This window comes from Burkholderia sp. FW306-1C-G01B (genome assembly GCF_058781685.1).
In genome coordinates, this window is the sequence record NZ_JBYSWZ010000025.1 from 9,923 (window position 1) to 67,593 (window position 57,671).

41 protein-coding genes and 4 pseudogenes (1 of these 45 cut by a window edge) are annotated in these 57,671 nt (G+C 67.8%); 26 read left to right on the forward strand and 19 right to left on the reverse strand.

Going from position 1 to position 57,671, the window contains the following annotated elements; translation table 11 throughout:
• The 8 genes and pseudogenes from AC3WLY_RS33870 to AC3WLY_RS33905 all read right to left on the reverse strand — a co-directional run.
• Positions 1-600 (reverse strand): annotated as a pseudogene (locus AC3WLY_RS33870) (hypothetical protein); the annotation flags it as partial.
• Between the two features lie 25 nt (positions 601-625).
• Complete coding sequence (locus tag AC3WLY_RS33875) at positions 626-802, reverse strand: helix-turn-helix domain-containing protein (protein ID WP_243712198.1); 177 nt, start codon at positions 800-802, stop codon at positions 626-628.
• Positions 803-819: 17 nt separating this feature from the next.
• Entirely contained in the window at positions 820-1,074 is a 255-nt protein-coding gene (locus AC3WLY_RS33880; RefSeq protein WP_492310455.1) for a response regulator transcription factor, read from the reverse strand.
• A gap of 772 nt (positions 1,075-1,846) precedes the next feature.
• Positions 1,847-3,388 carry a UxaA family hydrolase gene (locus AC3WLY_RS33885; protein ID WP_492310456.1) on the reverse strand — a complete coding sequence of 514 codons (1,542 nt, stop codon included), beginning with the start codon at positions 3,386-3,388 and terminating at the stop codon, positions 1,847-1,849.
• 44 nt (positions 3,389-3,432) lie between these two features.
• Positions 3,433-4,770, reverse strand: a complete 1,338-nt coding sequence (locus AC3WLY_RS33890; protein WP_310137863.1) for an MFS transporter — start codon at positions 4,768-4,770, stop codon at positions 3,433-3,435.
• 93 nt (positions 4,771-4,863) lie between these two features.
• Positions 4,864-5,173, reverse strand: a pseudogene (locus tag AC3WLY_RS33895) (fuconate dehydratase); the annotation flags it as partial.
• Between the two features lie 88 nt (positions 5,174-5,261).
• Positions 5,262-6,374 carry a mannitol dehydrogenase family protein gene (locus AC3WLY_RS33900; RefSeq protein ID WP_310137858.1) on the reverse strand — a complete coding sequence of 371 codons (1,113 nt, stop codon included), beginning with the start codon at positions 6,372-6,374 and terminating at the stop codon, positions 5,262-5,264.
• 17 nt (positions 6,375-6,391) lie between these two features.
• A complete protein-coding gene (locus AC3WLY_RS33905; RefSeq protein ID WP_175963567.1) occupies positions 6,392-7,414 on the reverse strand; it encodes a zinc-binding alcohol dehydrogenase family protein in 1,023 nt (340 codons plus the stop codon).
• Positions 7,415-7,754: 340 nt separating this feature from the next.
• Here AC3WLY_RS33905 and AC3WLY_RS33910 point away from each other — a divergent pair, with 340 nt between their 5' ends.
• Entirely contained in the window at positions 7,755-8,483 is a 729-nt protein-coding gene (locus AC3WLY_RS33910; protein ID WP_492310457.1) for a FadR/GntR family transcriptional regulator, read from the forward strand.
• 7 nt (positions 8,484-8,490) lie between these two features.
• Positions 8,491-8,820, forward strand: coding sequence for a helix-turn-helix domain-containing protein (locus AC3WLY_RS33915; protein ID WP_492332751.1), 330 nt, complete (start codon positions 8,491-8,493; stop codon positions 8,818-8,820).
• Here AC3WLY_RS33915 and AC3WLY_RS33920 read toward each other — a convergent pair.
• Positions 8,718-21,071: an LWXIA domain-containing protein gene (locus AC3WLY_RS33920; protein ID WP_492310458.1), complete on the reverse strand. Its 12,354-nt coding sequence runs from the start codon at positions 21,069-21,071 to the stop codon at positions 8,718-8,720. The two genes, AC3WLY_RS33915 and AC3WLY_RS33920, sit on opposite strands and share 103 nt — an antisense overlap.
• Before the next feature lie 526 nt (positions 21,072-21,597).
• Here AC3WLY_RS33920 and AC3WLY_RS33925 point away from each other — a divergent pair.
• Both AC3WLY_RS33925 and pal read left to right on the forward strand, forming a co-directional pair.
• Positions 21,598-22,809 carry a porin gene (locus AC3WLY_RS33925; RefSeq protein WP_492310459.1) on the forward strand — a complete coding sequence of 404 codons (1,212 nt, stop codon included), beginning with the start codon at positions 21,598-21,600 and terminating at the stop codon, positions 22,807-22,809.
• A gap of 409 nt (positions 22,810-23,218) precedes the next feature.
• On the forward strand, positions 23,219-23,710 hold the full coding sequence (gene pal / locus AC3WLY_RS33930; RefSeq protein ID WP_175963564.1) for a peptidoglycan-associated lipoprotein Pal: 492 nt from the start codon (positions 23,219-23,221) through the stop codon (positions 23,708-23,710).
• 141 nt (positions 23,711-23,851) lie between these two features.
• On the opposite strand, the gene AC3WLY_RS33935 is transcribed toward pal, so the two are convergent.
• Positions 23,852-24,430: a hypothetical protein gene (locus AC3WLY_RS33935; protein WP_347880614.1), complete on the reverse strand. Its 579-nt coding sequence runs from the start codon at positions 24,428-24,430 to the stop codon at positions 23,852-23,854.
• Positions 24,431-24,535: 105 nt separating this feature from the next.
• On the opposite strand from AC3WLY_RS33935, the gene AC3WLY_RS33940 reads away from it, so the two are divergent.
• A complete protein-coding gene (locus AC3WLY_RS33940) occupies positions 24,536-24,706 on the forward strand; it encodes a hypothetical protein (protein ID WP_175963563.1) in 171 nt (56 codons plus the stop codon).
• 95 nt (positions 24,707-24,801) lie between these two features.
• Here the strand turns inward: AC3WLY_RS33940 and AC3WLY_RS33945 are convergent.
• Positions 24,802-25,137 (reverse strand): annotated as a pseudogene (locus AC3WLY_RS33945) (c-type cytochrome); the annotation flags it as partial.
• A gap of 348 nt (positions 25,138-25,485) precedes the next feature.
• On the opposite strand from AC3WLY_RS33945, the gene AC3WLY_RS33950 reads away from it, so the two are divergent.
• The 10 genes from AC3WLY_RS33950 to AC3WLY_RS33995 all read left to right on the forward strand — a co-directional run bounded on the left by AC3WLY_RS33950 (position 25,486) and on the right by AC3WLY_RS33995 (position 36,260).
• Positions 25,486-27,036: a diguanylate cyclase domain-containing protein gene (locus AC3WLY_RS33950; protein WP_492310460.1), complete on the forward strand. Its 1,551-nt coding sequence runs from the start codon at positions 25,486-25,488 to the stop codon at positions 27,034-27,036.
• A 245-nt stretch (positions 27,037-27,281) separates the two neighbouring features.
• Entirely contained in the window at positions 27,282-27,554 is a 273-nt protein-coding gene (locus AC3WLY_RS33955; protein ID WP_152859912.1) for a hypothetical protein, read from the forward strand.
• Positions 27,555-27,809: 255 nt separating this feature from the next.
• On the forward strand, positions 27,810-28,844 hold the full coding sequence (locus AC3WLY_RS33960) for a succinylglutamate desuccinylase/aspartoacylase family protein (RefSeq protein WP_310137837.1): 1,035 nt from the start codon (positions 27,810-27,812) through the stop codon (positions 28,842-28,844).
• A 31-nt stretch (positions 28,845-28,875) separates the two neighbouring features.
• The gene (locus tag AC3WLY_RS33965) at positions 28,876-29,085 is read left to right on the forward strand and encodes a type II toxin-antitoxin system MqsA family antitoxin (protein ID WP_175963560.1); all 210 of its coding nucleotides are present in this window, start codon (positions 28,876-28,878) and stop codon (positions 29,083-29,085) included.
• Between the two features lie 315 nt (positions 29,086-29,400).
• Positions 29,401-29,961 carry a GNAT family N-acetyltransferase gene (locus AC3WLY_RS33970; protein ID WP_425131288.1) on the forward strand — a complete coding sequence of 187 codons (561 nt, stop codon included), beginning with the start codon at positions 29,401-29,403 and terminating at the stop codon, positions 29,959-29,961.
• A 53-nt stretch (positions 29,962-30,014) separates the two neighbouring features.
• Positions 30,015-30,956: an ABC transporter substrate-binding protein gene (locus AC3WLY_RS33975; protein WP_175963558.1), complete on the forward strand. Its 942-nt coding sequence runs from the start codon at positions 30,015-30,017 to the stop codon at positions 30,954-30,956.
• A 52-nt stretch (positions 30,957-31,008) separates the two neighbouring features.
• On the forward strand, positions 31,009-32,058 hold the full coding sequence (locus AC3WLY_RS33980) for an LLM class flavin-dependent oxidoreductase (protein WP_492310461.1): 1,050 nt from the start codon (positions 31,009-31,011) through the stop codon (positions 32,056-32,058).
• A 7-nt stretch (positions 32,059-32,065) separates the two neighbouring features.
• Positions 32,066-33,418, forward strand: coding sequence for an LLM class flavin-dependent oxidoreductase (locus AC3WLY_RS33985; RefSeq protein ID WP_492310462.1), 1,353 nt, complete (start codon positions 32,066-32,068; stop codon positions 33,416-33,418).
• Positions 33,419-33,499: 81 nt separating this feature from the next.
• Complete coding sequence (locus tag AC3WLY_RS33990) at positions 33,500-35,290, forward strand: amino acid ABC transporter permease/ATP-binding protein (protein WP_492310478.1); 1,791 nt, start codon at positions 33,500-33,502, stop codon at positions 35,288-35,290.
• 34 nt (positions 35,291-35,324) lie between these two features.
• Positions 35,325-36,260: an ABC transporter substrate-binding protein gene (locus tag AC3WLY_RS33995; protein WP_425131290.1), complete on the forward strand. Its 936-nt coding sequence runs from the start codon at positions 35,325-35,327 to the stop codon at positions 36,258-36,260.
• Positions 36,261-36,359: 99 nt separating this feature from the next.
• Here AC3WLY_RS33995 and AC3WLY_RS34000 read toward each other — a convergent pair whose 3' ends face one another.
• Positions 36,360-37,454: an LLM class flavin-dependent oxidoreductase gene (locus tag AC3WLY_RS34000; protein ID WP_492310463.1), complete on the reverse strand. Its 1,095-nt coding sequence runs from the start codon at positions 37,452-37,454 to the stop codon at positions 36,360-36,362.
• A 52-nt stretch (positions 37,455-37,506) separates the two neighbouring features.
• Positions 37,507-38,472 (reverse strand): ABC transporter substrate-binding protein, encoded by a 966-nt coding sequence (locus AC3WLY_RS34005; RefSeq protein WP_175963552.1) that lies wholly within the window; start codon positions 38,470-38,472, stop codon positions 37,507-37,509.
• A 301-nt stretch (positions 38,473-38,773) separates the two neighbouring features.
• Here AC3WLY_RS34005 and AC3WLY_RS34010 point away from each other — a divergent pair, with 301 nt between their 5' ends.
• The 3 genes from AC3WLY_RS34010 to AC3WLY_RS34020 all read left to right on the forward strand — a co-directional run bounded on the left by AC3WLY_RS34010 (position 38,774) and on the right by AC3WLY_RS34020 (position 42,082).
• Complete coding sequence (locus AC3WLY_RS34010) at positions 38,774-39,691, forward strand: serine aminopeptidase domain-containing protein (protein ID WP_310137810.1); 918 nt, start codon at positions 38,774-38,776, stop codon at positions 39,689-39,691.
• Positions 39,688-40,119 (forward strand): MarR family winged helix-turn-helix transcriptional regulator, encoded by a 432-nt coding sequence (locus tag AC3WLY_RS34015; protein WP_310137807.1) that lies wholly within the window; start codon positions 39,688-39,690, stop codon positions 40,117-40,119. The genes AC3WLY_RS34010 and AC3WLY_RS34015 overlap by 4 nt, the downstream gene beginning before the upstream one ends.
• Positions 40,120-40,639: 520 nt before the next feature.
• Complete coding sequence (locus tag AC3WLY_RS34020; RefSeq protein ID WP_175963549.1) at positions 40,640-42,082, forward strand: sialidase family protein; 1,443 nt, start codon at positions 40,640-40,642, stop codon at positions 42,080-42,082.
• A gap of 60 nt (positions 42,083-42,142) precedes the next feature.
• Here the strand turns inward: AC3WLY_RS34020 and adhP are convergent, their stop codons facing one another.
• Complete coding sequence (gene adhP / locus AC3WLY_RS34025) at positions 42,143-43,171, reverse strand: alcohol dehydrogenase AdhP (RefSeq protein ID WP_492310464.1); 1,029 nt, start codon at positions 43,169-43,171, stop codon at positions 42,143-42,145.
• Positions 43,172-43,232: 61 nt separating this feature from the next.
• Between adhP and AC3WLY_RS34030 the strand changes: the two genes are divergently transcribed.
• The 3 genes from AC3WLY_RS34030 to otsA all read left to right on the forward strand — a co-directional run bounded on the left by AC3WLY_RS34030 (position 43,233) and on the right by otsA (position 47,420).
• On the forward strand, positions 43,233-43,445 hold the full coding sequence (locus AC3WLY_RS34030) for a hypothetical protein (RefSeq protein ID WP_492310465.1): 213 nt from the start codon (positions 43,233-43,235) through the stop codon (positions 43,443-43,445).
• 180 nt (positions 43,446-43,625) lie between these two features.
• Positions 43,626-45,704 (forward strand): TonB-dependent receptor, encoded by a 2,079-nt coding sequence (locus tag AC3WLY_RS34035; RefSeq protein WP_492310466.1) that lies wholly within the window; start codon positions 43,626-43,628, stop codon positions 45,702-45,704.
• A 309-nt stretch (positions 45,705-46,013) separates the two neighbouring features.
• Positions 46,014-47,420, forward strand: a complete 1,407-nt coding sequence (gene otsA / locus AC3WLY_RS34040) for an alpha,alpha-trehalose-phosphate synthase (UDP-forming) (protein WP_492310467.1) — start codon at positions 46,014-46,016, stop codon at positions 47,418-47,420.
• A 6-nt stretch (positions 47,421-47,426) separates the two neighbouring features.
• Here otsA and AC3WLY_RS34045 read toward each other — a convergent pair whose 3' ends face one another.
• Together AC3WLY_RS34045 and ftsH are read right to left on the reverse strand one after the other, a co-directional pair.
• Positions 47,427-47,894 carry an OsmC family protein gene (locus AC3WLY_RS34045; protein ID WP_072438613.1) on the reverse strand — a complete coding sequence of 156 codons (468 nt, stop codon included), beginning with the start codon at positions 47,892-47,894 and terminating at the stop codon, positions 47,427-47,429.
• 83 nt (positions 47,895-47,977) lie between these two features.
• Positions 47,978-49,951, reverse strand: a complete 1,974-nt coding sequence (gene ftsH / locus AC3WLY_RS34050) for an ATP-dependent zinc metalloprotease FtsH (protein WP_492310468.1) — start codon at positions 49,949-49,951, stop codon at positions 47,978-47,980.
• Between the two features lie 473 nt (positions 49,952-50,424).
• On the opposite strand from ftsH, the gene AC3WLY_RS34055 reads away from it, so the two are divergent.
• Positions 50,425-52,089, forward strand: coding sequence for an acid phosphatase (locus AC3WLY_RS34055; protein WP_492310469.1), 1,665 nt, complete (start codon positions 50,425-50,427; stop codon positions 52,087-52,089).
• 292 nt (positions 52,090-52,381) lie between these two features.
• On the opposite strand, the gene AC3WLY_RS34060 is transcribed toward AC3WLY_RS34055, so the two are convergent.
• Together AC3WLY_RS34060 and AC3WLY_RS34065 are read right to left on the reverse strand one after the other, a co-directional pair.
• Positions 52,382-54,247, reverse strand: a complete 1,866-nt coding sequence (locus AC3WLY_RS34060; RefSeq protein WP_492310471.1) for a phosphoenolpyruvate carboxykinase (GTP) — start codon at positions 54,245-54,247, stop codon at positions 52,382-52,384.
• A gap of 527 nt (positions 54,248-54,774) precedes the next feature.
• Positions 54,775-54,972 (reverse strand): annotated as a pseudogene (locus AC3WLY_RS34065) (SDR family oxidoreductase); the annotation flags it as partial.
• A 181-nt stretch (positions 54,973-55,153) separates the two neighbouring features.
• Between AC3WLY_RS34065 and AC3WLY_RS34070 the strand changes: the two are divergent.
• Positions 55,154-55,582, forward strand: coding sequence for a nuclear transport factor 2 family protein (locus AC3WLY_RS34070; protein ID WP_492310472.1), 429 nt, complete (start codon positions 55,154-55,156; stop codon positions 55,580-55,582).
• 240 nt (positions 55,583-55,822) lie between these two features.
• On the opposite strand, the gene AC3WLY_RS34075 is transcribed toward AC3WLY_RS34070, so the two are convergent.
• Positions 55,823-56,011: a hypothetical protein gene (locus AC3WLY_RS34075; protein WP_175963587.1), complete on the reverse strand. Its 189-nt coding sequence runs from the start codon at positions 56,009-56,011 to the stop codon at positions 55,823-55,825.
• A 246-nt stretch (positions 56,012-56,257) separates the two neighbouring features.
• On the opposite strand from AC3WLY_RS34075, the gene AC3WLY_RS34080 reads away from it, so the two are divergent.
• The 3 genes in view from AC3WLY_RS34080 to AC3WLY_RS34090 are tightly spaced (at most 51 nt apart) and all read left to right on the forward strand, a layout consistent with a single transcriptional unit that may run on beyond the window.
• On the forward strand, positions 56,258-56,773 hold the full coding sequence (locus AC3WLY_RS34080; RefSeq protein WP_175963586.1) for a YbaK/prolyl-tRNA synthetase associated domain-containing protein: 516 nt from the start codon (positions 56,258-56,260) through the stop codon (positions 56,771-56,773).
• A gap of 50 nt (positions 56,774-56,823) precedes the next feature.
• Entirely contained in the window at positions 56,824-57,462 is a 639-nt protein-coding gene (locus tag AC3WLY_RS34085; RefSeq protein WP_175963542.1) for a helix-turn-helix transcriptional regulator, read from the forward strand.
• Positions 57,463-57,513: 51 nt separating this feature from the next.
• On the forward strand, positions 57,514-57,671 hold the 5' portion of the coding sequence (locus tag AC3WLY_RS34090) for a threo-3-hydroxy-L-aspartate ammonia-lyase (protein WP_425131299.1). The gene runs 817 nt beyond the window's last position; the window shows 158 of its 975 coding nt (coding positions 1-158); its start codon is at positions 57,514-57,516; its stop codon lies off the right edge, out of view.

The window sequence follows — 57,671 nt, forward strand, 5'->3', positions numbered from 1 at the left end:
CTGCGGTTGAACGGCAAACGGCAGCAGGCCGCCGAGTCGGCCGAGCAGTTCGCCGATCATCGGCGCGGCGGTGCCGACAATGGCCCCGCCCACGCCCTGCGGCGCGAACGCTGCCTGCGGCTGCACCGAGAACGGCAGCAGACCGCCGAGCTGTCCGGCAACGGAGCCGACGGTGGGTGCGACCGACTTCAGGATGTCGCCGAACACGCCTTGCGGCGCGAACGCTGCTTGCGGTTGAACGGCAAACGGCAGCAGGCCGCCGAGTCGGCCGAGCAGCTCGCCGAGCACCGGCGCAGCGGTGCCGACGATGGCCCCGCCCACGCCCTGCGGCACGAACGCACCTTGCGCCACGGTCGACGCGTAAGCCGGAATGTGTCCCGTGACCGTGTGCGGTACCCCCGGCAATGCATGGTGTACATAAGTCATTTTCAAGTCCTTGATCGAGAGGAAAGAGACGGCGCACAAGCCGCAGGCGGTGCGTCGTGCGCGCCGTTCACATGCCGGCCGGCGATGCTTCCATCGACTCAGGACGCGTGCGTCGAAGCAAACATCGGAGGAATCGGCAGGTCGATTCTGCGAGTCGGGTCCTGCCGGTTCCATTCGGCAAATGCGGTATGCGTCGTTGTCATTGCGAGCCGGACGGCGGAACGGAAAATGGTTCGGTGAGCCAGCCGGAAAGCACGGCCGTATGGAGCAGCGCGCAGATATTGGTGGAGGCCGTCTTCCCGAGAAGATGCGAGCGATGCTTGCGGGCGGTCTGGTCACTGATGCCCAGTGCACGGGCAACCTGCTTGTCGCTCATGCCGGCCGCGAGCAGTTTCAGGATCTCGCGTTCGCGCGGCGAGAACGGGTCGGCACGACGCGGGGCGCCGTTTTTTTGAGCACGTCAGGAAAGAGAATGAAATAGCGAATGGTCAGCTGCGCGGATTTCCGGACGCCGAATTTGTCGAGCAGATTTTCACGATGCTTGCGCGCGGTTGATACGGAAAAGACCAGTTCGGCCGCGATTTCACGGTCGGTCAGGCCTTTCGCGACCAGGCCCAACACGACTGTCTCGCGTGTAGTGAGTTTCAAGATCGATTCCCCGTTGACCCTTGAAAGGGCATCCCCTTTTCGTCACGGGAGCGGTGATCTCCTTTGAATTTTCATGACAACCTCACCGGCGACCGGACTCCGCCCCTTACACACGCGACATGCAAAGGTGGATGCGCTCGAGACTGCAGTGATATTTCCGGCCAACCCTTTATGAAACGAATTTGCCGCGAGTATTCATGTCTGCTCGGCGGTCAAAGCAACACTGCTCGGATTATTTGAATTCGGGCGATCGGAACAATGCATCATACGCCCGCCATTCGGCTTTGCATGATGATTGATATTACCGATTGAATTGACTCAATCGACGTGCATTAAATTATGAATTTACAGGTGAATTTTTATTTTTGTTTATAATTGTCCGAATTCGACACAAACGAGAAATTCTCGATTATTTAATTACAAAACGAAGAAATCGAATTCGACGATTGAAAGCAACCTGGTCGAGGATTTGCGCTGGGCGTCTTCGTCCTTCCGAGCCGATCGTTTTTCGTTCGCAGGGCCCGCGCCCGCCAAAGGGGCGTCCGGACGGCCCTGTCGTGGCTTCGTCGAGTAACGCGGAGAGCGTGAGAATGTGAGTCGGTGTCTGCGAGCCACCCGGAAGCGGGCGCACCCACGATCAACTTCCCGGCAGAGGTGAAATCATGCGGGCGGCTCACCTGCACTACGCGTAGAAATATAAGAGAAACCCAGTTTTCTCTCGCGGATTTCCCGACAGAAATCCCGATCGCCACTGCCAACACGCAATTCCCGGCTACGTCACCACGCCGACCTGCCAGGGCACGAACTCGTTCTGCCCATAACCGTGCAACTCGCTTTTCGAATACGCGCCCGATGCGCAGTCGAGCATGCTCCTGAAAATGTCGTCGCCTAGCCGGGCGACCGTCGTCGTGCCGTCGATCACACCGCCGCAATTGATGTCGATGTCCTCTTCCTGACGCTCCCACAGCGCCGTGTTCGTCGCAAGCTTCAGCGACGGCGCCGGCGCGCAGCCGTATGCGGATCCGCGACCGGTCGTGAAGCAGATCAGGTTCGCGCCCGACGCAACCTGCCCCGTCGCGGACATCGGGTCGTAGCCCGGTGAATCCATGAAAACCAGGCCGCGCGCATCGATCCGCTGCGCGTACTCGAACACGTCGACGAGATTCGTGGTGCCCGCTTTCGCGATCGCGCCCAGCGATTTCTCGAGGATCGTCGTGAGTCCGCCCGCCTTGTTGCCGGCCGACGGATTATTGTCCAGCGCGGCGCCGTTGCGCGCGCAATAGCCTTCCCACCAGGCGATTCGCGCGAGCAGCTTCTCGCCGACCTCGCGGCTGACGGCGCGCCGGGTAAGCAGATGCTCGGCGCCGTAGACTTCCGGCGTCTCGGAGAGTATCGCGGTGCCGCCCTGGCGTACCAGGCGGTCGACCGCCGCACCCAGCGCGGGATTCGCGGAGATGCCCGAGTATCCGTCGGAGCCGCCGCACTGCAGCCCCACCACGAGATGCGATGCCGGCACCGCGACACGCGTCGTGCGGTTCGCTTCCGCGAGCATGTCCGTGACCATCGCGATGCCGCGCTCGATCGTCTTGCGCGTGCCGCCGCTTTCCTGAATCGTGAAATGCCGCAAGCGTGCGCGATCCGCGTGCCCGCCTTCGCGAAGCACATCGCCGATCTGATTGGTCTCGCACCCCAGGCCGATGAACAGCACCGAATGGAAGTTCGGATGCGCGGCGTAGCCGGCCAGCGTTCTGCGAAGAATCGCGATCCCGTCGCCGCGCGAGTCGATTCCGCAGCCGAGCCCGTGCGTGAGCGCGATCACCCCGTCGATGTTCGGATAACCGGCCAGTGCCTGCGGGCGCACATCGCGCCGGAAATGGTCGGCGATCGCGCGAGCCACCGTCGCGGAACAATTCACGCTCGTCAGTATGCCGATGTAATTGCGCGTCGCGATCCGTCCGTCAGCTCGGCGAATGCCCATGAAGGTCGCCGGTGTTTCGTCGAACAGCGTCGGACTCGCGGCCACGCCGAATTCATGCTCGCGCGCGAACTCGGCCATGCCGAGATTGTGCATGTGCACGTGCTGGCCGCGCGCGATCGCTTCGCGCGCGACGCCGATGATCTGGTTGTAGCGCCTGATCGGCTCGCCTTTCGCGATGTCGCGTGTCGCGATCTTGTGACCGGGCGGAATCAGGCCGGCGACGACGAGCGCCTCGGATGCGATCCGGGCGCCGGATACGAGCTGGCGCGTCGCGATCACGACATCGTCGTTCGGATGCAGTCGGATCGCGACCTGTTCGGTGGCGGAGGTAGTCATGATGATGATCCTGGATGGGTCGTGGGATGGCGCGCTGGCGAAGGTTATCGATGCGTGCCGACCTGCGCGCCGCCGTGCGTGCCTTCGGCCGCCGCGTGCCCCATGCCGCGCAGCGAACGCAGCAGCAGCACGCTGACGAAGCACAACGCGGCGACCACCACGAAGCCGGCGCGCGAATCGTGCGACGCCGCGTCCGCGAACGCCTTGATCTGAGGCGACACGAAGCCGCCGAGATTGCCGATCGACACGATGAACGCGATGCCGCTCGCCGCGCCCGTCCCGCCGAGATAGCGTGTCGGCAGGCACCAGAACACCGGCTGGCACGCGACCAGGCCGGGAATCGCGATGCAGAATGCGAGCAGGGTCGGCACCGGCGTATTGATCACGGACAGCGACGCGAACGCGAGGATCCCGACCGTCAGCATGCCGGCCGCGACCTGCAGATGATTGTCGCGACGATCCGCGAAGCGGGTCGCGACGATCATCGCGCCGATCGTGCACAACCAGGGAATCATCAGCAGCAGGCCGATTTTTCCATCGATCCGGGAGCCCATCGTCGCGGCGAATTTCGACGGCAGGTAGAACGCGAGCGGCGCATTGCCGATCTGGATGCAGAAGTACGCGGCAATGAACGTCAGCACGCGGCGGTCCTTCAGCACGCCGAACACGGCCGTCGACAGATGCCGGGGCTTCGCGCGCTCCTCGGCGCCGAGTGCGTGGCACAGCGCCCGCTTCTCGTCCTCGGTCAGCCAGCGCGCGTCTTTCGGCCGGCTCGTCAGGTAGAAGAACGCGATCACGCCGACCACGGTCGCCATCAGGCCCTCGACCAGGTACATCCATTGCCAGTTCCGCAAGCCGAACATGTCATGCATCTGCAACAGGAAGCCCGACAGCGGATTGCCGATCAGCATCGCGATCGGCACGCCGAAGTAGAAGAGCCCGAGCGCACGGGCGCGCCCCTTCGCCGGAAACCAGTAGGTCAGGTACAGGATGATCCCGGGAAAGAATCCGGCCTCCGCCGCACCGAGCAGGAAACGGATCCAGTAGAACTGCGTCGGCGTGTGGGCAAACATCATCGATGCCGACACGAAGCCCCACGTCACCATGATTCGGCTCATCCATACGCGGGCGCCGATGCGGTTCATGATGAGGTTGCTCGGCACCTCGAACAACGCGTAGCCGATGAAGAAGATACCGGCGCCGAATGCGAACGCCGCGTCGCTCAGGCCCGTATCGGCCTGATAGGCGATCTTTGCGAAACCGACGTTCGCGCGGTCGATAAACGCCAGCGCGTACATCAGCGTCAGGAACGGCAGGAGCCGGATCGCGGCCTTCCTGACCGCGCCGGCGAGGTGCTGCGATTGTCGAGGATCATGGTTCATCGTTGTCTCCGGGATTGTTCTCGTCGTGGGGCCGATCGCTCACGTCCGCCATTCGGGTCCGTTCGGGTAGGCAAATGCATCGAGCGACGCCTCCTTCAACTGGCAATCGCCTGCGACCATCTCATGCCAGTACGCGCCGAAGTCCGCCGTGATCTCCTCGAGCGAGCGCCCGATCACGAACAGCTTCGCGAGCGACTTCACCGCATCGACGCACAGTTCGTTGCCGCGGCCGATCGTGAAGGTCAGGCCGTGCCCGTCGATGCCGTTGCGCGCATCGGTAACGATGCGTCACATAGGTCGCCGAGTAGTCCGAATTACCGTTCATCGCGTCGGAGCCGTCCATGCTCTTCGACGTCGGGAAACGAATGTCACGTACCTGCACATCGATAATGCGTGTCGTCATCGCTGCATGTCTCGTTGTCGTTTCATCTCGTCTGATCTTGTCGCCGCGCACGGACGCCCCTGCAACGAGCCCATGCCGCTGCGGCCGTTCAGCCAAGCGCCGCAATCAGGCGCGGCTGCCCGATCGGCAACTTCAGCGCGCGCGCCATTTCGAGCACCGGGCGCAGGCGTCGCAGCTTCTTCATGTCGTGATTGCCGGCAATGTCGGCCAGCCGGTGCGCGAGGAATGGATTCGCGAACCTGTCGCGTACCTCGTCCAGATACGACAGCGCCGCGTTGCGCTCGCCGAGCGCAACGAACACCGGCATCACCTCGTCGTTCCACACCGCTTCGAGCGGTTCGCGATATGCGGGATCGTCCATCGCCGCACCGACCGTCATGTCCGCCGCACCGCCGAGCGCGAGCCATTGCTGCGCGAGCATCGTGTGTCCAAGATTGAGCAGCAGCAGTTTCAGGCGCTCGTAGCGCTCGAGATCGTCGGTCACGACGATGTCGGGGTGTTCGCACGGCAGCGTCATCCCGGCCGTGCGCCGAACCGCCCACAGCGCATACGGCTCGGCAATCGCGCCGACCGGATGGATCGGCTCCGACACGATGCGGTCGACGAGGGAATTGACCCACACGCAGCCGCCGATCAGGTAATCGACGAATGCCGCGTCCGCGCGCCAGCCCCGCGCGACGCCGACCACCAGGTCGCGCAGCGTGTCGCCGTTGCGCGCGACGAGTTCGCACGGCAGCAGCGTGACGGGCTCGCCGCCTGCCCGGAAACGCTCGTGCAGGAGCACCGCAAGCTTCGCCGCGAAGCCGCGCGGCGTGCGGCGCCCGTCGAGCAGGCCCGCGCCGTCGTCGTCGAACAGCGCATAACCGCTGTCGCCGGTGTTCGATACGATCACCCGGACGTCGTGCGCCACGCGCTCTCGCAACAGCGCCCAGTCCTCGCTCGCATGCAGCGCTTCCGTGATCGCCACGCAGTCGACCTGCCGGTCGATCGTCTCGCCATGCCGCCTGCCGCGGATTCTCACCGGATAGCGTCCGGCCGCGCGCAGCGCATCGATGCGCGCGCGACTCTCGGCGCTCGACGTCGTCTGCACGACCGTCACCGCACCGAGCGCGCGGCCGACCGCCAGCGCTTCGGACGTGAACAGGTCGACATGCGCCTGCAGGAAGCGGCTGGTACCGAATTGCAGGATCGGATTGGCCATCGGTTTGCCGTCCGCGCTCAGCATTCGACGAGCGCCTTGATCACGCCGGCGTCCGGTTCGAGCAGCTCCGCGAAGCGGTCGGGCAGATCGGCCAGGCTCAGCGCGTGCGTCTTCAGCGCATCGGTCGGAACCTGGCCGGCACGCATCGCGGCGAGCACCGTTTCGAAATCCACCGGCGTCGCGTTGCGGCTCGCGAGCAGCGTCGTTTCGCGTTTGTGGAATTCCGGGTCCGAGAACGAGATGCGCCCTTTTACGAGCGAGATCAGCACGTACTTGCCGCCGTGCGCGACGAAGTCGAGGCCGCGCTCCATCGCCGCGAGATTGCCGGTGGCATCGAACACGACGTCGAAAAACTCATCGTCGGTGAGCGCTGCGAGACGCCGCACGTCCGCGCCCTCCCCCGTCGTATCGAGCCGCACGGCGGCGTGCGCACCCAGCGCCGTCTCGCAAACCGCGAGCCGGTCTGCGCGAGCGTCGAGCACGCAAACCCGCGCGCCGCGCAGCGTCGCGAAAATCAGCGCAGCCATGCCGATCGGACCGGCGCCGACAACCAGCACGCGCTGCCCGGAGCGAACGTCGGCACGCGCCACGGCGTGTGCGCCGATCGCGAGGAATTCGATCATCGCGGCCTGATCGAGCGTGACGCCGTTCGCGTCGAACACGAATGCCTGCGGGACGGCGAGGTATTCGGCCATGCCGCCGTCCGCGTGCACGCCCAGCACCTGGATTCGCGTGCAGCAGTTCGTCTTGCCGGCCCGGCACGCGATACACGTGCCGCATGACAGGTACGGCATCACGTAGACCTGGTCGCCGGCCTTGACGCGCCCGCCCGCCGGGGCGCTCTCGACGATGCCGGCCAGTTCGTGCCCCATCACGCGCGGATAGGCAAGATACGGCTGGTTGCCGGTGAAAATGTGCATGTCGGTACCGCATACGCCGACCCGCTTCACGCGAATCAGCACATCGTCGGGCCCCGCGGCCGGCATCGGACGCTCGGCAACGACGAGGCGGCCGGGTTCTTCGCAAATGACTGTTCTCATCGGGATCTCGATAACGTATGAAAAGAGGACGGTGTTGATGCAAATTGGCCTGACCAGGCGAAGGCTATTGGCCTGACCATTTGTGGTCAAGCCAATTTCGTCAAATCCATGGAAAACACCTAGATCGCGACGCTGCCGAGAAAACCCATGACAGGCCTTGTTCGACCGTCCCATAAGGCGTTTACCGGCACACGCCAAGCAGCAGACGATGCCGTCTCGGGACACTCCGGTAAGGCCAATTCAAAGTCGAGTGCAAAGTACTCTGACGCTGGTCTCCAGAACGCCTGACAAATTGGTCAGGCCAACCAAAGTTCAGTAGACTCGTTGCTCCGGAACACACGTGCGCGATCCGCCGCGAGGGGGAGCATTGCCGGGCCCGTTCAATCAGGTGGATACCCGCCGTCTCTATCAGCGCATCGCCGACCAGATTCGCTCTCTGATCGAGGAGGGGCGCTTTGCCGACGGAGAACGCCTGCCGCCCGAGCGGGATCTCGCACAACAGCTTGGGGTTTCGCGGCCGTCCGTTCGGGAGGCGCTCATTGCCCTGGAGATCGAAGGCATCGTCGAGGTGCGGATGGGAGCCGGCGTGTTTGTGTGTGCCGTCGCGAAGGCCCCGGCCGCGCCGGCGGCATCGCTTGGCGAAAACCCGATCGAGCTGATGAATGCCCGTGCGGCGCTGGAAGGCAGCGTGATCGAGTTGGCCTGCGCCCGCGCGACGCCCGAACTGCTGGCACCTGTACGTCGCGCCGTGGAAGCGATGCGATCCGCGATTGCGGAAGGCCGCTCGCCGCTGCAGCACGATCGTGAACTTCACGTGGCAATTGCCGCGATGACGGGTAATTCCGTTCTGGTCCGACTGGTGGGCGAGCTCTTCGATGGGCGCCACAGTCCGATCTCGTCACGCGTCAGCGCACGGGCGGAGAGCAGGCAAACGTGGGCCAAAGCATTCGAGGAGCATGAATCGATCCTTCATGTGCTCGAGAATGGCGAAGTGCTGATGGCACAGGCAGCCATGCGGACACATCTTTACGCTTCGCAACGACGCTGGCTGGAGCAGGAGCGCAACTGAAGAGACTGTGCGGCGCGCCAACGGCAACCTGTCGTCAGCGGCGCGCACGCTCGGCATTACCCGCGCGCAACCGGCTTATCGTCTGCAGCGGCGGGCGGACGAGTCCACCAAGGTGACGTGCCGTCGGCGATCTGCCGGGCGATGCTCCGCCGCCATCAACCGAGCGCCACGGACTGATCCGGTGCTTGCCGCCGCCCTACGCCGGCAAACACCGCCCGAACCCGCCGCCCTCCATCACCCGACGATCACCTGCTGCCCGGGAGCGATCTCGCCCGGATTGCTCGCCAGATTCCGGTTGAGCTGCAGGATCTCGTTGAGCGCGACGTTGATCCGCTGACCGTCCGACATCCGCTGCTGTTGATCGGCCGGCACGTGGGCCGCGGCAAGCAGCGATCCTTCGTGACGTTCGGCAATCGTCCACAACGAATCGCCCGCGACCACGTTCACGGTCAGCGGCGTGGCACTTGGCGAACTCGACGGAGGCTGCGCCGGTTGCGACGGTGTCGCGGACGCGCTCGGTTGCGACGGCGTCGCTGACGCGTTCGGCTGAGCCGGCGCGGTCGTCGCGCCTGGCGACGGCGCCAGCGACGCGCCCGGCGTCGGCGTCCCGGCGTTCGAACCCGAATGATTCGTCGATGAACCGGGCGTCTTGTGCTTATCATCCGACGCCGTCGCCGAGGTAATCAGACTGATTCCCTGCATGACGCCGAAGATCGCCACCGGCGCCAGCGCGATGCCGGTCGGCAAGCGCTCCAGCCACGGCGTCGCATTCGGGAAATGCGAATGCAGGCGCCCGGCACCGAGCAGCACGCCGGACATCGTCGTCAGCGTGCCGGTATACGGATCGCCCGTCATCGCGGTATGGATGCCGCTTGCGATGCTCATCGCCGAGGTCAGGTAATCGCCGGTCGCGCTCACGGTACGCGCCAGCTGGCTGCGATTCTCGGCATTCACGCCGCGCAGGCTGCCCTTGTAAACGATGCCGGTATAGGCGGCGCTGAATAGCCCGCCCACGGCCTGCCCGCCGGCCACCAAGTCTCCCGTCGCGTACGCCCTGGCCACGTTCATCGTGATCGAGCCGGCGTAACCGCCCAGCGCAAGCACGCGGCCGATCCGGCCGATCGAGTGTCGCGGGCTGCCGTGATGCAGCAGCTTCAGCGACGTCCCGCCCACCACGCCCTGCATCTGCGCGAGCATGTCGGCGGCGATCGCCTTCGTATGCGTCACCGTATCGTCGAACGACAGTTGCCCGTCATCGTTGAGCGCGCGCAGCTGCGCAGCCTTTGCCTTGCCCTCGTACGCAATCTGCTCCAGCTGCGCGCCGCGCCCCGCCACGTCGAAACCGTTCGCCTTCAGTTGCGTCTGCAGCCCGCGCACGAGCCGGTCGACCACCCGGTCGAACACGCGCGGATCGCCGTTCTTCAGGCTGGCGACCGCGCCGTGATGCAGCGCCTGGAACACGCGACCGACCCGCAGCCCGGCATACAGCGAATTCGTCGCGGTGCGCACCGACTCCCGGCCCAGCCCGATGAGCAAGCCGGCCCCGGCGCCACCGGTCACGGCGGCCGCCGTGATGTCGCCGGCAATCCGCCGCGGCGACGGCGGCGGCCGGTTGTCGCCGATCGGCTCGTCGTGCACACGCAGCGCATGCAGTTCCGCCTGTGCGCGCTTCGCGTCGGGAATGGCGACCTGCGCGAGCTGGGCGGCCTCCCGGCGGCTCGCGCCGATCGGCTTCGTGCCGTCGTTGATCAGCGCGGGATCGCGCACGACCGCACGCCAGTGGTCGAGCGGGTCCGCCGCGGCCGGCCGCGCGCGCGTGGTCACGCGGTCGGGCACGCCGGCGCCGTACTGTTCCAGCCAGCGAGCGCCGAACGTGCGCGCGCCCCGTTCCGTCTCGTTGCGCGGCGGATTGCCGTCGGCTTCCCATAGCGGCATCGCATGCTCGATCGTCGCCTTGCGCGCCTGGTTCAGCCACACGGTCGTGTTGCCTTCGTAGAGCTGCTGACGCAGCGCGGCCACGTCGGCGGGCGTCATCCCGTGCGCCGCGCCGATCCGCTCGACTTCCGCGAACAGCAGCTGATGCTGGTTCGCCAGCGTCTGCCGGTCGACGCGCTCGAACACGCGCGTCAGCGCGTCGGCACCGTGCAGGCGTCCGATCACGTCGGGCCGGTTGCGGTATTCGACGATCAGCTTCGCGAGCGCGCCGGTGAGATCGTGGTTGCCGATGAAGTCCGCGCCGTGCGTGCCGTACGACAAGCCCATGTGCACCCACTCGAGCCCGTTGCGTTCGAGCACCGCGCGCAGCAGCTTTTCATGGCCGCCGCCCGGCACCGACTCCGGCACCGCGTCCCAGCCGTGGAACGTGACCATCACGTTCGGCGCCGCGACGCCCGGATTCGCGTTGGCCCAGCGTTCGAGCGCCGTAAACATCCGCACATAGTCGTGATAGGTGTCGTTGGTGCCCGACTGGAACCGGTAGTCGGCGCCGGATACGAGCGCGCGCGACGGCGCGGTCTCGAGCCGGATCGCGAAACCCGAGCGCGCGGCCTCGTCGAGCCAGCGATGCAGATGCGCGAGATCGTCGAGCGCGAGCGCCTTGCCGTCCGTGCCGGGCGCGGGATGGATCATTCCGTTCTCGCCGTCGAACACGGCGTTTTTCTGGTCGCCGAGCGCATCCACCGCGCGCAGGAAATCCGGATCGTGCGCCTTGCCGAGCGCCGCCGCGAGCGAATGCGGATCGACCACGAGCGTGACGACCGGCATCACGCCGCCGTGCCGCTCGACCTGCTTCGTCATCAGCGCCGGATCGTCGCTCAGCGAGAACGAACGCGCCATCGGCACCATGCGGTCCTGCAACTGCGCGTTCGAGCGCGTGAAGAACTGCCGGATGCGCTTGTCGGCGACCGTCGCCGCGCCGAACCGGCGCGTGCGCTGCCTGCCCGGCACCGGCAGGAAGCGCGACGACGACGTCGGCACGTCGCGCGCGACATACAGCTTGTTGAGCAGCGTCCGCCACATGCCCACGTCGACCATCACGGCCTGCGGCTCGCCCTTCAGCACCAGATCCTCCATGTTGCCGGCGCGCTGCGCCTGCTTGTTGAAGGCCTCGACCTGCTCGTGCGTGGGGAAGTACTGCTCGGGTTTGGCCGCGCCGTTGCGCAAATTGAACTCGACGACCGTGGTCGACGACAGCCCCGGCTGGTACGGCTCGATCGCCAGCGTCTCCAGCGCCGCGCCGTTGCGGGAGAAGCCGCTCCGCCGCAGGCGCTGCAATTCGCCGCGCACTTCGTTGTAGCCGAGCCGCGTGCGCGCCGCGAGCGCGCGGAACGGCGCGGACTGGCGGCCGCGCGCCTCCGCGTCACGCAGTTGCCCGAGCAGCGCCTGCTCGCGCGCCTCGAGCGCCGCGACGCGCGTCGGCCGCGCGGCCTTCAGGAATTCGCGCGGCGACAGTTGCGTGAGCAGGAAATGCATGTCCGCGCCGAACCGGTCGGTGCCGATCGGCATTTCGTCGAGCGCGACACCGTTGCGGCTCGCGTTGTTCGCGTCGCGGACGTTGTCGAACCAGCGCATCTCGCCGTTGCGCTCGGCGATCACGCCGCGCGGGTCGCCGAGCGCTTCCGCCACCGGGCCGTCGGTCTCGAACACGTAGATCACGTGCTGGCCGCCGCTCACCGAGCCGTTCCGGATCGCGGTCAGCAGGTGCGGCACGCTGTTGCCGCTGAAGTCGACCGCGTTGAACGCGGACTGGTCGGACGGCAACAGATGCGGATCGACGAGCGGCGAGCGCGACGCGGTGCCGCCCCCGCCCTGCTCCGCGTCCGCGCGCACCAGCGGCCGGCGGGTCGGCACGATCGACTGGAACGTGTCGCCCGCCGTGCGGCGCGGCTTCGTGTCGGTATCGGGCTCCTTCGCCGGCCGAAAGCCGCCGATCCGGTCGACGGTCTCGGGCTTGACGTCGCTGGCCACGAAGCGGATGCCGCGCCGAGGCGAGCGTCCGACCGGAATGCCGCCCCTGCGCTGCCGCCGGAACACCGCGCGCAGATCCTGTTCGGGAATCTCGGTGTCGGCGAGCGGCGCCTTCTCGTAGTACTTCCATTCGTGATCCGCGTTGCGCTCCGCGTAGCCGAGCACTTTGCCCGTCTCGTCGTCGATCACATGGATCCAGCGACGGTCGCCTTCGACCGCGCGCACGGCCTGACGCGGCCGCTTGAAGCGCGGCGCGTCCTGCAGCTTCGCGATGTCGGCGGCCAGCTCGCCATCGACTTGTCGGTTCGATGCCGCCACCGACCACGACGATTTGCCGTCCGGCGTCTTGATCGTCGACGGGCCGCCGAAGCGCATCAGTTCGTCGTGCGCAACCGGCGACACATAGAAGTCGTAGCTGCGGCGCGTATTGCGCCCCTTGCTGCCGGCATTCGTCAGCGCCTTCTTGAGCGCGTTCGGCACGCGCTTGCCGTCCAGCATCCGCACCGGACCGAGCGCGCCGTTCGCGTCGGTCTCGAGCACCGCGACGACGGTCGGCGGTGCATGTTCGGCGTCGGCGGCGGGCCGCGCGGCATGCACGGCGACCAGCACGTGCGCGTTGGGGCCGAGCCGGCGCGCGAGCCCGTCGAGGGTCGGCGCATGCGCGCCGTCGACGCGCGTCAGCGTGCGCCGCTCCAGGCTGTCGAGCCATGCGGCGGCGCTTGCCTGGGCTTCGGCCGCCGCGGCCACCGTGGCGCCCTCCGGCACGGCGGGCGCGCCCGCATGACCGGCTGCCGCGGCTGGCGTCGGCGCGCCGGACGGATCGCCGGCGGCGCCCGCGAGGCGGCCGGCGGCCGGGCCTGCCGGTCCGATCATCGGCCATGTCGGGCTGCCGTCGGCCGCGCCGACCGCGCGCGTTCCGCCGGCATGCACGGCCGCATACCCTTCCGGCAATCCTGAGCGATCCACGCCGACGAGCCGGTACGACACGTCGCCGGTTGCCGCGTCGCGGGTCCGCACGACATACATGTCGACGCCGGCCGGCTTGAACAGCTCGCCGCCGGGCGTGGTGACGCGCAGCGCGCTTGCCGGATCGTGGCCGAGCGCCGACAACAGCACGACGTCGGCCGGTGCGGCAGCATCGACGGCAGCCAGGTTCGCGGTCGCGCTGGCCGCGACGCGTTCCTGCGCCGTCAGGTCGCCCTGTGCGAAGACGGTTTCGTCCGGCAACGCATCGGCCGGCACGTACGCGTAATTGCGCGGCCCCGGATGCGCCGCATCGAGCGCCTGCCCGAGATCGTCGTGCGCGACTACCCGCGTGCCTTCGGGCAACGCGCGCTGTCCGTCGGGCGTCGCGCGGCCCTGCGCGTGCGTTGCCGCAGCCGTGGCGTCGGGCACCGTGCCGCTGAACCGGAACCAGCCGTCCTCGGGATCGAGCGCGCCGAAATCGGTGCCGCTGCCGAGCACGATGCTGCCGTCGCGCGTCACGAATTCGACGCGCAGGTTCGTCAGGCCGGCTTCGTCGAACGCCTGCATCACGCCGTCGATCACGCGGGTCGGTTGCGGGTCGTCGAGGAAATAGCTCGGCCAGTGCTGGCTCACGGTGCCGCCGGCGCGCGTGACGCGCGCGGCGTCGCCGATCACGCCCGGCCGATCGGTCAGCGCGCTGCGGAACGGATGGTCGAGCGTGACGGATTCGAACGTATCGTCCGGAATCGCGGTGAAGTCGTAGCCGGGATCGGCAAACGTCGGATCGGGCACGCGCGGCACCGTCGGCCGCGCCGGCGTGTCTCGCATCGGCCGGGCCGCCGTGTGCGTGGCGGCCGGCGACGGCTGCGCGTCCGGCGCGGCGGGGAGCGCCGGGCGGCCCGCGCGCGTCGGGTCGCCGCGGAAGCTCTGCATCGGCAGGCGATCCTTGTCGACCTGGCCGGTCAGTCGCGTCCCGCGCACGGCGGTCGAACCGTCATGCTCGACGAGCAGGATGTCCGGCGGCGCCCAGACCGAAATCGGCCGTCCCGTGATCTCGGACAGACGCTGCGCGAGCGCGGCGGCGAACGTCGTGCTCGCGGCCCGCACCTGACCGGGCGCGATGCGCAACGGATCGTGCTTGTTCGAACCGCCGAAGCACGAATACAGCGTCACGTCCTGCTCCGGTTCGAGAAGCGGCGCGACGCGCTCGGCCACCTCGCCCGGCGTCATCGGCCGGCCTTCGGGGCCGAGCATCGCGTCCGCCGACATCCCGTGTCCGAACACCACATGATGGCCGGGCGGCGACATCAGCCCGCGCGCGCCGATCGCATGCAGCGGATCGTCGGGCGGCATCAGCAGCGTGTCGGCCGGGCGCAGGAATTCGGGATGCTGCGTCGCGTCGACACCGGTTACGTCGTCGAATCCGGGCTGCAGCACCGACTGGCCGTGGACCGTCGTCGTGATGACGCCGTCGTTGACGATCCTGCGGTCCGTATAGACGCGGCTGCTCTTCGGATAAATCTTCTGCGGGATGCCCGACAGGCCGTCGTCGGCCTCGGCTGCGGTGGCCTGCCCGGTGCGCGCAGCCCATTCGTCCGCCGTGAAGATCTGCCCGGGCCCGACCTCGACGAGCGGGGTCGGCACATAAACGGGCGGCTCGCCCGCGTCCGGTTCGGGCGCAAGACGCGGATGCGCGGGCCCGCGCGGCGTCGGCCCAGGCGCGGGCCGTCCGGCCTCCTCCGGCGTGCCGGCGTTGCCGCGCCGCCCGCTGTCCGCTTCCGGATCGATCTGCGCTTCGATCGGGCGCACCGGTTCGACCGGCACGTCGCCGTGCGCAGCCGCGCCCGGCATGGGCTCGCCCCGCCGCGCGAACACCATCGGCGGTTCGTTCGCGTCGGGCGTCTCCGGGATATGCAGATAGAGCCGCGTCGACACGTCGGGATCGTGTGCCGGCACGACGATGTCGTCGCTGTTCGGATGCAGGAACAGCGCCCCGGTGCCGCGCACCGAGTTGGACGCAATCGACGCGATCACGGGCACCTGCAGCTCGTATGCGAGCTCCTGCGCGAACGGATAGCCGCCGGAGCCGAGATAGCAGCCCGTCAGCAGCACGCCGTTGCCCTCCGTATAGGCGGGATCCTCGAGCAGCTTGCGGGCGAATTCCCGCGGCGACATCGTGCTGCCGCCTTGCGTGACGGCGGCCGAGCTGTCCCAGCTCACGTCGCGCGGCTTCGTGCCGTGCGATTCGGCGATGTCGAAGCCCGACACCTTCAGGAATTGCCGCGCGGTCGCGTGGCCGAGCAGGTTCACGACGCTCGAACCCGGCACGGGCCGCAGTTCCAGCGGATTGATGCGAATCGGCTGCGCGCGGCCCGGCGAGAACTTGCCGTTCACATCGGGTTCGATCTGGAAACGCGCGAGCCGGCGGCCCGGATTGGGGATCGCGCGCCGCCACCCGGCCGCGTCGTCGTCGCCGAGCCGTCCGAATACCGGTGCCTGGATCAGGTCCGCGAATTCCTGCAGCAACGCGGGATCGGCGCCGCTGTGCGGCCCCTCCAGCGCGACCGGCACGCCCGGCGTGTAGCCCTTCCACGCCAGATCCTCCAGCGCGTGCGTCATCTCGAGCGCGCTCGCCGAGCGGCCGCTGCGCGGATTGACGATCGATCCGCGCCTCGTCAGCACGCGCCACACGTACACGCCGAGCGGCACGCGCACGTCGCCCGAGCTATCGCCGCCGCCCCAGCGGTTCGACACCGGGCGCAGCGCCACGTTGCTCCAGTTGACCGGATGCGCGCCCTGGTCGATGACCGCCAAGGCCGGCGAGAAGCGGTAGGTGCGCGGCGCATGCTGCACCGAATGGTCGGGCACCCCCGCGTAATTGGGGGCGCCGGGCTCCACCACGATGCCGCCCGCATAGCCCGAGGCGGGGCTGCCGTCGTTGCGATAGCGCGGCGAACGCCACGCGACGAAGCCGCTCGCGCCGTAAACGTCCACCCCCAGCACGTTTGCCAGCAATTGCGCCAGCGAAGTCACCCGCGTGCCCGCGCCGCATGCATAGAGGATCACCGGCGATTTGCCGTCCCAGCCGCTCTGGCGCACCATTTCCGCGAGATCGTCGGCGCTCATCGGCTTGCCGGTCGCACTCGCGAACGCATCGGCCCACGCGTGCGCATACACTGCGAAATAGCCGGGCGGCACCGGCATCAGCGGCCGTTCGCCGGCCGGCAGCAGGTTCTCGGGCTGCTGCGGGTGGGCCGAATAGATCGCGAGATCGGCTTCGCGGCGCGGATACGCGCCCCACTGCGTTTCGTTCAGGCCGAGCGGCGCGTTGATCACGTCGACGCGCCGGCCGTCCTCGCTGCGGATCAGCGGCTTGGCCGGATCGAACCCGCGCGGATACGCCACGTGCAGCGTGCGGTCGTACGCGTCGTTCATCGACAGCACGAACGCATTGCCGGCGTCGTTGAGCCCGATGCGGCCGACGACCGCCTCGGGCGGCACCGTGCCGTCCGCGGCGAGCGCGCTGCTGTCGACCAGCGCGATCCGGTAGCGGCCGGCCGCCACGCCTTCGCCGCCGACCATCAGCGCGTCGTGATAGGCCGTATAGCGGGTCACGCCGATCGTGCCTTCGTCGTCGGGCGACGCGGCCGCGCGTGCCGCTGCATCGTCGGCCGCGCGGGCGCGGCGCGCGTCCGCCTTCGCCACTTGCATGTCGTCCCACAGATTGCCCCGTTCGGTGGCGGGCAGCCCATCTTCCTCCGGCACGCGCACGTCGCCTGCCGCGTCCTCCAGTGCGTAGACGTAGTACTCGACATGCTCGAGACGGTTGCCGCTCTCGAGGATCGACCCGATCACGCTGCTCAGGATCTCCGGATCGGCGGCGACATGCGCGGGAATCGCCCACGACGCGGGGCGCGCCACCGTCCCAGGCGCACCGGCCTCGGTCGGCGCCGCCTCATCGCCCGCCAGCGCGCCGGCGACCGCCGGCGTCACCGCCCCGTCGCCCGCTTCGGCGTCGGGCGCGAGCCGCAGCAGCGTCACGTCGCCGTCTTCCGGCGTGCCCTGGGTGCGGCGCGCGCGCAGCCACGCGGAGAATCTGGACCGCAAGCCGGTTTCGGCCGGCGCGACCGGCTCGCCGTTGTCGGCCGGTTCGCCGAAACTGCGTGCCTGCTGCTCGGCGTGCTGCCACGGGTTGCCGATCTCGCCCACTGCGAGACGCTGGTTCACCAGTCCGCTGTTGAGCATCGTGTGCACGACGTCGATCGTGGTCGGCCGCGGCGCCGACGGTGCGGGCGTCTTCGTGATCGCGCGAATCGGCCGTTCCATCAGCGTGTGCGAGCCGAGGCCCATCTGCGCGACGCCGATCCCGAGGTTCAGCAACTGCTGCGCGCGATCGGAATCGGACATCGCGTCCCAGTTCTTCACCAGCGACACGCCCTGGTCGACCATCTGGTAACCGCCGATCGCGCCGCCGGTCACGTTGAACACTGCCGCCGTGCGGCCGGTCGTCTGCGCGAGCGACTGGAACGCGTTGGCCTCCTGCGTGAAACGGCCGAGACCGGCGGCCTCGGCCGTGACGCCCTCGCCGCGCGATGCGAACGCGATGATGTCGGACATCTGCCCCGTCGTGCGCAGCAGCGACGACGCTTCCGCGAGCGACTTCGCCGCCACGCCGAGCCCGCCGCCCGCGAAGCCGGCGCCGCTGCCGATCAGGCTGATCCAGTCGCCGCGCGCCTGCGCGTTGCCGAAGCCGGTCGACTGGCCGTGATCGCTCAGGTTCTTCAGGTCGCCGATCGCGGCCGGCACGCCGACCGCCATCCCCGCGCCGATGGCCGCCATTGCGTAACCGAGCAGCGGGCCGCCGCCGATCGCCCCGATCCCGCTCGCAACCAGCACGACACCGCCGGCCGCCGCGAGAATGCCGGTGCCGATCTCGAGAATGTGTTCGGCGTGCTGGTACCACTCCGTCTTGTGCGCGTCGATCGGTTCGTATTGCCCGAGATCGACGGGCGACCCATCGAGCTTCAGGCTCTTCGGCACGTACAACTGGCCGTCGTCGGACAGCGCATTGTTGTGCTGGTAGTCGTCGACGGTGTCGTACTTCCAGCCGCGATCGTCGATCAGCTTGTACTGGTCCGGATGCCCCTCGACCTGCACCTTGAACAGCGCGCTCGGCGCGGTGCCCGTGCTCTTCGACACGTAGTAGATCGGCACCAGCGACACGACCGCGTGATCGCCGCCGACCTTGCGGATCTGGTCGACGACGGTCTGGATCATCTTCGTCGCGGCCGAATTCTGCGCGTACAGCGACTTGCTGTTCACCGCCGTGCCGTTCAGCAACTGCCCGTTGCCGACGATCATCTGCTCGAGCAGCGCCATCGACGGCACGTCTTTCGCGTCGGTCGGCACCGCGCCCGGGTCGTCGGGCTGTATCCCGAGCCCCGCGCCGACGAAGTTCGTGAGCTGGTCGGAACCGACCGTGAACGTCCGGGACTGGCCGTCGAAGTTCTTCTGGAAGTCGTTGAAGTACGCCTTCAGCTGCTTGTCCGGATCGGCCTTGAACAGGTTGTAGCTGGCCGTCGCGGCCTGCTTGTTCTGGTTGCTCTGCGCGTGCTCGGTGCCTTGCTGGTAACGCAGCTGGAAGTCGTTCGCGAAGCCCGAGCGGAACCGGTCGTCGTTCTGCATCTTCGACAGCAGCGCCTTCGACAGCGAAGGATCGACGCCGGACGAAAGCGCCTGGCGCACGCCGTCGAACCCGTATCCCGTGTCGCTGCCGCGCAGCGTGTAGATCATCGTCTTCGCGTTGCCGTTGGCGTCGAGCAGCCAGCTCGCGACGTCGTCCTCGCGATGCACGGGCTCGCCGTTCGCGGTCGGCTGCTGGTCGGCCAGCCCGACCGCCTTGCTGAGCCCCTTGTAGAACTCGGTGCCGTCCCCGTAAGGCTGCGGCGTGCCCGTGTTCGACTGCGTCCACTTGTTGCCGAAATCCTTCTTGACGGTGTCGAGCACGACGCCCGCGAATTCGGGCGGCGCATTGGCGAGGATGTCCTGCATCCATTTGCCTGCCTTGTCGGCGTTCATCCTGCCGTCGTAACGCGCCTGCATGCTCGCCTGGTCCGTCGCCTTCGAATCGGGCTTCTGCATCAGCGGATCGATCTGCGAATGGATGAAGTTCGCGTCGAAATGCGGCTGGCCGGCCTGCGTCCACAGCGTCTGGCGCTCGTCCAGCGAGAACGATGCGTCCATGTTGGTCTTCAGCACCTGGAGCGCGGCGCCGGGGTTGCTGCCCGGGTTCTGCATCAGCAGCGAGACCTGCTGCTTCGTGTATTGCAGCCGCACGTCGGGCGCCGCCGCGAGCAGCAGCTGGATCTTCTGGTACCCGGGCGAGTTCTTGTCGACGTGCGCCATCGCATACTGGAACGCGCCTCCCGGCTGGTCGATCTGATCCTTCAGCGCCTTGGCCGCGGCGGGGTCCTTCAGGTTGGCCGGATTCACCTCGACCCCCGTCAGCTTGACGAACGCCTCCGCGAGCGGGTTCTGCTTGGCCAGCGCCTGTTCCTGCGTCGACAGCTTCGGGTCGTTCGGATCGACGGTCTGGCCCGTGTCCTGCAGCAGCGCAAAGGTGACCGGATCGGACTGCGCGAGCTGCTTCATCTGCGGCGACAGCGAAGGATCGTCGGGATTGATCGTCGCGATCGTGCGGTTGAGCTGGCTTTGCTCGCCGAACGCGTCGACGAGGCCGGTGTACCACATGCCGTCGTGGTTCTGCTTCACGGACGCGACGGCCTGTTTCTGCTCGTCGGGCGTCACGTAGGTCAGCGCGGTGTCGTCGCCGCCCGCCACCACCTTGTCGTACTGGCTCTGTGCCTGCGACATCTCCCGCGTGATGTCGGCCTCGTCGGCACGGCGCAATCCGCCCGGTTCCTTCTGCCACGCCGCGTAGTCTGCCTTCGCGTCGTCAAGGCGCAGCGTCGCGGCCGACACGCTGTATTCGTGGCGCAGTGCGGTCGTCAGCGCCGTGTAGGCGGTGTCGCTGTTCGCGTCGGCCGTGCTGGCCGCCTGACGCAACTGCGCACCGGTTTCGGGGTCGGCGCGCCGGACGCCGCCCGGCAGCGCGTTGTACTGCTTCACGTCGGCATACGCGTCCTGGTCGTGCTGCACCGCCAGCGCGAACTGGAATGCCTTCTCGTTGGTCGCCCGCTGGGGCGCCGATTCCGCCGCGACCGCCTTCTGCGCGTCGTCGAGCACCTCGCCGAGCACGGGATCCTTCGGCGAGGCGTTGCGCAGATCCGATGCGACGCCCGCGATCGCCTTGTTCGTGTCGCCGCCGCCGTCCGCGGCGACGCGCATCTGGTTCTCGACGGCTGCCTGCACCGCGCCCCAGGCGCTTTCGGCCTTCTTGACCTGGTTGTCGAGGTCGGCTTGCGACGCGCCCTGGTCGTTCAGGCGCTTGAGCGCCGCCATCTCCGCCTGCGCCAGCTGGAGCAGGCGCTGCGTCTCGGCCTGCGCCGCGGCGAGGGCCTTCTGTTCGGGGGTCTGGGCCGGAGGGGCGCCGGCGGCGCCGTTGTTGTTCGTCCCGTTATTGTTCGTCGGGTTGTTGTCGTTCTGCGGCTGCGGCACGTCGACCGGTCCGCCCCCTCCCACTGCCATCAACACCATGTCCGTTCTCCCGCGGCATGCGTGACGTACCGGGCAAGCGGCAGGCCGCCACGCGCAATGGTCCATTGTGCCGAACCGACAACGCGCAAAAAGTCGCGAATTACGTAGTCGCCGGCCCGGTTACGCCGGCACCGGGAAACGTGCGCTACGAATGTGGTGCGGGCAACGGCCGTTGCTTGCCGATACCGGTTCGGCACAGCGCGAGCGGTAAATTTTTCCGTTGCCGTCCGTGCCGTCCATCCAATACTCATTGGCCTGGCGAAAGCCGCGGCAGCGGCCGCACTGAAACCGAAACGCGTCGCCGACGCCGCGACGCACTCCCCCTGCGCCACACGCGCCCCGCTCCCGATTGAATCCCGACGCCGGCGCCGACACGCCGCGATTCCGCTCGATTCCGCAGAGGACCTTTCCTGTGCAACGCCTTAATCGACCGTCGCACGATCTCCAATAATGGCCGCTCGATCCGCCGGCCAGCATGCCGGCGCGACCCACCGGCGACCGGGCCGGGCCAACGATAAAAACTCCTATGCATTCCTACCAGATGAACAAGCATGCAGGCGCGCGCGTCGCGGGGACCGCGATCGCCGCATGCCTGACCGGCTTCGCGCCGGCCATCGCGCACGCACAGAGCAGCGTGACGCTGTACGGCCTGATCGACACGTCGATCACCTACTCGACCAACCAGCGCACGCAGGGCGTCGGCTCGCCCGGCAGCGGCAGCGTCGCGATGACGAGCGGCGCGCTGAACGCGTCGCGCTGGGGGCTGCACGGCCGCGAGGATCTCGGCGGCGGCATGGCCGCGGTTTTCACGCTCGAAAACGGCTTCTCGGGCACCACCGGCAAGCTGTCGCAGAAAGGCGTCGACATGTTCGGCCGCCAGGCATGGCTCGGCGTGAGCTCGAAGACGGCCGGCACGCTGAGGTTTGGCCGCCAGTACGACCTGATCCTCGACTTCGTGACGCCGCTCGGTTCGTCCGGCCCGGGCTGGGGCGGCAACCTCGCGGTCCATCCGTACGACAACGACGATTCGAACCGCAACCTTCGCATCAACAACGCGGTGAAATACACGAGCCCGACGTATCGCGGGCTGACGTTCGGCGCGATGTTCGGTTTCTCGAACACGGCCGGCCAGTTCGCCAACAACGCGGCATGGAGCGCGGGGCTGTCGTATGCGAACGGGCCGCTGAAGCTCGGCGCCGGCTACCTGAAGATCAGCCGCGACCGCAATTCGCCGAACCCGGACGGTGCGCTGAGCACGGTCGACGGGTCGGCGACGATCACGGGCGGCAACCAGCAGATCTGGGCCGCGGCCGGCCGTTATGCGTTCGGGCCGCATTCGGTCGGCGCCGCGTGGTCGCACTCGACCACCGACGGCGTGACGGGCGTGCTCCAGGGCAGCAATATCGCGCCGCTGAAAGGCGAATCGCTCGTGTTCGACAACTTCACGGTCGACGGGCGCTTCTTCGTCACGCGCGCGTTGAACCTCGCCGCCGCGTACACGTACACGATGGGCCGCTTCGACACGCGCACGGGCCGGACGCGCCCGAAGTGGAACCAGGTCGTCGCGCAGGCCGACTATGCGCTGTCCAAGCGCACGGACGCGTATCTCGAAGGCGTGTACCAGAGCGTGAGCGGCGGCAACGGCAATCCCGCGTTCAACGCGACCGTCTGGACGCTGACGCCTTCGGCGAACAGCAACCAGGTCGTCGTCGCACTGGGGCTGCGGCACAAGTTCTGACGACGCGGCGCTTCGCCGCTTCACTGCCCGGTCTATCGCGTACGGCACGCGTTTCGAGCCCCGCTCGATCGTGGTGACTCATGCAGAACAGGCCGCGCCCGTGCGTGGCCTTTTCGCTGTGGCAGCGTGTACCGCGCGGCGCCGGCGGGAGCAAGAATGCGTCCCTGACTGTCGCGTCCGCGCAAAAAATGCGGAGAAACTGGTCGCGTTGTGACATTTTTCCTACTCTGTTTGCAGCGACGCCATGATTCGGCGTTCCGGCCGCAACACTCTTTCATATGGCGCACCACCGGCTTACGGACATGCATCGCGTCGACGGAGCCGGACCTTTCGCGCCGTTGCAGCCGGATACGTACGTGCCGATGGCACGCGCGACGCTTTCAACGCAGTCAACCGCTGGAGACGAACGATGAGCAAAACGAACCGATTTGCGATCCTGGCCGCCGTCGCGCTGCTGGCCGGTTGCCACCACGCGGCGAAAACACCCGAGAATGCCGGCATGGCGCCGACGCCCTCGAGCGAAGCCGTCGCAACGGTGACGGCGGACGATCTCGACAATCCGAACAGCCCGCTCGCGAAGCGCAGCATCTATTTCGATTTCGACGCGTATTCCGTGAAGCCCGAATTCCAGCCGCTGCTGCAGGCGCACGCCGACTACCTGCGCGGCCATCCGGCCCGGCGCGTGCTGATCCAGGGCAACACCGACGAACGCGGGACGTCCGAATACAACCTCGCGCTCGGCCAACGCCGTTCGCAAGCCGTGTTGAGCGCGCTGGAAACGCTCGGCGTGCCGGGCACGCAACTGGAAGCCGTCAGCCTCGGCAAGGAAAAGCCGGTCGCGCTCGGCCACGACGAGGATTCGTGGGCGCAGAACCGCCGCGCCGATCTCGTCTATCGTTGACCGGACGCCGCCGCGACGGCGGCATCCGCGTAAAGGAAAGCATGGCAGGCCGCCGGCCGCGGGCGCGGCCGAGCGGTGCCGTTCGGCTCGCCGGGTTCATGCGCGTCACCGTTCACGCACCCGATACGCGGCGCGGCGCGCTCAACGCCGGCGTTCGAGCCGCCGATGCAGCCAGTGCGACATCACGGCCGACGTCACGAACGAATCGAGTATCGCGATCATGTTGATGCCGCCGATTTCATCGTCGTTCAGCAGGTGGCTCTGTAGCAGCACATAACAGATCATCGAACAGGTGCCCACGACGATCCCCAGCAATACGAACCAGCGCCGCCGGATCTGCGTGCCAATCGCGCCCATGATGCCGCCAGCGACCGCCGCGGGCAGGAAATAGCCGAACAGGAACGACGCGAAGAAGATCAGCGGCACCATGCCGGCGCTGATTTTCAGTTCGTCCCATGACGGACCGTCGATCAACGTCCACGCGATCAGCATCACGCCCGGCCAGACGAGCGCCGCGACCAGCGGGCCGCCGACGGCAAATGACAGGCAGCCGAACACTGCACGGTCGGACGCACGCAACGGTTTGCGCGAAGGGCTCTCGAGGGTTGCACTCATGTTTTTTGTATTTTGTAGTCGGAATCGGAATGGCGGCGTGCCGGAGTGTACCAAGACACCGCGCGGCGCATCCGATCCGGCACCATCGCGCGCGACGATACGCAAAAAGCATGGAATAAACCGCTCGCCCGAGACGTTTCGTCATCGCGCAGACGCGCGGTTCACGCGAACCGGCCTGTCCTGCGGCCTGCGCGCTGCAAGGAGATTGCAATGAAATCGGCAACGTTGGCCGCGGCGTTGATCGCGGCGCTGATGCTTGTGCTGTCGGCGGGATGTACGCAGCCGGGCAGCGGCACTTCGCAAGGACCGGGCATGAGCCGGTACGGCGGCGGCGGCTCGGGAGGCAGCGGTGGCGGAGGCGGAGGTGGCGGCGGCTACTGAAGAACCGCCTCGAAAAGTCGGGCGACGCATCGCGCGCGAGCACCGGAAACCGGCTGCATCGCGCGCGACGCCCCGCCCTGCGGCGTGCCCTGGACTTAACGCATCGCCTTCACGTCGGCCGGCGTGACGCTCGCGGGCTGGCCGCCCCATGTCGCGCGCAGGTAGTTCGCAAGCTGTGCGAGTTCGTCGTCGCTCAGCGTGCGTGCGAAACCCGGTATCGGCTGCAGGTTCTCGAAGCCGGCAAATTTCTGCTCGTCGATGCCGTCGAGCATCGCGACCAGCAGGTTGCGCGGATCGCCTTGACGCACCGTCGAGTTGCCGTTCATCGGCACCGCAACGTTCGGCTTGCATTCGCCGTTGAAGCCGTGACAGCCCGCGCACACCGCGAGATACACCGAGCGGCCGGCCGCGAGCTGCGCGGCGTCGGCCGTCTGCGTGCGTTTGCATGCCGTCGCATCGGCTTTGCTCCGCATCGACAGCATCCGACGGGCAAGCGCGCCCCACGCATGGCGGCCGGTCTCCGGTCGGCCGCCGCACATCATTCCGTTCGCAACGATGCCGCCTTCGCCCCGTCGAATGCGCAAGAGATTCGCAGGCGTGGTGTGCGACTATCGGCAGGCGCGATGTCCAGTGCCGGCGACGTGCGCCTGCCATGCGCCCGCGCACCTCGCGCCGCCCGTGTTTCATGGTAATGTCGCGCGTATCCGGCTTGCCGGTGCCTCCGCCACGTGCCATGCGGGCGCCGCCAGCCATCGCGACTCGTGTCGAGGTCAAAAACCATGGCAGTCAGGACGTCTATCCTGAACTCCGTTCTCGCCACACCCTCCTCCGGCAACCACCGTGTCACGGCGGCGTTGCGCCCGTCGATGCTGGTCACGCTGTTCGAAGATATTCGCCCGATGGCGATGTCCGGGCTCGCGAGCGGCTTCGTCGCGGCCGTCGCGCTGATCCGGCTGCAGCAACTCTGGTGTCTCGTGTGGCTGATCGTCGACGTCGGCCTGCTCGCCGCCCGGCTTGCGATCGCGCGTGCGTACACGGTGCGCCGCGACGCCGGCGACGATCGCGCCGAATACTGGGCGAGGCGCTATGCGCCCGTGTCGCTCGCCGCATGCTACGTGCTCGGCCTCGGCGTGATGGGCTGCGTGGACGCCGTCGACGTCGAGCTCGGCACGCTGTCGGTGATGGTCGCGGGCGGCGTGTTCGGCGGGATCGCGTCGCGCAATTCGGCGCTGCCGCGGCTCGCGATGACGCAGGTCACGCTCGGCGTGCTGCCGATCGGCCTCGGCGCGTTGCTGGCGGACCGGCCGGGCGCGTGGCTGCTGCTGCCGCCGCTCGCGATCTATCTCGCGGCCATGCGCACGGTCGTCCAGCGCCATTACCGCGTGCTCGTCGCGCTGATCGCCGCGCGCCAGCGCAACGCCGAACTCGTCGCACGCTTCGACGCCGCACTCACCTACATGCCGCACGGCCTGTGCATGATCGACAGCGAGACCCGCGTGATCGTCGCGAACCGCCGCACCGCGCAGCTGTTCGGTTCGCCGCGCGAGATCATGCTCGATACGCGGCTGGCCGACGTCGTCGCGGCGCTTGGCGCGAACGCCGTGTGCGATGCCGGCGGCGCCGGTCTCGCCGCGCAATGCGACGTCTGGCTGACCCGCGACGAACCCGAGCCGTTCGACATCGCGCTCGCCGACGGCCGCCAGCTCGAACTGACGCGCCACCGCGTGCCGGACGGCAACGCGGTGATCATCGTCGAGGACGTCACCGCGCGCCGCCAGACCGAGCAGCACATCCGGCATCTCGCGCGGCACGACGCGCTGACGGGTTTGCCGAACCGCCACGAACTGCATGCCCGGCTCAAGCGGATGCTGTCGCACCGGCCGCACATGCCGGGCGCGTCGCTCGCCGTCATGTATCTCGACCTCGACGGCTTCAAGGCGATCAACGACCGCTTCGGCCACCAGGCCGGCGACGAGGTGCTCACGCAGGTCGCCGATCGGCTCGGCAAGACGCTGCCGCCCGGCGAGCTTGCGGCGCGCATCGGCGGCGACGAATTCGTCGTCGCGATCGACGATACGACGATGCACGCATGCTCGATCCTCGCCGCGCGCATCATCCGGCAGATCTCGGCACCGTATACGCTGTCGATCGGCAAGATCGTCAGCCTCGGGATCAGCATCGGCATCGCGCTCGACGACGGGCACGGCTCCCCCGACGAACTGATCCGTCAGGCCGACAGCGCGCTGTACGACGCGAAGTCGGCCGGCAAGGGCATCTACCGCTTCTATTCGAACGGCAGCCGCCGCGTGGCGCCGGTCACCGCCAGCTGATCCGACAGCACGCGCGGCCCGTTCATCGTCGTTTCCGCCGACCGCCGCATCCCTCCCGACGATTCAATCTCGAAACGCTTTGCGTGGCCGCACGCCCACGTGTCACGTGACGTGTTCCGTAACATCGCCGCTCGCCCCCCGTTACGTTGACCGCAGAAGCCTGCACGATCGATGCAGCGGTCGACATTTCGTGGTTGGCATTCTTATTGCTCCTTGATGGGAAAGAACGTTTCAGGGAGCCCAACATGAATACCGTCGAAGTCCTCGCCAGAACCGAAACGATCGACGAACAAACCGTGATCGACGGCGCGTCCCTGATCCGGCGGCTCGTTTTCGAGCGCCGCACGCCCGCCCGTGAAGCCGCGTGCGTCGACAATCCGCCGCTGACGCTGTACGGCGCGTTTCGCCAGGGCGTCACCGATTACGGCGCGCGACGCGCGAATCCGTATCGCGCCGGCAGCCGTTTCTGGGCATTGTGGGAAGAAGGTCGTATCGAAGCTGAAACATCGGGTCGCTGAGCCGACCGCGTGCGCCGGCCCTGTTGCGGCAAGGGGTCGGCACGAAATTTGACGCATGAATGCGGCCGGCCCGCGCGGCCGCATGCGTTCACCGATGCAACATCGCGCGCGGTTTCGTGTATCGGCAAGCCGGCTCGCCCATGCGCATCCACGCGCATGCCGGTTGACGGCGGTCGGCGTTGCGCGCTCCCCGCGCGCCGCGTGGCGGTCGTTTCCCGATAAGATGGCAGATTCCGTTCATCGAACGATGCCGCCATGACCGCCCCTTCCTCACAGCGAAACCCCATCCACTGCGAAATCGATCTCGACGCTCCAGGCAAGCATGCGGGCTACCTGCGGCTGCCGCATTCCGTGCACCGCTCGGCGTACGGGTGGCTGCCGATCCCGATTGCGTCGATCCGCAACGGCGACGGCCCGGTCGCGCTCGTGATGGCCGGCAACCACGGCGACGAATACGAAGGCCAGATCATCGTGTCGCAGCTGATGCGCGAGATCGAACCCGAGATGGTCAGCGGGCAGCTGATCCTGCTGCCGATGGCGAATTTCCCCGCTGCAGACGCGGGCCTGCGCGTATCGCCGCTCGACGAAGGCAACCTGAACCGCAGCTTCCCCGGCGATCCAACCGGCACGCCGACGCAGATGATCGCCCACTACATCGAGCACGCGCTGCTGTCGCGTGCGCAGTATCTGGTCGACCTGCATTCGGGCGGCAGCTCGCTGCTGTACCAGGGCGGCAACATGCTCGCGATCGATCCGCTCGACGCGGACGAAGCCGCGAAGCTCAACGGGCTGCTGGTCGCGTTCGGCTTGCCGAATGCGCTGCTGCACGCGCCGAACCCCGTGCATTCGGCATCGGCGGCGCGCCGCCAAGGCGCGATCTCGATCGTGACCGAACTGGGCGGCGCGGGCATGGCCGATCCGTCGCTGATCCGGCTCGGCCGCCACGGGCTGCTGCACTACCTCGGTTATATCGGCCTGCTGCGCGGCGCGCTCGTGCCCGACGCACCGCCGACCGTCACGCGCTTCATGCGCGTCGACGGCGACCGCCACTTCGTCTATGCATACGAGCGCGGGCTGTACGAGCCGCTCGTCGAACTCGGCGACCAGGTGAAGGCCGGACAGCCGGCCGCGTGGGTGCATTTCCCCGATACGCCGCTGCGCGAACCGATGCTGCACCGGTTCAACGGCGACGGCGAAGTAGTGTGCAAGCGCGTGCCCGCGCAGGTGCGGCGCGGCGATTGCCTGTTTCAGCTGGCGGAGTTGTCGGCTGCGCCGAGCGTCGGCCAATGAGTCGGATCCTATCGTTCTGGAAATCACGAACATGAAATGTCCTGCCTGCGGTGGCGCGCAACTGATCCGTGACACACGCGATATTCCGCACACCTGCCAAGGGCGCTCCACGGTCATACCGCGCATCACCGGCGACTTCTGCCCTGCATGCGGGGAATTCGTGCTGGACCTTGAAAATGCAAGCCGCCTCGGCGAAGCCGTGACACGGTTCGCAACACATATACAAGGCCGATCGACGTAGCCGCGCGACATCCGTCGCCCCACATGCATCAAACGAGTGCTTCTGCACGGAGCGCCCCATTCGGCTGACCCCACCCCACTCCCGCTGCAAGCCTTCTGACGCCTGCCGCGAAATCCTTATCGAAATTGCTTCGTTCGCCTTTGCCGGCCGCGCCGCTAACGTGTTCGAAACGGCGGCGGCCGGCCGCATGCATCGCAGGATGCGCATCGGCCGCCGTCATCACGACAACCGCGCCGCGATAACGGAACAGACCGGACGGGCCGCGTGCCCGCACCCCGAAAGGAACGTCCGCATCGCGCGCCCTTCGCGATGCCCATGGCCACGAACGACCGCCTCATCGACACGACGCCGCTCGACGTCCGCGCGCAACCGCTGATCGACGCGCTGATCGACGAGTATTCGACCCGTTACAACGCGTACCGCCCCGACAGCCGCGCATCCGCGCGCGACGAACTCGCGCGCTACCCGGCCGAACTGTTCGCGCCGCCCGAAGGCGCCTTCGTGCTGCTGCTGCGCGACGGCGAAACGATCGGCGGCGGCGCGTTCAAGCGCTACGACGCGCAGACCGCCGAGCTCAAGCGCATCTGGACGCGCACGGACCTGCGCCGTCAGGGCCTCGCGCGGCTCATCGTCGAAGCGCTCGAGCTGCGCGCCGCGCAGCAGGGCTATCGCCGCCTGTACCTGACCACCGGTTTTCGCCAGCCCGAAGCGTGGGCGCTGTACGACCGCACCGGCTATACGCGGCTGTTCGATTCGTCGATCGACCCCGAAGCGTATTTCCACCTGCGATTCGGCAAGGATCTCGCCGATCCGTCGCGCACGTCGACGCTCGCCGACCTGTGGGCGCCGTTACCCGAGCCGGTGCTGCCGCGCTGAGCCCACCGCTCCACCCGACTCCGCTCCCTACGACACAACAACAGGACGTTTTCATGCAACGAGCCGTACCGCTTTCTTCCCGTGCCATCCGCACGCTGGCCGCCGCGCTGATCGGCCTGACCGCGTTCGCCGCGGCCGCCGCGACGTTCGACCTGAGCCCCGAGCAGCGCGGCCGCCCGCGCGGCGTGGCCGATGCGGCCGTCGAACGCGCAGTGCCCGCGTCGTTCAAGTTCGCCGAGCCCGGCACGCTGACGATCGGCATCGCGCCGAGCCTGCCGCCGATCAGCTCGTATGCGACCGACGCGCGCACGGTGGTCGGCTTCGACGCCGACGTCGGCCAGCTCGTGTCCGACAGCCTCGGCCGCAAGCTGAAGATCGTCGCGCTCGCGTGGGCCGACTGGCCGCTCGCGCTCGAATCCGGGAAAGTCGACGCGGTGATCTCGAACGTGACCGTCACCGAGGAACGCAAGCAGAAGTTCGATTTCTCGTCGTACCGCCACGATCTGGTCGGCTTCTACGTGCGCAACGACAGCAGGATCCAGGCGATCCGCGAGCCGAAGGATGTCGCGGGGCTGCGCGTCGTGACCGACGCCGGCACCAACCAGGAAAAGATCCTGCTCGCGTGGGACCGCGAAAACGTTGCGCACGGGCTGAAACCCGTGCAGATCCAGTACTACGACGACCAGGCGATGCGCATCGTCGCCGTGCAGTCGGGCCGCGCCGATGCCGTGTTCAGCGTGAACTCGGTGCTCGCGTATCAGAGCGCGCAGCAAGGCAAGACGCGGCTCGTCGGCGCGATCAGCGGCGGCTGGCCGCGCACGGCCGACATCGCGATCGCGACGCGCCGCGGCAGCGGGCTCGCCGAGCCGCTGACCGTCGCGCTGAACGGGCTGATCAAGAACGGCCGCTACCAGCAGGTGCTCGACCGCTGGAACCTCGCGTCCGAGGCGATCGACCAGTCGCGCACGAATCCACCGGGGCTGCCGAAGAGCTGAGCGCCGCGCGCGCCCCCGTCCATCCACGCCATACGCAGGAACGCCGCTCACCATGTCTTATTCGCTTTCGTTGCTGGACAAGAGTCCGATCGCCGACGGCGCGAGCGCCGCCGACGCGCTGCGCTTCACCTCGACGCTCGCGCAGCGCGCCGAACAGCTCGGCTACGAGCGCTTCTGGGTCGCCGAGCATCACGGCACGCCGGGCTTCGCGAGCTCGGCGCCGGAGATCGTCGTCGCGCACCTGCTCGCGCACACGTCGCGCATCCGCGTCGGCTCGGGCGGCGTGATGCTGCAGCACTACAGCCCGTTCAAGGTCGCCGAATCGTTCAAGCTGCTGGCCGCGCTCGCGCCGGGCCGCGTCGATCTCGGCATCGGCAAGGCGCCCGGCGGGCTGCCGCTGACCACGCGCGCGCTGCAGTGGTTCCACGACAAGGCGCGCAAGCCCGACTTCGCGGGCCAGCTCGCGGAGCTCGACGCGTTTCTCGGCTGGGGCGTCGCCGAAGATCATCCGCTCGCCGGCGCGGTCGCGATGCCGGTGCCGCCGCAGCCGCCCGAACGCATCCTGCTCGGCGGCTCGCCGGACAGCGGCGCGCTCGCCGCGCGCAACGGCTGGCGCTTCTGCTACGCGGGGCATTTCAACGGCGACGACGCGAATCTCGAACGCTCGCTCGACGCGTACCGCAGCGCGGGCGGCACGCGGCCGCTCGTCGCGCTGTACGCGGTGGCAGCACCGACGCGCGACGAGGCCGAGCAGCTGATCGGGCCGCTGAAGATCTTCAAGCTGCAGTTCGCGGGCGGGCAGAGTTTCAACCTCGCGAGCGCACAGGCGGCCGCCGAATTCGCGCGCCAAAGCGGCGCGTCCGACTACCGGATCGACGAACTGCGCCCGACCGTGCTGGCCGATACGCCCGAGCGCGTGCACCGTGCACTCGATGCGCTGAGCCGGCGGCTCGACGTCGATGCATTCGTGATCGATTCGCCGGTGACCGACTACGCGGCGCGGCTCGCGTCGGTCGAATGGCTCGGCGGCGCGCTGTCGGCCACGCCGCTGCAAGCGGCCCTCGCGGCCGACCGCTCCCTTTCCCCTGACCAGAACGCGTGACGCTCCCATGACGACCCGACGATCGATCCCCTTCGGCCTGATGCTGCAAGGCGCAGGCAGCCACATGAACGCATGGCGGCACCCGAGCAACCCGCCGGACGCGAGCATCAACCTCGACTTCGCGATCGGCATCGCGCGCAAGGCGGAAGCCGCCGGCATCGCGTTCGCGTTCGTCGCCGACGGCCTCTACATCAACGAGAAGTCGATCCCGCACTTCCTGAACCGCTTCGAGCCGCTGACCGTGCTGTCGGCGCTCGCGGTCGCGACGAAGAAGATCGGGCTCGCGGGCACGATCTCGACGTCGTACAGCGAGCCGTTCACGGTCGCGCGCCAGCTCGCGTCGCTCGACGCGATCAGCGGCGGGCGCGCGGGCTGGAACGTCGTGACGACGCCGCTCGAAGGCACCGCGAAAAATTTCGGCAAGGCGCATCCGGATCACGAACTGCGCTACGAGATCGCCGACGAATACCTCCACGTCGTCCAGGGCCTGTGGGATAGCTGGGACGACGACGCGTTCGTGCGCGACCGCGCGACCGGCCGCTTCTTCGATCGCGACAAGCTGCATACGCTCGATCACCACGGCCGCTTCTTCCAGGTCGCGGGCCCGCTGAACATCCAGCGCTCGCCGCAGGGGCAGCCGGTAATCTTCCAGGCCGGCTCGTCCGACACCGGCATCGGTCTCGCCGGTAAATACGCGGACGCCGTGTTCACGCATTCGCCGTCGCTCGACGAGACAGCCGCGTTCACGCGGCGCGTGAAGCAAAGCGCGGTCGAGCACGGGCGGCAAGCCGACGACGTGAAGATCTTCCCCGGCGTCGGGCCGATCGTCGGCCGCACGGCCGCCGAGGCCGAAGACAAATACCAGGCGATCCGCGACCTGCTGACGATCGACGAGGCGCTCGCATATCTCGGCCGCTATTTCGATCACCACGATTTCACGCAATACGCGCTCGACGCGCCATTCCCGGAACTCGGCGAGCTCGGCCGCAACAGCTTCCGCTCGACCACCGACCGGATCAAGGCCGACGCGAAGACCAAGGGCCTGTCGCTGCGCGAGACGGCGCTCGCGGTCGCGACGCCGCGCCCGAACTTCATCGGCACGGCCGAGCATGTCGCCGACGAGCTGATCCGCTGGCACGACGCGGGCGCCGGCGACGGTTTCATCCTCGGCTTTCCGGTGCAGGCGCAAGGCGTCGACGATTTCGTCGAACTCGTGATTCCGGTGCTCGAGGCGCGCGGCCGCTACAGCCGCGACCTGCCCGGCGCGACGCTGCGCGACCACCTCGGCCTGCCGCGCAAGGCGAGCCGCCACGCGGTGCCCGGCGCCGCGCAGGAAACGGCGGCCGACGCGCACGCCTGACCCACCGCGGCCCGGCCACGGGCCGACGCGCCGCGCCGCCCGGGCGCGGCGCTTCCGACCGATTCGAGGACATCCAACGACATGAGCGACACGACCCATCTCGGCGGCGCACTGCCGCCGCTCTCTTCCCCCGGCGCGCGCGAGCCCGGCACGCGGTTCCGGATCGTGCCCGCGCGCCACCGGGCGCGCACGGCCGGGACCGTGCTCGCCGTCGTGCTGATCGCGATCGCGCTGCATTCGATCCTCGGCAACCCGCAATGGGGCTGGCCGGTGTTCGCCGAATGGTTCCTGTCGCCGCCGGTGCTGTCGGGGCTCGCGCGCACGCTGGTGCTGACGCTGCTCGGCGCGGTGTTCGGCTTCGTGCTCGGCGCGTTCGTCGCGCTGGCCCGGCTGTCGCGTTCGCGCCTGCTGTCCGCGAGCGCATGGACCTTCGTGTGGCTGTTCCGCTCGATTCCGCTGATCGTGCTGCTGCTGATCCTGAACAACCTCGGCTACCTGTACGAGCATGTGCGGCTCGGCGTCCCGTTCACCGGCATCGTGTGGTTCGAAGCGCCGACGACCGACCTGATCAGCCCGTTCCTCGCGGCCGTGCTCGGCCTCGCGCTGAACCACGCGGCGTTTTCCGCGGAAGTGATCCGCGGCGGCATTCTCGCGGTCGACCAGGGCCAGCTCGAAGCGGCCGCCGCGCTCGGGCTGCCGCGCAGCCGCCAGACCGCGCGGATCGTGTTGCCGCAGGCGATGCGCGCGATCCTGCCAACCGCGTTCAACGACCTGATCACGCTCGCGAAAGGCACGTCGATGGTGTACGTGCTCGCAATGCCGGAGCTGTTCTACACGGTGCAGGTGATCTATCGCCGCAACCTCGAAGTGATTCCGCTGCTGATGGTCGCGACCGTCTGGTACCTGATCATCCTGACGGTGCTGTCGGCGATCCAGGTGCAGGTCGAGCGGCACTATGCGCGCGGCGCGCTGCGCAATCCGCCGCCGTCGGTGCTCACGTTCGCGCTCGCGCGCTTCGGCGTGCTGTGGCGGCGTGCCGCGTCGCGCCATTCGGCGTCGATCGTGCGGGCCGCAGGCGATACCGATACCGTGGCCGCCGCCGTGCCGCGTGCGGGCGGCGAAGTGGCCGTGCATGGCGTGTCGAAACAGTTCGGCATGCAGCGCGTGCTCGACAACGTGTCGTTCGTCGCGCCGCGCGGCAGCGTGACCGCGATCGTCGGGCCGTCGGGCTCGGGCAAGTCGACGCTGCTGCGCACGATCAACCATCTCGAACGCGTCGACGACGGTTTCATCGACATCGACGGTGAACTGATCGGCTATCGGCGCGACGGCGACGTGCTCTACGAGCTGAAGGAGCGCGAAGTGCTGAAGCGGCGCACCGCCGTCGGGATGGTGTTCCAGAATTTCAACCTGTTCCCGCACCTGACGGTGCTCGAGAACCTGATCGAGGCGCCGGTCGCCGTCGCCGGCGTCACGCGCGATGCGGCCGAGCGCACCGCACGCACGCTGCTCGCGCGCGTCGGTCTTGCGGATAAAGCCGATGCGTACCCGCGCCAGTTGTCCGGCGGCCAGCAGCAGCGCGTCGCGATCGCGCGGGCGCTTGCGTTGCGTCCGAAGGTGCTGCTGTTCGACGAGCCGACGTCCGCGCTCGACCCGGAACTCGTCAACGAGGTGCTCGACGTGATCAAGGAGCTCGCGCGCTCGGGCACGACGCTCGTGATCGTCACGCACGAGATCGGCTTCGCGCGCGAAGTCGCGGACAACGTGCTGTTCATGGAGCGCGGACGCATCGTCGAGGCCGGCCCGCCGGCCGTCGTGCTCGACGCGCCGTCGCATCCGCGCACGCGCGCGTTCCTGTCGCGGGTGCTGTGATGCGCATCCCTGCCGATAACCGGGGCGCCGCACGATGATCGATCGACGTCAATTCATGACCGCCGCGCTGGTCGCGGCATCCGGCAGCCTGCCGTCGCGCATCGCGCACGCGGCGGCCGCAACCGCCGACCTCGACCCGCGCCAGGCCGGCCGGATTCGCGCGTCGCGTGACGACGCGGCCATCCGCGAGGCAAGCGGCTACCGCTGGGTGCGCGACGGCGCATTCACGGTTGCGATTTCACCGCACGCGCCGCCCGTATCGACCTACGCGACCGACGCACGCACCGTGGTCGGCGCCGATCCCGACTACGCGCAGCTCGTCGCCGATGCGCTCGGCCGCACGCTCGTGCTGGTGCCGATCGCGTGGGCCGACTGGCCGCTCGGGCTGACGTCCGGCAAGTACGACGCGGTGATCTCGAACGTCGGCGTGACCGAGAAGCGCAAGGAGAAATACGATTTCACGACGTACCGGCTCGGGCTGCACGGCTTCTATGTACGCACCGGCAGCCCGATCGCGAAGATCGCCGAGCCGAAGGACATCGCGGGCCTGCGGATCATCACCGGTGCCGGCACGAGCCAGGAGCGCATCCTGCTCGAATGGAGCCGGCGCAACGTCGCTCAAGGATTGACGGCGACCGGGTTGCTCTATTTCGACGACGATGCGACCGCGCGCGTCGCGCTGCTGTCGGGCCGCGCCGATGCGGAGCTGAACCCGAATGCGTCGCTCGCATACGAGGCCGCGCGCAGCGGCAAGATCCGCCGCGTCGGCGTCGTCAATGCGGGCTGGCCGAACAATGCAGATGTCGCGATCGCGACGCGTCGCGGCAGCGGCCTCGCGCCTGCACTGACGCTCGCGACGAATGCGCTGATCGGCAGCGGCCGCTACGGGCAGGCGCTCGCGCGATGGGGATTGCAGAGCGAGGCGATCGCGCGCGCGGAGACCAATCCGCCGGGGTTGCCGTCGTTCTGAAGGCGTCGATGCGTCGATGCCTGAGTGACATCGCCCCGGCATTCCACGATGGAAGTACCGGGGCGAGTCGAAGCAGGGCCGTTCGTCGCCGAGTCGTGCCTACGCCGTCACCGCCGCTTGATATCGGTCGAGCTCCGCGACCTGCGCATGAATCGCCGGAATCAGGTCGCGGCCGTAGACCAGCGCATCGTCGAGCGGATCGAACCCGCGAATCAGGAACGTCGACACGCCGAGCCGGTAGTACGCGCCGAGCGCCCGCGCGACCTGTTCGGGCGTGCCGACCAGCGCGGTCGAATTCCAGCGCGCGCCGGTCAGGTTCGCGACACCCATCCACAAGCGCTCATCGAGCACGTCGCCCTGCGCGGCGGCGGCCATCAGCCGTTGCGAGCCCGCATTCTGCGGCGCGTGGCCGGCGATCGGCTGGCCGTTCGCGACCCGCGCCGCACGCACGCGCTCGCGGATCGCCTCGGCCTTCTCCCACGCGGCGGCCTCGGTATCGGCGACGATCGGCCGAAACGACACGCTGATGCGCGGCGCGCGCCCGAACGGCGCGGCGGCGGCCCGCACGCGCGCGATCTGCTCGCGCACCGATGCGAGCGGCTCGCCCCACGTCATGTAGACATCCGCGTGCTCGCCCGCGACCGCGAGCGCGGCCGGCGACGAGCCGCCGAAATAGATCGGCACGTGCGGCCGCTGCGCACCCTTCACGAGCGGCGACGCGCCGCGCAGCCGGTAGAACTCGCCGTCGTGGTCGACCGGCGCATCGGCCAGCCAGATCCGCTTCAGCACGTCGAGATATTCGCCGGTGCGGCGGTAGCGCGCATCGTGCGGCACGAAATCGCCGTCGCGCTGCAAGTCCGTATCGTCGCCGCCCGACACGACGTTCAGCGCGAGCCGGCCGCCGCTGAACACGTCGAGCGTCGCGATCTGCCGCGCGGCGGCCGACGGCACGATCACGCCTGGCCGGTGCGCGAGCAGGATGCGGATGCGTTCGGTCGCGGCGGCCGCGAACGAGGCGACGATGAAGCCGTCCGCGGCGTTGCTGAAATGGCCGACCAGGATCTGGTCGAAGCCCGCCGCCTCGTGCGCCTGCGCGAAACGGCGCACGTAGTCTGGCTGGACGGCCGCGCCGCCCGGTACGTCAACCTCCGCGCCGGGCGTCGCGGTGATCATGCCGATGATGTCGACTGGCATGTCGGGATGTCCTTCTGGTTCTCGATCGGGAATCGTGGATGCGACGGCGCGATTACTGCGCGGCGGCCGTCTTTTGCGCAGGCGCCGCGAACGCGCCCGCATACGAGCGGTCGAGCAGCTTCGACGTGTCGTACGCGGCCGGAATCACGCCGGCCTTGTGCAGGAAGTCGGCGGTGTTCTGCGCGTCCTTCGCGGCCGTATCGTCGACCGGGCCCACGCGCTGCTTCGCATTGTCGAGCCAGCGATACGCGACGTCGGGCTCGAGCTTCGCGCGCTTCGCCCACAGGTCCGCATACTCGCGCGGATGGCTGTCGACCCACTGGCGCGCGGCGACGACGCGCTTCAGGAAATCGGCGATCTCCGCACGCTTGCCCGACGCGGCCTGCTCGTTCGCGGCGACGAAGCTCAGCGCGGGCATCAGCCCCTGCGCGGTGGTGATGGGCCGCGCGCCCTGCCGCAGCGCGAGCGTGCTGACGAACGGCTCCCACAACGACACGGCATCGACCGACCCGTTCGCGAGCGCGTTGGTCGCGTCGATCGGCATCAGGTACGCGTACTTGACCGAATCCGCGCGCAGGCCCGCGTGTTCGAGCGCGCGCAGCACGAGCTGCTGGCTCCAAGCGCCGCGCCACACGGCGACGGTCTTGCCCTGCAGGTCGGCCACGGTGCGCACCGGCGAATTCTTCGGCACGAGGATCGCGACGCCGTCGAGGCTCTGCCGCGACACCGCGACGACCTTCACCGGCGCGCCGCGTGCGGCCAGCGTGAGCAGCGCGGAATCGCCGAGAAAGCCGATGTCGATCGCGTTGCCGTTCAGGCTCTCGGCGACGGGCGCGGCGGCCTGGAAGTGCTTCCACTCGATCGTGTAAGGCAGGTCCTTCAGCACCCCGGACGCCTCCATCGACGCCTGGATGTTGAAGTAGTTCTGTTCACCGACGCGCAGCGTGACGGTGTCTTTCGCGATGCCCGGCTGCGCGGCAAGCGCCAGCAAGAGCGCCGTGACGATTCGGCTCGGCAACGTAATCTCCCGGATGGTTGGCGGGCTGCCGCACGACGGCGGCGCCTCGTTGTCCGCCTTGCGCGACGGCCGGCGGAACGGATGGAACCGATGAAGATACGGCGATCCTCTTCATGAGACAAACGCAATATTCTGCTATGCAAAGATGCAAATATTTTATGGGACGAGCCGCGTCACGCGACGCCGGACGCCGCCTTCCGCAACACAGCCTTCGAATGATTCCTCGACATATATTTCGTGCACGAAATAAATCTTGGACTATATTTCGCATACGAAATAATCACCTGGAACGAGGACGGCCATGACCTCCCAACCGATCGAGTTCTCCGCCATCGACGGCTATCCGCTGCGCGGCACGCTGTGGACGCCCGATGCCGAACCGCGCGCGCTGGTGCTGATCCATCCGGCGACGGCCGTGCCGGAGCGGCTGTATGCGGGCTTCGCGCGCTTCCTGACCGAACGCGGCTTCGCGGCATTGACCTACAACTACCGCGGCATCGGCGCGTCCCGGCCCGCGCGCCTGGGCGCGCTGCGAGCCCGCATGCGCGACTGGATGGAGCTCGACGTCGGCGCCGCGACCGCATGGGCACGGCACGCGTACGAAGGGTTGCCGCTGCTGGCGGTCGGGCATAGCGTCGGCGGGCACGCGATCGGGCTGTCCGCGAGCACGACGCACCTGCGCGCGGCCGTGCTCGTCGCCGCGCATGCAGGCAGCACGCGACTGATCGCGCAGGCGGCCGAGCGCCTGAAGGTGCGGCTGATCCTGCGCGTGCTGGGCCCGCTGATGTCCGCGCTGCTCGGCTACGTGCCCGGCAAGCGGCTCGGGCTCGGCGAGGACCTCCCGGCCGGCGTGTTCCGCGAATGGAGCCGCTGGACGACGCTGCCGCACTATTTCTTCGACGATCCGACACTCGGCGCGGCCGATCGTTTCTCGAAACAGCGGCTGCCGATCCTCGCGCTCGGCTTCGACGACGATCCGTGGGCGAACCCGGCCGCGATCGACCTGCTGGTAAGCTATCTGACCGGCGCGGCGGTCGAGCGCCGCCAGATCGATCCGCACGCGGCGGGCAGCGGCCCGGTCGGGCACATGGGCTTCTTCCGCAGCCGGCCCGGCGCCGTGCTGTGGCCCGACCTGGCCGACTGGCTCGCGCAGGCACTCGACACGCCGCGCGCCGCGGGCCGTCCATCCCTTTCCATTGCAGCCGGGAACCCAGCTTGAGCGAAAACCGACGACTGTTTTTCCTGTTGAACATCGGCCAGCGGCGCGTGCAGCGCTGGGTCGACCGCAAGGCCGAGACCGATACGCGCGCGAGCGCCGCGCAGGCCGGCGTGCTGTTCTGTCTCGCGAAGCAGGACGGCGCGCTGATCGGCGAAGTCGGCGCCGCGCTGCAGCTCGCGCCGTCCGCGATGACGGGGCTCGCCGACCGGATGGCGAAAGCCGGCCTGCTCGCGCGCCACGCCGATTCGGACGACGGCCGCGCGACGCGCCTGTACCTGACCGACGAAGGCCACACGGCGCTCAAGCACGCGCGCGTGCTGCTGCGCGAGCTGAACGGCAAGCTGTGCGACGGGTTTTCCGACGCGGAACTCGATATCGTCGCGCGCTGGCTGCACGCGCTGCAGGACCGGTTTCCGGCGGAGCGCTGAGCAGCGGCAACGCGGACGCCGCAGCGCCTGCCGGCAGCGCATCGATTCGACAAAACCGGCTCGCGCCGGCTGCAATCGAAAGCGATTGCGATTCGCCTTTTCGATTCGATTTCCACGCACTCGCGACGGCAAATTTTGCGTTCGCGCCGCGCCGCTCCGGCAACGCTTTCCGGCTACGCTCTGTTACAAAAAATTGCCTGCCGCGCCGCATCCGGATCATCTACATTGCAATCCACTTCTACGCATTCTTCGCCTGCCCGAACCGGCCTCCCAGCCGGGCTGGCATCAACGACACATCCGTCACAAGCAATAAAACGAATAGGAGTCTTGACCGAAGTGCTGGCGGTATCCAGCGCACGCGGATTGCGATGGCTGAAGCGGCATCCTGAACGACACCGGCGGCACGCATCGGGTGCGGCGCCGCAACACCCCGACACCGGCGGCCTGTGCCGCCGCACATCGGCTCGCGCTGCCTCGTTCCGCCGCACCATCGCGGCCGCACGTCAACGAGGAGCAGTCCATGCGACGCATTATCGTGTCCCACCCGCTTTTCACCTGCCTGCCCGCCGTGATGGCGCTGGCCTGTGCCGCCGCGCACGCCGATCCCGTGCTCGTGTCCGGCCCCAGTCCATACGCCGCCTGCACCATAGGCGGCCCCGGCACCGTCTATGTGAATGCCGAGGTCGAACCCTGGCTTTCGGTCAATCCGGCAAACCCGACGAACATGATCGGCGTATGGCAGCAGGACCGCTGGTCGAACGGCGGCGCGCACGGGCTTGTCGCCGGTTATACGTTCGACGGCGGCGCGACCTGGGCGCGGACGACGCAGCCGTTCAGCGCATGCGCGCCGGGCGGGCTCACGTACGAGCGCGCGTCCGACCCATGGGTGTCCTTCGGCCCGGACGGCACCGCGTATTCGGTATCGATCTCGTTCAACCAGTCGAACAACAGCAACGCGGTCGCCTCATCGGTATCGACCGACGGCGGGCAGACCTGGAGCAGCCCCGCAGTGCTGATCGCGGACAACGAACCGACCACGCAGTTCTTCAACGACAAGGAGTCGGTGACGGCAAACCCGGTGAAGGCCGGCACCGCATACGCGGTATGGGACCGCCTCGAACTGCCGAACGGCAACCCGTACGCGAACCTGCATACGCAGGCGTTCCGCGGGCCGACGCTGTTCTCGAAGACGACCGACGGCGGCAAGACCTGGAGCAAAGCGAAGGTCATCGTCCACGTGCCGTCGCGCCAGCAGACGATCGGCAACCAGATCGTCGTCGATCCGAAGAGCGGCACGCTGTACGATTTCTTCAACCTGATCCAGCCGCCGTTCAGCAAGGCGGCCGGCAAGGTCGCGTTCATCAAGTCCACCGACGACGGCGCGACGTGGACGAAGCCGCAGGTGATCGCCGGGCTGCAGACGGTCGGCGTGACGGATCCGAACACCGGCGAACCCGTTCGCACCGGCGACATCATTCCCGAGCCCGCGATCGATCCCGCGTCGGGCCAGCTTTACGTCGTATGGCAGGACAGCCGCTTCAACGGCGGCAAGTACGATGAAATCGCGCTATCGACGTCGACGGACGGCGGCGCGTCCTGGAGCGCGCCGCTGCAGGTCAACACGCCGACCGGTCGGCCTGCCTTCAATCCGTCGGTGCGGGTCGACAACACGGGCGCCGTAATGGTCACCCACTACGACTTCCGCGACCTGCTGGCCGGGAACACGACGACGCTGCCGACAGGCTTCTGGCGCAAGATCTCGCACGACGGCGGCGCCTCGTTCGGCGACGAGCGGCGCGTCGGCGGACCGTTCGACATGAAGCTCGCGCCGATCGCGGAAGGCTTCTTCATCGGCGACTATCAGGGCCTCGACGTTCGCCCGTCGTCGTCGTTCCATCCGTTCTTCGTCCAGACCAACTCGGGCAACCTGACGAACCGCACGGACGTGTTCTTCGCCCAATGACGCGAACCGGGCAGCACGGCCGCCGTCGCGACGCGATCCGTCGCGCGGCGGCCGCCCGCGTCACTGCATCTCGGTCAGCACGATGCGCCCGTCGACCTTGCCTTCGCGCAGCTTTGCGAACACGTCGTTGATGTTGCCGAGCCGGTCGCGATGGATATGCGCGCGCACCAGGCCGTCGGCCGCGAAGTCGAGCGATTCCTGCAGGTCGCGGCGCGTGCCGACGATCGACCCGCGCACGGTGATGCCGTTCAGCACCGTCGAGAAGATCGGCAACGGGAAATCTCCGGGCGGCAGCCCGTTGAGCGCGACCGTGCCGCCGCGCCGCACCATCCCGAGCGCCTGCGCGAACGCGCTGCGCGACACCGCCGTGACGAGCACGCCGTGCGCGCCGCCGATTTCCTTCTGGATCACCTTCGCCGGATCGTCGACCGATGCGTCGATCGTCAGTTGCGCGCCGAGCTGCCGCGCGAGCGCAAGCTTGTCGGACGAAATGTCGATCGCCGCGACGTGCAGGCCCATCGCGCGTGCGTACTGCACCGCCACATGCCCGAGCCCGCCGATGCCGGAGATCGCGAGCCACTGGCCGGGGCGCGTATCGGTGACGCGAATGCCCTTGTAGACGGTCACGCCCGCGCACAGGATCGGCGCGATCTCGTCGAACGCGACCTGCGCCGGCAGATGGCCGACGTAGTCGGGATCGGCGAGCACGTATTCCGCGTAGCTGCCGTTCACCGAATAGCCGGTGTTCTGCTGGTCGTGGCACAGCGTTTCCCAGCCCGTGTAGCAGTACTCGCAATGTCCGCAGGCCTTGTAGAGCCACGGCACGCCGACGCGATCGCCCTCGCGCATGTGCGTGACGCCCGCGCCGACCGCCGCGACGATGCCCACGCCTTCATGCCCCGGAATGAACGGCAGCGACGGCTTCACGGGCCAGTCGCCGTCGGCCGCGTGCAGGTCGGTGTGGCAGACGCCCGACGCCTTGATGTTGACGAGGATCTGGCCTGGGCCCGGCGTCGGCACGGGCACTTCCTCGATACGCAACGGTTCGCCGAATGCGTGCACCACGGCCGCTTTCATGGTTTGCGTCATGCGTCGCTCCTGTCTGGTCATTGAGCGACCCAGTATCCGGTTTCGGAAGCGGAGAACGTTGATGCGTGTCAACGCGATGCGCGCCATCCGCCAATCGCGGCTGCATCATCGCGTCACACGGCGGCGCGGCGCGGTCGGGCGCCCGGCGCTTCGCTCCACGCCGTACCGGTCGCACTCGCAGGCGATCATCGGCCGGAACGCCTTCCGCTCAAGCCGATATTTCGACGACCAGACGGAAGCCGGACGCACCGCCGACATTCGGCTTGGAATTTGAAATGATATAACATATCATTTCGCGTGCTCGTCCGCCTGACTCCGTTCCACTGTGGGTGGCCGAGCGTCGCCGAGCCATGTTCCAACGGGTCACCGCGCGTCGTTGACGCAACAATATATCGTATCCAGCCGTGACCCGCATCGCTCGTTATCCGATCCGATTCCAACCGATTCACCGACCATGCGCGACCTCCCTCGTCTACCGCTTCGCCCGCTTTCGCCCCTTTCGCTGATGCTGCTCGCCGCCGCCGCGCACGCGCAGACCGATGCACCCGCCGCGTCGGGCACGCCTTCGGCAACCGCGCTCGCGCCGATCTTCGTGACCGCGAACCCGCTCGGCGACACCGAACTGATCTCGCCGACCGTCCAGCTTTCCGGCGACGCGCTGACGCGCCGCCAGGCCGATTCGCTCGGCGAAACGCTGAACGGGCTGCCCGGCGTGTCGACCACCACCTACGGGCCGATGGTCGGCCGCCCGATCATCCGCGGCATGGACGGTGACCGGATCCGGCTGCTGCAGAACGGCGTCGCGTCCTACGACGCGTCGTCGCTGTCGTACGACCATGCGGTGCCGCAGGATCCGCTATCGATCGAACGCGTCGAGATCGTGCGCGGCCCGGCCGCGCTGCTGTATGGCGGCAACGCAGTGGGCGGCGTCGTCAACACGATCGACAACCGGATTCCGCGCGAAGCGATCGAAGGCGTGACGGGTGCGCTCGACGCGCGCTACGGCGGCGCGAATTCCGTGCGCGCGGGCGCCGTGCAGGTCGAAGGCGGCAACGGCCGCTTCGCGTTCCACGTCGACGCGTTCGACCGCGAAACGAGCAAGCTGCGGATTCCCGGCTACGCACGCAGCAGCGCACAACGCGCGATCGACGGCCCCGACACGCCGCAGCCGGAAGGCAGCGTGCCGAACAGCGACGGCCGCGTGCACGGCGGCGCGGTCGGCGCGTCGTACACGTGGGCGGACGGCTTCGCGGGCCTGTCGTACAGCGGCTACGAATCGAACTACGGGTCCGTCGCGGAAAGCGACGTGCGGCTGCGGATGCGCCAGGAACGCCTCGCGCTCGCGTCCGAGGTGCGCAACCTGAGCGGGCCGTTCACGAAGCTGAAATTCGACTTCGCGTACACCGACTACCGCCACAAGGAAGTCGACAACGGCGAGACGGCGACCACCTTCCGCAACCGCGGCTACGAGGCGCGCATCGAGGCGCGGCATCGCAGGATCGGCCCGTTCGAAGGCGCGATCGGCGTGCAGTTCGGCCAGAACACGTTCTCCGCGCTCGGCGACGAATTGCTCGTGCCATCCACGCGCACGAACAGCGTCGCGCTGTTCGGCCTCGAGGAATGGCAGGTCGTCCCGGCGCTGAAGCTGTCTCTCGGCGGCCGCTTCGAGCATGTGAAGGTCGATCCCGATCCGGCCGGCGTCGAGAAATTCGCGGGTGCGCAGCCGCGCGATTTCAACGCGGGCAGCCTGTCGGCCGGCGCGCTGTTCTCGCTGACGCCCGTGTGGTCGGTCGCGGCGAACGTCGCGTACACCGAACGCGCGCCGACCTTCTACGAGCTGTATTCGAACGGCCCGCACGATGCGACCGGCCAGTTCCTGATCGGCAACCCGAACGCGTCGAAGGAAAAGGCCGTATCGACCGACCTGTCGCTGCGCTATGCGAGCGGCCCGAACCGCGGCAGCGTCGGCGTGTTCTACAACCGCTTCTCGAACTACCTGACCGAGTACAACACCGGCCGTGTCGTGAACGGTGACGACGAGCCCGTCGCGCCCGGCACCGACGGCTCGCTGAACGAAGCGATCTATCGCGGCGTGCGCGCCGAGTTCTACGGCATCGAGCTGGACGGCAAATGGCGCGCGTTCTCGCGGCGCGGCCATACGGTCGACCTGGAACTGACGGCCGACTACACGCACGCGCGCAACGTCGACACGGGCCAGCCGCTGCCGCGCATCGCGCCGCTGCGCGCGACGCTCGCGGCCGACTACGGCTACGGCCCGTTCGGCGCGCGTGCGCAGGTCACGCACGCGTGGTCGCAGCATCGCGTGCCCGACAACGACTTCTCGACGGACGGCTATACGTCGCTGGGCGTGATGCTGACCTACAAGTTCCGCGTCGGCGCGACGCACTGGCTCGCGTACCTGCGCGGCGACAACCTGACGAACCAGGAAATCCGCTATTCGACGTCGGTCGTGCGCGGCTTCGCGCCCGAAGGCGGCCGCAGCGTGATGGCCGGATTGCGCACCACGTTCTGAGTGCCGGGCGGCCCGCCGCCCCTTGCGCACGCGGCGTTCGCCCGCGCAAGGTGCGGCCCCGCCCGTCGCGAGATGCGGCGCACATCGTGCCGCATCTCGCCGTTTCCCCTGCGCCGATGCAGACTTTTAAAACTGGCGAATGACGAGTATCCTAAAAAAAGCACTCCCCGTTCGGACGGCGAATCGCGTGCCCTGATTCCCGTCCGATCGCATTGCGGCCCCATCGCATCGCGCGCAGCGCGCCGATGGCGGCGTCCGCTTCGCGCCCCGGCCGCACGAACCTTCCCCCAACAATCGTCAGGAGAGCTGGTGAGCCGTCTCGTCGTCGTATCCAATCGCATCGCAGATCCCCGTAAAGCCGCGGCCGGCGGCCTCGCCGTCGCCGTGAAGGACAGCCTGCAGGAAACCGGCGGCGTCTGGTTCGGCTGGAGCGGCAGGCTGCGCGGCGCCGACGATCAGCCCTCGCAGGGCGAAGAGGTGCAGATCCAGAACGTCGGCGGGATCCAGCTCGCGACGATCGACCTCGACCCGCAGGACTACGACGCTTACTACCTCGGCTATTCGAACAACGTGCTGTGGCCGGTGTTCCACTACCGGCTCGATCTCGCGCAGTTCGACCGGCGCTTCGCCGACGGCTACCGGCGCGTGAACCAGCTGTTCGCGCGCAAGCTGCGCACGCTGCTGCGGCCCGACGACATCGTCTGGGTGCACGACTACCAGCTGATTCCGCTCGCCGCCGAACTGCGCGCGATGGGCTGCACGAATCCGATCGGCTTCTTCCTGCACATCCCGATGCCGCCGCCGCCGATCATGGCCGCGATCCCCGAACACGAATGGCTGATGCGCTCGCTGTTCGCGTACGACCTCGTCGGCTTCCAGACCGAATCGGATCTGCTCCACTTCGAGCATTACGTCGAAGCGGAAGCCGGCGCCGCGCGGCTGCCGGACGGCCGCCTGCGCGCGTTCGGCCGCACGCTGTCGGCCGGCGCGTTTCCGATCGGCATCAACGTCGACGAGTTCGAGTCGCTCGCCCGCGATCGCGACGGCCTCGACATGTTCGACCGGATGCGCGATGAATATTCGCGCCGCCAGTTGCTGGTCGGCGTCGACCGGCTCGACTACACGAAGGGGCTGCCGCAGCGCGTGCATGCGTTCCGCCAGTTGCTCGAGCAGTATCCGGAGAATCGCAACCGCGCGACGCTGATCCAGATCGCCGCGCCGAGCCGCGAGGATCTCGGCGCATACGACGACCTGCGGCGCGAGATGGACAGCCTGTGCGGCGCGATCAACGGCGACTACGGCGAACTCGAATGGATGCCGATGCGCTACATTCACCGCACCGTCGCGCGCAAGCGCTTGCCGGGCCTGTATCGCGCGAGCCGCGTCGCGCTCGTCACGCCGCTGCGCGACGGGATGAATCTCGTTGCGAAGGAGTTCCTCGCCGCGCAGGACGCGGCCGACCCGGGCGTGCTCGTGCTGTCGCGTTTCGCGGGTGCGGCCGAGCAATTGAAGCCGGCGCTGCTCGTCAATCCGTACGACACGCAAGGCACCGCGCAGGCGATCCAGCGCGCGCTGACGATGCCGCTCGACGAACGCCGCCAGCGCCACTCCGCGTTGATGGCGATCGTGCGCAAGACCGACGTGCACTGGTGGCGCACGCGTTTTCTCGAAGCGCTCGCCGAAGCGGCCGAAGTCGCGGCGGCCACCGAGCACTGACCGCACTCACATGTCCGTCGCCGCGTATTCGAGCGCCGCGCCGTTCACGTCGCACACATCGACCGAGATCGGGATGCCCGCACGTATGCTCTCGGTCACCACGCAATACGCATCGAACTGATCGAGCACGCGCGTCGCCGCCGCGAGATCGGCCCATGTCTTGCCGATCGACAGCCGCACGGCCATCGCGCTCACGCGCACCCTGCCCGCTTCGTTCTGCGCCATGTCGACGTCGATCCGCGCGGTGACCGGCTCCGGATCGACATGCTGCCGGTTCAGCGCGAACAGCAGGCTCGCCGCGAGACAGCTCGCGACCGACGCGGCAAGCAGCCGGATCGGGTTCGGCCCGCGCCCGTCGCCGAGCGGCGGCGGTTCATCGATGAGCACCGGCGACAGCGTCGTGCCGGCAAACCTGACTTCGAAGCCGAATCGCGCCTGCTGCGCGACTTCGACCGATACGTGCGCCTCGCTCATGGCGACTCCGTAGCTGGAAAGAGGGAAAGGAATTCCGGCGCATCGCCGCATCGACACGCGCCGGCCGCAGGATTGCGGCGCGTTCAGCGTTCGGGTTCGCGCGGCGGCCCGTACGCGACGAAATCGCGCTCGACCGCCGACGCCTGCTCCGGCGCGAGCGCGTCGCCGCGCGGACCGGCATCGCCGTCGGCTGCCGCCGCCGCGGACGACGGTTCGATGCGAGCGTCGATCAGCGCCTGCAGCGCGTCGCGTTCGAGCACTTCGCATTGCAGCAGCCGTCGCGCGATGCGTTCGAGCGCATCGCGACGTTCGCCGAGCGTCGCCGCGACCCGCGCATGCGCGTCGGCCAGCAGCGCGTGCACCTCGTCGTCGATCATCCGGGCCGTGTGCTCGCTGCAGCGTCCGGCGCCCGCATGCCATGCGCCGGGCATGCCCTGGCGCGTATCGCCGTCGTCGAACGTCGCGAGCCCGATCTTCTCGCTCATCCCGTACTGCATGACCATGTGGCGCGCCATCGCGGTCGCGCGTTCGAGATCGTTCTGCGCGCCCGTCGACACGTCGCCGAACACGAGTTCTTCGGCGACGCGCCCGCCGAGCAGCGCGTCGATCCGGTCGAGCAGCTCGCTCCTGCGCAGCACGTAACGATCCTCGGTCGGCACCTGCTGCGTATAGCCGAGCGCGGCGACGCCGCGCGGAATGATCGACACCTTCTTCACCGGATCGCAGTGCGCGCGGCTTTCCGCGACGAGCGCATGGCCGGCCTCGTGATACGCGATGGTCAGCTTCTCCTGCGCGTTCATCACGCGGCTCTTGCGCTCGAGGCCCGTCAACGCGCGGTCGATCGCCTCGTCGAAGTCGGCCATGCCGATCGCCGGCTTGCCGAGTTCGGCCGCATGCAGCGCGGCCTCGTTGACGACGTTCGCGAGATCGGCGCCGACGAAGCCCGGCGTGCGCGACGCGAGTTCGCCGAGGTCGACCTCGGCCGCGAGCTTCACGCGCTTCACGTGCACGCCGAGGATCTGCCGGCGGCCGTTCACGTCGGGCCGGTCGATCGCGATGTGGCGATCGAAGCGGCCGGGCCGCAGCAGCGCGGGATCGAGAATCTCCGGCCGGTTCGTCGCGGCCATGATGATCACGCCGGAGCCGGCCTGGAAGCCGTCCATCTCGACGAGCAACTGATTGAGCGTCTGCTCGCGTTCGTCGTTGCCCGACATCGGGCCGACGCCGCGCACCTTGCCGAGCGCATCGAGCTCGTCGACGAACACGATGCACGGCGCCTTCTGCTGCGCCTGCTCGAACAGGTCGCGCACACGCGCGGCGCCGACGCCGACGAACATCTCGACGAACGCCGAGCCGCTGATCGAGAAGAACGGCACGGCCGCCTCGCCGGCCACCGCGCGCGCGAGCAGCGTCTTGCCGGTGCCCGGCGCGCCGACGACGAGCACGCCCTTCGGGATCTTGCCGCCGAGCCGCTGGTAGCGGTCGGGGTTGCGCAGGAACGAGACGAGCTGCTGCAGCTCGGCCTTCGCCTCGTCGATGCCCGCGATGTCGTCGAACGTGATGCCGGTTTCCTGCTGCACGTACACGCGCGCGCGACTCTTGCCCATCCCGGTGAAATCCTGCAGCCCGCCGCGCCTGCGCAGCATCATGTTCCATACGAACACGAACAGCACGAGCGGCAGCAGCCACGACGCGAGCGACGCGATCCAGCCCGTGTCGGGCGTGCCGTGATAGCGAATGCCGGCGGCGGTCAGCGTGTCGGTCAGATGCTCGTCGGTCACGCGGTTGGTCGTGAAGCGCCACGGCGCGCCGGCCTGCTGCACGGCCGCGGCTTCGGACGCCGGCAGCATCGTGCCGGCCTGCGGCATCTTCAGCGTGCCCGTGATCGACGTGGGGCCGACCTCGAGATCGTCGACGAGCCGCGCGGCGACGAGCTGGTGGAAATCGCTGTATGCGATCGACGCCGACGCCGGGTGCAGCATCAGCAACTGCGCGGCGAACAGCACGAAGAAGCCCGCCGCGATCAGCAATCCCGGGTAGTCGAATTTCCTGTCCATGGCATCGGACCAGCCGCACGCGCGGTGCGGCGCGCACTCACTCCGACAACCGCACGCGACCGGCGCGCGGCATCGGCAGCCATGCGGAAGCGGCATTCATCCGCGTCATCGTCGTCTCGCTGTGTCGCCTCGGTTCGTCGCATCGATGACGCCGCGGCGGCGCCGTCGGCCGGCACCGTCGGGCGATCGTCGCCCGGGCGGCACGCCGCGACGCGCCGCCCCTGAATTCAGTCTAGCTCGCGCGCGGGCGTCGCGCATCGCCCGCCGCGCAAGTCGAATCGTCCGACAAACACCTTTCGTCGGCGGCACCCGCCGCGTTATAGTCGCGTTCATGACATTTGTGTGACAGTTGCATCGCACCTGCTTTTGCGCGACGCCGGCCGTTGCTGTCCGTTTCGCATCGCGGCAGCCCGAGCGACGCGGCCGGTGTATCGATCCACACCGCCAACCTGCCCATTCGAGGAGCCCACGACGTGACCGACACCCCCGATCGCCCCGACGACCTTCCCGCCGATCCCGACCGCCGCCGCGTACTCGGCGGCCTCGCCGCGCTCGGTGCCGGTGTCGCGCTCGGCGGCTGTGAAACCACGCCGGGCAGCGCGCCGCGCTCCGCCGCCGACCAGCGCATCGACGAAGCGTTGCGTCAGCGCGTGCGCCACATCGTCGTGATCTATGCGGAAAACCGCAGCTTCGCGAACCTGTACGGCGATTTCCCGGGTGTGCGCCATCCGTTGAGCGAGGTGCGGCCCGAGCACGCGCAGCAGCTCGACCGCGACGGCAGGACGCCGCTGCCCGTGCTGCCGAAGATCTGGGGCGGGCTCGTGCCTCAGGCGCAGGAAGTGGACGGCAAGCGCTACGCGATCGCCGAGCGCGACATCGACAAGCTGCCGAACGCGCCGTTCCGGATCGCCGACGCACAGGGCAAGCCGCTGCCGAACGGCGTGATCACGCGCGACCTGTGGCACCGCTTCTATCAGAACCAGATGCAGATCGCGGCCGGCCGCAACAACCAGTTCGCCGCGTGGGCCGATTCGGGCGGCCTCGTGATGGGCCATTACCGCAATTCGGCCGACACGCTGCGGCTGTGGAATCTCGCGCGGCAATACACGCTGTGCGACAACTTCTTCATGGCGGCCTTCGGCGGTTCGTGGCTGAACCACATGTTCCTGATTTCCGCGCAGGCGCCGCTGTATCCGGACGCGCACAAGCATCCGCATGCGGCGAAGCTGCTGTCGAAGGTCGAAGGCGACGATCCGGCCGGCACACGCCTCGCGCTCGCCGCCGATTCGCCGGCATCCGCGCTCGACGGCCCGCCGAAGTTCGCGGGCGACGGCCCGCTGACACCCGACGGCTACGGCGTGAACACGATGGCGCCGCCGTACCAGCCGAGCTACGTGCCGCCGCCCGACCCGGGCAACGCCGCGTATGCCGATCCGGACGACCATCGCGTACTGCCGCCGCAGGGCTACGCGACGATCGGCGATCGCCTGTCGGAGAAGAACATCGACTGGGCGTGGTACAGCGGCGCATGGCAATACGCGCTCGAGCATCGCGACACGGGCACCGTGCCCGATTTCCAGTACCACCACCAGCCGTTCAACTACTTCCGCAACTACGCGCCGGGCACCGCCGCGCGCCAACGGCACCTTCGTGATGCCGGGCTCGGCGACGAACCGTCGACGAACCGCTTCATCGCCGACATCGACGCGGGCCGCCTGCCGGCCGTCACGTTCTACAAGCCGCAGGGCAACCTGAACATGCATGCGGGCTACGCGGACATCGAATCGGGCGACCGCCACATCGCGACCGTGATCGACCATATCCGGCGCGGGCCGCAATGGGACAACACCGTGATCGTGATGACGCACGACGAGAACGGCGGCTGGTGGGATCACGTCGCGCCGCCGGTCGGCGACCGCTGGGGGCCGGGCTCGCGGATTCCGGCGCTCGTGATCTCGCCGTTCGCGAAAAAGGGCTTCGTCGATCACACGCTGTACGACACGAACTCGATCCTGCGCTTCATCAGCCGCGTGCACGGGCTCGCGCCGCTCGACGGCGTGGCCGCGCGCAACAACGCGTTCGCCGCGCGCGGCGAGACGCCGCCCGGCGATCTCACCAACGCGCTCGATCTCGGCTGACGGCGGGTTGGCCGCTTGGCCGTTTCACCGGTTCACCGTTTCACCGCTTGAATCGACGACGCCCCGGGCAATGCGATCGATTGCCCGGGGCGTCGTGCATTTGCGGCCACGCTACGCGGCGCTGCGCAATGCGTCGCGCACCGCGTGCGCGGCGTATGTCCGTCGTGGACAGGCCCGCCGCGTCGCATTTCGCGAGATGCGGATGGAGAAACGGCATCGATGCAAAAACGTCCCGCCGCCGGCGATGGAAGCCGGCGGCGGGACGTCAGGGTCAATGCGTCGTTGCGAATCGTCAGCCGCCGAGGCGCTGCTCGATCTTCTTCATCGTGTCGGTCATTTCAGCCGGCAAGCGCAGCTTCAGCATATCGAACAGCGCCGCGTGCAGCTTCAGCTCCTCGCGCCATTCGTCGGCGTTCATCGACGTCACCGCGGCGAACTGCTCGCGCGTGAAATCAAGCCCGTCCCAGTGCAGGTCTTCATAAGCGGGGGACACGCCGAACGCATGTTCGCCGCCGCCACCGGTGCCTTCGAGACGGTCGAGCATCCACTTCAGCACGCGCATGTTCTCGCCGAAGCCAGGCCATACGAACTTGCCGTTCGCGTCCTTGCGGAACCAGTTCACGCAGTAGATCTTCGGCAACGTGGCGCCCGCGCCTTCGAGCTGCTTGCCGAGCTTCAGCCAGTGCGCGAAATAATCGCTGACGTTATAGCCGCAGAACGGCAGCATCGCGAACGGGTCGCGGCGCACGATGCCCTGCTGGCCGACTGCCGCGGCGGTCGTCTCCGAGCCCATCGTCGCGGCCATGTACACGCCTTCGACCCAGTCGCGCGCCTCGGTCACGAGCGGTACCGTCGTCGAGCGGCGCCCGCCGAAGATGAACGCATCGATCGGCACGCCGGCCGGGTTCTCCCAGTCCGCGTCGATCGACGGGCACTGCGCGGCCGGCGCCGTGAAGCGCGAATTCGGATGCGCGGCCTTGCGGCCGGTTTCCTTGCCGATTTCCGGCGTCCACGGGTTGCCCTGCCAGTCGGTCAGCTTCGCGGGCGGCGTGTCGGTCAGCCCTTCCCACCACACGTCGCCGTCTTCCGTCAGCGCGACGTTCGTGAAGATCACGTTTTCCTTCAGCGTCGAGATCGCGTTCGGGTTGGTCTTCACGCCGGTGCCCGGCGCGACGCCGAAGAAGCCGGCTTCCGGGTTGATCGCATACAGACGGCCGTTACGGCCCGGTTTCAGCCACGCGATGTCGTCGCCGATCGTCGTGACCTTCCAGCCGTCGAAGCCCTGCGGCGGAATCAGCATCGCGAAGTTGGTCTTGCCGCACGCGGACGGGAACGCGGCCGCGACGTGATACTTCTTGCCGGCCGGCGACGTCACGCCGAGGATCAGCATGTGCTCGGCGAGCCAGCCCTGGTCGCGGCCCATCGTCGACGCGATGCGCAGCGCGAAGCACTTCTTGCCGAGCAGCGCGTTGCCGCCGTAGCCCGAACCGAAGCTCCAGATCTCGCGCGTCTCGGGGAAATGCACGATGTACTTGACCGGGTTGCACGGCCACCGCACGTCTTGCTCGCCTGCTTCGAGCGGATGGCCGACGCTGTGCACGCACGGCACGAATTCGCCGTCCTCGCCCAGCACGTCGTACACGTCGCGGCCCATGCGCGTCATGATCCGCATGTTCACCACAACGTACGGACTGTCGGACAGTTCGACGCCGACGTGCGCGATCGGCGAGCCGAGCGGGCCCATCGAAAACGGCACCACGTACAGCGTGCGGCCGCGCATCGAGCCGCGGAACAGCTCGTTGAGCGTCTCGCGCATTTCGGCGGGTGCGACCCAATTGTTGGTCGGGCCGACGTCGTCGCGCGATTCCGCGCAGATGAACGTGCGATCTTCGACACGTGCAACGTCGGACGGATCGGATTGCGCGAGATACGAGTTCGGGCGCTTCGCCGGGTTCAGGCGCGTAAGCGTGCCCTGGTCGACCATGGCCTGGCACAGCGCGTCGTATTCCTCCTGCGAACCGTCACACCACACGACGCGATCGGGCTCCGTGAGCGCCGCGATGCGCGACACCCAGTCGATCAGCTTGCGATGCTTGACGAAAGCCGGCGGAGCGATCAGCGGGCCGTACGTTGCTTCGGCCAGATTGTTTTGCGACATGGGGATGTCTCCAGATTATTGGACGGGAATGCGGAACGCGGGGTGAACCCGCCAGATGGGGAATGCGATCGGAATGCAGGACGCAGCAACGCGCAACGCGGGGCACGCGAGCTGTGCGCGTGTCGATGCCGCGATGCGGGCGAGAGGATGTGATGTCTCGTTAGAAGATGCGAACGCGAGTTTCGCCATGCCAGCAACCTGCCTTACAACTTCCATGCCGGCCAGCATACCATCGCCGTTATCGAGCGGGCGTTGCGTTGCAACAAGAAACAACTGTCACGACGTGCAGGCACATGTGTTGCAGGAAAGTCATTTCGACTGCGTCGATGCGATCGCTGCCGGGGACGAAACGCGGGGAACGTCCGTCGGACAAGCGTTTGGCGAAAGCGGCAAGTTCGTCCCGCCGGCTGCGCGGATGAAAATTGCACATGCGCGCCCGGCGAATTCTCGTTTTCGCTACTCAGGCAAACCCTGAATTAGGTTGCGTACACAAACATCGTGCTCCAACGCGTGATGTACGTCCCTGCTCAAAACGGCGCGCCCGGCAATCCGGGGTAATACGACGCTTCGTCGCTCGCGAGGAACAGCGTCGCGCGTGCGATCTCGTCGGGCAGGCCGATGCGCTGCAGCGGCACGTTCGCATCGTGCTTGTTGATCTCCTCGAGCGGCGCGCCGGTCGGGTTCGACATCGCGGTGTTGTTCACGCCGCCCGGATGAATCGAATCGCATGCGCGCGCGGCTTTCGTCCGAACAGACGATGTGATGCAGGCGCCTTCGTTCCTGCCATCGAACGACACCACCACGAGATGCGGCGATGGAAGACACGACCCGCACGCTCCATGAAACGCGCAGATCCGGCAGCTGAAGTACCGGTATTTCCGCGCGGTCGATACGCATGACTGGTCGTTGCTCGCCGATTGCCTGGCCGAGGACCGCGACGCGCGGCTGTATGGCGGCCGCTATGCGTACGACGGCGGCGACGCGTTCGTGTCGAGCCTGCGCGAGCCGATCGGCAAGCCGACCTTCCTGACGATGCATCACGGCCATCGCCCGGAACTCACGCTGGTATCAGCCGATCACGCGTGCGATGTGCGGTTTCTCGAGGATCATGCGATCAATCCAGAGGACAACTACCTGATGCACGGAACCGCGCTCTGCGACGACCAGTACGTGAAACGCGACGGTGTGTGGCGCATTCATGCGACGCGCCACGAGCGGCTGTTCGAAACCGTCACGTCGCCGATCCCACCGTCGTTCACGCTTGCCGCAAACCGGTTCGCGCCGGGTGCACATGGTGCGCATAGTGCACATGGCGCGGCCGTCACAACTTCCTGAACCCCGGCGGCAGCGCCGCCGACCTCGTGATTTCCCTCTGGAGCCGGAGCAATGGAGAAAGTCATGTACGTGTTGTGGCGCGACGCACAGGCCGCGCCCGATCAGTGGAGCCGCACGGTGTCTCCAGACACACAAGGATGCGCGGCAGCACGCCAAGTCCAGTCAACCACGCGTAGATTCGCGAAGGAGTTTCCGATTGCCGATGCAGCCGGCCAGGTCGCTGGGGACACGAACTCCGCGTCAGCGGACGGTGATGTTGACGGTCACGATTTCGTATCCGGGGTCGGCGTTCTCGTTCGCCGCTTTTTTCGCTTCCTCATACGACAGAAAGGACATGGCGTCTTCAATCACCGGTGCCATGCCGATGTCGCCATCCTCACCGGTGCAGAGGAACTGCTCACCGGTCTTCACGACATAGATGGTCGTCATGGTCGTCATGCCTCCCTCCATGGTTTGCATGGGGAACTTCCAGTCTAGCTTCCACGATTCCGTATGCAACCCCGGCAGTCGAATTGATCTGCCGTCAAGATTCGTCGTCCTCCGTGATCGCAGTTACGCCAAAGGTCATCCGGCATGCGTCAAAGGACCAGCTCAGCGATAAACGCTTGCCATCATGACAAAACGTCTATAATTGGACAATCCATCGACCAACTCGCCCGGAACGACATGAGCGACATGAACGACTACCCCGTTTTCGACACGCTTTGCGACCTGCTGACCACGTCCGGCGCCCGTTTCCGCGTGCTGGAGCACCCGGCGGAAGGTAAATCCGACGTAATCGCCGCAATCCGCGGCACGCGCCCCGAACAGGGCGCGAAGGCGATGCTGTGCACGTTCAAGGACGGCGGCGACACGACCGCGCTCGCCGTGATCCCCGGCCACCTGAAGATCGATTTCCGCAAGGTCGCCGATGCCGTCGGCCGCCGCAAGGCGACGCTCGCGTCGCCCGATGTCGCGGCCGCCGTTACCCGCTGCGTGATGGGCGCCGTGCCGCCGTTCGTGTTCGACGGAAACGTGGCGCTCGTCGTCGATCCCGCGCTGGTCGAACGCAACGACGAGATCGCGTTCAACGCGGGCCGCCTCGACCGCTCGGTCGTGCTCGATGCGGCCGACTACGTGCGGATCGCGCGCCCGTTGCTGGCCGACATCACGCGGCCGGAAACGACAGCCGACCAGGAACACGCCGGGTGACCGTTTCCCGAAACCGTCGCATCGATCCGAAACCTGAACGCGAGCCCCTCATGACCACCACCCGAAACAAAGCGCAGTCGGAGCAGGCATCGCTGATCGAACAGGTGCAGCGCATCGCCGAAGGGCTCGGCGAGATGTTCGCGCCGTTCACCGAGGTCGTGGTCCACGACCTGCGCACGCCGAAGCACGCGATCCTCGCGATCCACAACAACCTGTCCGGACGCGCGGTCGGAGACCCCGCGACCGAGCTCGGCCTCGCCCGCATCGAGGACGACGATTTCCCGCAGGTGCTCGCGAACTACCCGAACCGCTTCGCCGACGGCCGCACCGCGAAAAGCACGTCGATCGGCATCAAGGATTCGACCGGGCGCTACGTGGCCGCGCTGTGCCTGAATGCCGACGTCACGCTGTTCCGCGGCTTCCAGGGCATGCTGAACCAGTTCTGCAGCACGGACGGCGAAACCGTCGCCGAAACGCTCGACCCGGCCGGCGCGGACGCGATCCGGCAACGCATCGACGCGTTCGCGACGCGCCTCGCGACGACGCCGCGCGAACTGAAGACCGACCAGCGCCGCGAGCTGATGCAGACGCTGAAGGCCGACGGCTTTCTCGAAGTGCGCCGCGCGATGGAGATCGTGTCGCAGCACCTCGGCGTATCGCGCGCGACCGTGTACAACGATGCGAAATGAGGCAAGCGCGCTGCTTTCATGTTGACTAAACTTTCCGACCCTCGAACGACCATGAACTCTCCGACTCTCCCCACGTACGACGACGTTGCCGCCGCCGCGGCCCGGCTCGAAGGCCATGCGCACCGCACGCCGGTGATGACGTCGCGGACGATCGACGAGGCGCTCGGCGCGCAGGTGTTCTTCAAGTGCGAGAACCTGCAGCGCATGGG

What these genes read in the sequence shown, in the direction of transcription:
- AC3WLY_RS33960 (WP_310137837.1), top strand. Translation starts at nt 27,810, where the DNA reads ATGACCGCCCCTTCCTCACAGCGAAACCCCATCCACTGCGAAATCGAT.
- AC3WLY_RS33925 (WP_492310459.1), top strand. Translation starts at nt 21,598, where the DNA reads ATGCATTCCTACCAGATGAACAAGCATGCAGGCGCGCGCGTCGCGGGG.
- AC3WLY_RS33970 (WP_425131288.1), top strand. Translation starts at nt 29,401, where the DNA reads ATGGCCACGAACGACCGCCTCATCGACACGACGCCGCTCGACGTCCGC.
- AC3WLY_RS33875 (WP_243712198.1), bottom strand. Translation starts at nt 802, where the DNA reads ATGAGCGACAAGCAGGTTGCCCGTGCACTGGGCATCAGTGACCAGACC.
- AC3WLY_RS34030 (WP_492310465.1), top strand. Translation starts at nt 43,233, where the DNA reads ATGCGTGTCAACGCGATGCGCGCCATCCGCCAATCGCGGCTGCATCAT.
- adhP (WP_492310464.1), bottom strand. Translation starts at nt 43,171, where the DNA reads ATGACGCAAACCATGAAAGCGGCCGTGGTGCACGCATTCGGCGAACCG.
- AC3WLY_RS33965 (WP_175963560.1), top strand. Translation starts at nt 28,876, where the DNA reads ATGAAATGTCCTGCCTGCGGTGGCGCGCAACTGATCCGTGACACACGC.
- AC3WLY_RS33980 (WP_492310461.1), top strand. Translation starts at nt 31,009, where the DNA reads ATGTCTTATTCGCTTTCGTTGCTGGACAAGAGTCCGATCGCCGACGGC.
- AC3WLY_RS33900 (WP_310137858.1), bottom strand. Translation starts at nt 6,374, where the DNA reads ATGGCCAATCCGATCCTGCAATTCGGTACCAGCCGCTTCCTGCAGGCG.
- AC3WLY_RS33985 (WP_492310462.1), top strand. Translation starts at nt 32,066, where the DNA reads ATGACGACCCGACGATCGATCCCCTTCGGCCTGATGCTGCAAGGCGCA.
- AC3WLY_RS34060 (WP_492310471.1), bottom strand. Translation starts at nt 54,247, where the DNA reads ATGTCGCAAAACAATCTGGCCGAAGCAACGTACGGCCCGCTGATCGCT.
- AC3WLY_RS34075 (WP_175963587.1), bottom strand. Translation starts at nt 56,011, where the DNA reads ATGACGACCATCTATGTCGTGAAGACCGGTGAGCAGTTCCTCTGCACC.
- AC3WLY_RS33950 (WP_492310460.1), top strand. Translation starts at nt 25,486, where the DNA reads ATGGCAGTCAGGACGTCTATCCTGAACTCCGTTCTCGCCACACCCTCC.
- AC3WLY_RS34010 (WP_310137810.1), top strand. Translation starts at nt 38,774, where the DNA reads ATGACCTCCCAACCGATCGAGTTCTCCGCCATCGACGGCTATCCGCTG.
- AC3WLY_RS34045 (WP_072438613.1), bottom strand. Translation starts at nt 47,894, where the DNA reads ATGAGCGAGGCGCACGTATCGGTCGAAGTCGCGCAGCAGGCGCGATTC.
- AC3WLY_RS34085 (WP_175963542.1), top strand. Translation starts at nt 56,824, where the DNA reads ATGACCACCACCCGAAACAAAGCGCAGTCGGAGCAGGCATCGCTGATC.
- AC3WLY_RS33920 (WP_492310458.1), bottom strand. Translation starts at nt 21,071, where the DNA reads ATGGTGTTGATGGCAGTGGGAGGGGGCGGACCGGTCGACGTGCCGCAG.
- AC3WLY_RS33905 (WP_175963567.1), bottom strand. Translation starts at nt 7,414, where the DNA reads ATGAGAACAGTCATTTGCGAAGAACCCGGCCGCCTCGTCGTTGCCGAG.
- pal (WP_175963564.1), top strand. Translation starts at nt 23,219, where the DNA reads ATGAGCAAAACGAACCGATTTGCGATCCTGGCCGCCGTCGCGCTGCTG.
- AC3WLY_RS33890 (WP_310137863.1), bottom strand. Translation starts at nt 4,770, where the DNA reads ATGAACCATGATCCTCGACAATCGCAGCACCTCGCCGGCGCGGTCAGG.
- AC3WLY_RS33975 (WP_175963558.1), top strand. Translation starts at nt 30,015, where the DNA reads ATGCAACGAGCCGTACCGCTTTCTTCCCGTGCCATCCGCACGCTGGCC.
- AC3WLY_RS33955 (WP_152859912.1), top strand. Translation starts at nt 27,282, where the DNA reads ATGAATACCGTCGAAGTCCTCGCCAGAACCGAAACGATCGACGAACAA.
- ftsH (WP_492310468.1), bottom strand. Translation starts at nt 49,951, where the DNA reads ATGGACAGGAAATTCGACTACCCGGGATTGCTGATCGCGGCGGGCTTC.
- AC3WLY_RS34020 (WP_175963549.1), top strand. Translation starts at nt 40,640, where the DNA reads ATGCGACGCATTATCGTGTCCCACCCGCTTTTCACCTGCCTGCCCGCC.
- AC3WLY_RS33995 (WP_425131290.1), top strand. Translation starts at nt 35,325, where the DNA reads ATGATCGATCGACGTCAATTCATGACCGCCGCGCTGGTCGCGGCATCC.
- AC3WLY_RS34035 (WP_492310466.1), top strand. Translation starts at nt 43,626, where the DNA reads ATGCGCGACCTCCCTCGTCTACCGCTTCGCCCGCTTTCGCCCCTTTCG.
- AC3WLY_RS33940 (WP_175963563.1), top strand. Translation starts at nt 24,536, where the DNA reads ATGAAATCGGCAACGTTGGCCGCGGCGTTGATCGCGGCGCTGATGCTT.
- AC3WLY_RS34000 (WP_492310463.1), bottom strand. Translation starts at nt 37,454, where the DNA reads ATGCCAGTCGACATCATCGGCATGATCACCGCGACGCCCGGCGCGGAG.
- AC3WLY_RS34080 (WP_175963586.1), top strand. Translation starts at nt 56,258, where the DNA reads ATGAACGACTACCCCGTTTTCGACACGCTTTGCGACCTGCTGACCACG.
- AC3WLY_RS33990 (WP_492310478.1), top strand. Translation starts at nt 33,500, where the DNA reads ATGAGCGACACGACCCATCTCGGCGGCGCACTGCCGCCGCTCTCTTCC.
- AC3WLY_RS33885 (WP_492310456.1), bottom strand. Translation starts at nt 3,388, where the DNA reads ATGACTACCTCCGCCACCGAACAGGTCGCGATCCGACTGCATCCGAAC.